Origin of the sequence: Bradyrhizobium sp. 159, from assembly GCF_023073795.1 — a bacterium.
Lineage (GTDB): Bacteria > Pseudomonadota > Alphaproteobacteria > Rhizobiales > Xanthobacteraceae > Bradyrhizobium.
The window spans coordinates 1-56,101 of record NZ_JADPKE010000085.1 but is presented as its reverse complement, the minus strand read 5'-3'; the positions used below and the strand labels follow the sequence as shown (position 1 = coordinate 56,101).

Here is a 56,101-nt window from a genome sequence, read left to right as displayed (position 1 = left end):
GATAGGCGAGCAGCTGCACCGGAACGGCATAGACCATCGGCGTGAACGCCGCCGCCATGTCAGGCATGACGATGGTGACGAGAGAATCGACGGTCGCCTCCGCCGCGCCCTTGGCGTCGGTCATCAGAATGATTTTGCCGCCGCGGGCGGCGACCTCCTGCATGTTTGAGACAGTCTTTTCGAACACCTGGTCATACGGCGCGATGACGACGACGGGCATGGCTTCGTCGATCAGCGCGATGGGTCCGTGCTTCAGCTCGCCGGCAGCGTAGCCTTCGGCGTGGATGTAGGATATTTCCTTCAGCTTCAGCGCGCCTTCGAGCGCCAGCGGAAAACTGGTACCGCGGCCGAGATAGAGCACGTCGCGCGACTTTGCGATCTCGCGCGCCAGACGCTCGATCTCCACCTCGGTGGTGAGCGCATCCGACATCAAGCGCGGGATCTCGACGAGGCCATGGACGAGCTTGGTCTCGTCCTCGTCGGACAATTCACCGCGAGCCTTGCCGGCCGCAATGGCAAGGTTTGCCAGCACCATCAACTGGCAGGTGAAGGCTTTGGTCGAGGCGACGCCGATCTCGGGACCGGCGAGCGTTTGCAGCACGGTCTCGCTCTCGCGCGCGATCGTCGAGGTCGCCACGTTGACGACGGCGACCGTGTGCACGCCCGCGGCCTTGGCGTAGCGCAGCGCCGCCAGCGTGTCGGCAGTCTCGCCGGATTGCGAGATGAAGATGGCGAGATCACCCTTGCGCAGGGGCGCTTCGCGGTAGCGGAATTCGGAGGCGACGTCCACCTCGACCGGCACGCGCGCAAAACGCTCGAACCAGTACTTTGCAACGTAGCCGGCATAGCTCGCGGTGCCGCAGGCCGTGATGTTGATGCGCTGGATCGTCTTGAAGTCGAACGGCAGCTTGACCGGCAGCGCGACGTGCTCGGTTGCCATGTCGACATAGCGCGCGAGGGTATGGCCAACCACTTCGGGCTGCTCGTGGATCTCCTTCGCCATGAAGTGGCGGTAATTGGCCTTGTCGACCAGCGAGGTCGAGGCCGCGTGCCTGATCTTGTCGCGCTGGACGGGGTGACCGTCCTTGTCGAAGATATCAGCGCTCTTGCGTGTGAGCACGACCCAGTCGCCGTCTTCGAGATAGCTGATCGTCTCGGTGAAGGGGCCGAGCGCGATGGCATCGGAGCCGAGATACATCTCGCCGTCGCCATAGCCGATCGCAAGCGGCGGGCCGTTGCGGGCGCCGATCATGAGGTCGTCGTCGCCAGCGAAGATGAAGCCGAGGGCGAAGGCGCCGCGTAAGCGCGCCAGCGTCAGCTTGACCGCTTCGACCGGCTTGTTGCCGCGCGCGAGCAGATCGTCGACGAGGTGCACCACGATCTCGGTGTCGGTCTCGGTGTGGAATACCGTACCCTTCGTCTCGAGCTCCTCGCGCAGCTCGCGGAAATTCTCGATGATGCCGTTGTGGACCACGGCGACGCGTTCGGTCGCGTGCGGATGCGCGTTGTTGACGGTCGGCTTGCCATGGGTGGCCCAGCGGGTATGACCGATGCCGGTGGTACCCTGCAACGGCTCCGCCTCGAGCCGCTTCTCCAGGTTCTTCAGCTTGCCCTCGGCGCGGCGGCGCTCCAGGTGCTTGCCTTCGAGTGTGGCGACGCCCGCGGAATCATAGCCGCGATATTCGAGACGTTTGAGCGAATCCACCAATTGCTCCGCAACCGGTTCGCGCCCGAGAATGCCGACAATCCCGCACATGCGGATCACTATCCCCCAAATCGCCGAAAAATCGCCTAAACGACGCGGTTGGTTTTAGCGAAACTCCTACGGAACCAGGTACTCAATAATTATTGCTGATTGAGACAGCACCGATCACACCGAGCCCCGCCTGCGTCGATTTGGCCGGCCTTTAACCTCGCACGTTAACTCACTGTCAACATGTTTGACCAACGATTCCCGCCCGGGAGAGACGGCCATGAGAAGCTCATCCGACCGCAAAGGCCTGTCGTCGATCTATCTGCGCGCCAGCGAGACCTCGGGCACGCACCTTGCGCATTGGCCGCCGCCCCTGCGCGGCAAGGAGAACAAGCCGCTTTTCATCAAGCATCCCGAAGGCGAGCCGGCCAAGCGCGCCAAGCCGCGCGGCTGGCGCCTGACCCGCGCCATCTTCTCCGAATTTGCCGACGACGAATAGCCTCGCTCACTTCTCCGGCTTCTTTTCGGGAGTCTTGCCGCCGGTCTTCATCTCGCGATAACGCACCGCGCCCCCTTCCCGGATGGTCTGCTGGTTGCGCTCCAGCGCCATCGCATCGTCGGGCACATCGCGGGTGATCACCGAGCCGGAGCCGATATAGGCGCCGTTGCCGATTTTCACGGGCGCGACCAGCGAGGAGTTGGTGCCGACGAAGGCGCCCTGCCCGATCACCGTCTTGTGCTTCCCAAAGCCGTCATAGTTGCAGGTGATGGTGCCGGCGCCGATGTTGGACTTGGCGCCGACGATCGCATCACCGATGTAGGCGAGATGATTGGCTTTCGCTCCCGCCTCGAGAGTCGCGGCCTTGGTCTCCACGAAGTTGCCGATTTTGGCGCCTTCGCCGAGCGAGCTGCCCGGCCTCATGCGCGCGAACGGACCGACAGACGCGTTCTTGCCAATCGAACTCTGCACGATGTGCGAGAAGGAATGGATCACCGCGCCGTCGGCAATCGAGATGCTCGGGCCGATTACCACGAACGGCTCGATGGTGACGTCCTTGCCGAATACGGTGTCGGCGGACAGGTACACCGTCTCCGGCGCGATCAGCGTGACGCCGGCCTCCATCGCCGCTTTGCGTAAGCGCGCCTGCATCACGCCTTCCGCTTCGGCGAGCTGCGCCTTGGTGTTGATGCCGCGCACCTCGTCTTCACTGGTCTCGATCACCACGGACTCCCATCCCTTGTCGCGGACGATGCCGATTGCGTCCGTCAGATAATATTCGCTCTTGGAATTGGCATTGCCGACCTGCCCGAGGATTTCGAGCGCGCGGCGACCGTCGATCGCCATCACGCCGGCGTTGCAGAGATCAATCTTGCGCTCCGCTTCGCTGGCGTCGGGCTGTTCGCGGATCGCGACCAGGCGGTCGCCCTCGACGATGAAGCGGCCATAGCCGGTGGGATCGGCGGCGCGAAAACCGAGCGCGGCGATGGCCGCGCCCCTGGCGAGCGGTTCGCGCAGCCGTGCGAAGGTTTCGGCCGAGATCAGCGGCGTGTCGCCGAACGCGATCAAGAGATCGTCCACCCCCCGCGCGATCGCCTCGCGGGCCGCCAGCACCGCATGCGCGGTGCCGAGCCGGTCGGCTTGCACGAAGGTGAGTGCGTCGGGGCGGCTGCGCCTCGCCTCCTCCGCGACGGCCTGGTGATCGGGACCGATCACGACGGCGAGCGATGTGCCGGTTCCCTTTGGTGCGGCGGCGAGCACATGGGCGAGCAGCGTCTGATGCGCGACGGGATGCAGCACCTTCGGCAGGCTCGATTGCATGCGCGTGCCTTCGCCGGCGGCGAGCACGATCGTAAGGCTGGAACGGGCGGTCATCGGAATCCTGTCAGATACGGCCGGATCAATGGTGCGGCGGACGGCAGGCCGCCCAGATGCTCTCGCCTTGCTACCCCCGCAAACGCCCGGAATTCAAGTGCGGCACGCTTTTCCTGTTAATGTTCCCTGATTGATTCGGGGAAGCCAGACAGGGCTGGGCACTTAACGTTCATGGCAAAGGATTCCGACCCACTGGCGGATGCCTTCGACACCAAGGAGACCGGCGGGCTGTTCTCCGGACTTTTGGCCGAGGAAAGCGCGTTCGACCGCCGCATGATGTGGCGGCTGGGCTCGTGGGGCGTCGCGGCCGTCGGGGCCGTCGTCATCGCGGTGGTGGCCAACCAGGCCCATATTGGCTGGCGCCGTGACCAAATCGCCTCCGCTGACCTCGCACGCCAGGCCGACCGGCTCCAAATGCTGACCAAGGACAGCCAGAACGAGGCACGCCGCCTCGCCGCCGCCATCGAGACGCTGAACAGCGACCGCGACCGGCTCTATTCACGCGTCACGGTGCTCGAGCAGGGTCTCGATTCCGTCACCGGTGCCATCGCCAAGCAGAAAGCCACGCCGCCGCAAGGCGCCAAGCCGCAGGATGTCGCGCCAGCGACCGCAGCTCCCAGCGTCGCGCCGGTAGTCTCGACGCCAGCTCCGGCGAGCGAGAAGCCGCGCACCGAAGCCGCCAAGGATACCCAGAAGGATACCCAGAAGGATACGCCGAAGGAGACTGCGAAGGAGCCGTCGAGCCCGCCGCCGCAGACGGCGGCCGCCGCTTCGCTCGTGCAGCAGTCACCGGCCATGACTTCGGCGCTGCCGACCATTCCGCTGGTGCCGTCCAAGTCGATCATGGCGCCGCCGGATACAGCCGCGTCGAAACTGATTCAACCTGAGGCAGCCGAGAAGGCCGCCGAGAAGAAGCCCGAGCCGGCTCCTACTCCAACCGAGGTCGTCGCGACAGCAACGAAGCCCCCGGAAGCAGCCGAGACCGAAGCGCCCGCGATCGCAGTCCAGCAGACGCGCTTTGCCATCGACCTCGGCGGTGCCAACTCGATCGATGGCCTGCGCACGCTCTGGCGCGGCGTGACCAAATCCCATCCGGAAGTTGGAGCGTTGCGGCCGATCATCATGATCAAGGAGGGCGCCGCGGGCCTCGGCATGCAGCTCCGTTTGGGTGCCGGGCCCCTGATCAACGCCGCCGCCGCCGCAAAACTGTGCGCCGGCCTGACCGAGAACGACCGCCACTGCGAGACCACCGTGTTCGACGGCCAGCGCCTATCGATGCGCGGCGGTCAAGAGAGGGCTCAAGAAAAGGGGCCGGAGAAGACTCAAGACAGGGTTCAAGACAAGAACGCCGAGAAGAGCCAAGAGGCGGTGCCGCAGGCCGAGAGCGCCTCGGCGCCCGCGCCAATTGCAAAGCCGGACAAGCGCCGGCGCAACTATTCCTCGAAACGCTCGAAGCGCGAGGAGCCGCCGCCTGCACCCCCACCTGCGGCGCAGCCCGCGCCGCCGAAGCCGGAGGCGGCGTCAACGTCTGCAGGATCGACGCTGTCCTCGTTCTTCAGGCGATAGGCGCCAAAACATTCGCGGGCGCTTTGTCGGGGGCGGCGCGCGGACTCGCCGCAAGATCAGCGATGAAATCCGGCGTTGCGCGCGCATGCGACCATCGGACGCTTGGACCTGAGACGCTCTTTCGCAGCAAGTTCGCGCTCGTCCAACGCCGCTTCAGGAGTCGCCCATCCGAAACTCGCGTGCTTTGATGAACTGGATGACGTGCTGAGGCTTCTCGTCGCGGCGGGAACAGGTCTGCTGATCGGCATTGACCGCGATATGAACGACAAGCCGATGGGAATGCGGACCCTGGCGCTGGGCCCTCGGCTCCGCGTTAAGGGGCTGCTCGCATTGGCCGAGAAATACGAGCGCCGTCCCTCAGAACAGAGCCGAAAGGCGCAAAATTGACCTTGATGGATCTCCGCGCAGGCAATCACTATTCGATGCGCGCCTTTTCCTTCAGATCGCGAATACGCATCTCCGCTTCATCCTTGGACTGTACGACCTCGGACCAATCGTCGACCCGCGCTTCCTTGCTCAGCCTCTTGAGCTCTTTCAGCTGCTCCTGGGTTGGCTTGTCCATGCTCACTCCTCGAAGACATCATGCGTTAGGCGTCACAACATCAGAACCAGCCCGCCCCTCTTGTGTTCCTGGGGGATGCGGTCAGCAGAAACTTCGCCTGCCCTGTTGCCTGCCGGTGCCATCCCGACCATATTGCCGCCATGACAAAAAAGCCCTTCCGCCTCACGCCCTACCAGGTGCAGTTCCTGATCGTCGTCGGCTTCGCCTCCGTCGGCTATGCGCTTTATCTGCGCTACCTCGCGATCGAACTGTCGCAAGTCGCGCTCGCCTGCGATGCCGGCCTTCAGACGCTGCTCTGCAAGGCGCGCTCGGTCTCGACGGTGCTGTTCAAGAATTCGGTGTTCGGGATCGTCGCGCTGGTGGTTGCGACGCTGAACCTGATGCGGCCGTCGATCGTGCTGCTCACCGTCGGCGTCATCGCCGCCGGCCTCGGCATCGTGCTCTACAATGTCGTGCTGTCGGGCCTTGCGATTGGCCTGTTCATTCTTGGATTTGCTCGGCCCGCGCCCGCCACAGCGTGAGCGCGAACAAGAGGTAGATCGCGCAGGTCCACAGCGACTGCCAATTGTCGCGGCCCTCGTTGAACAGCACATAGACGGCCGACAGCGCCAGCAGGCCCGCGAACACCGCCTCCGCGATCGGACGCTGGCCGATCTGCGGCCGGTTCAGCATCAGCAGCGCAAATGGCACCACGGCCATCGTCAGCGCGGCGTAGGGAAAATCCTTGTAGCGCGGGTCGAACACGAAGCCGAGCGCGGTCTGCGCCGCGATCACCGCGGCCACGGCCAGCGTCAGGCCGAGCACGGCGGTGAGCTTGGACCATTTCCGGCCCTCGCGCGGGCCGAGCAGATCGAGGAAGGTGGGAAGGCTGCGGCCGATCACCATCGCCTGCGCGCAGAAGATCGGCGACAGGATGCCGGCGAGGAGCAGCGCGCCCCAGAGCAGCCAGCCGCCGATGCCGTAGCTCTCGTAATACATCTTATCGGCGCCGATGCCGAGCAGGATGCCCGCCGTCGTCGCCGAGATGCCGACGCCGAGCCAGGCCGAGAAGCGCGGCGTCCACGGCCGCCGGCGCAGCGTGAGACCGGCAACCGCGAACACCAGCACGCTGAGGCCCATGCCCGCGCCCATGTACCATTTCCAGTACGGGAAATTGCTGATCGGCTCGCCCGGCGGATACTTCAGGCCGCGGCGCACCGAATCATACAGGCCCCAATAGCCACCGACGGTGCCTTCCAGCTTGCGCTTCCACGGCTGGTCGTAGGACTCGATCAGGTTGACACGGAACTTCTGTGCCTTCGCAAGGCTCAGGATCTCGGAAACCACCCGCGCCTGGTTGGTGCGCGACGGCAGCGCGCCGTCGCGCATACGTCCCTCGCTCGGCCAGCCGGTTTCGCCGATCAGGATCTCCTTGCCCGGAAACGCCACCGCCATGCGTTCGCGGATCGACTCGACATGGGCGCTGGCGAATTTCGCCTTCACCGGGAAATCCTCCCAATAGGGCAGGATGTGGATCGTGACGAAGTCGACGGCGTCATAGACCTCGCGATTCTTCAGCCAGTACTCCCAGACGTCCGCATAGGTGACGGGCACGCTAACCTGCGCCTTGACCGAGCGGATGATGGAGACGAGGTCCGCCGTCGTCATCTCGCCGCGAAGCAGCACCTCGTTGCCAACGATGACCGTGGTGATGATGGAAGGAAATTCCTTGGTGAGGCGAACCGCGAGCGCGGCCTGCTCGAAATTCTTGGTGCGGTTGCTGGAGAGCCAGATGCCCTGGAGCACTTTCAGGCCGCCGACCTTGGCGGCGATCGCCGGCACCTGGTCGAGCCCGTTCTCCATCGAATAGGTGCGGACGCAGTCAGTGATCTCCTTGAGCTGGCGCAGGTCCTGCTCGATCTGGTCCGCCTCGATATGGGTCCACGTCTCCAGCGGCGACTGCTCGCCGCGGAACGGCGCGTAGGAGACGCATTGGACCTTCTCGGCGGGATCGATCGGCGCGCGCGCGAGCGTGATTGGCGTCGCCAACCACCACCACACGGCAGCAATCGCACCCAGTGAAACGAGCAGAAGCGCCAGTGGCGTACGAAGAGAAATCGGTTCCGTCCTCCGCGAAGGGTCCGTCGATTACCTGCTTGCACGCCGTCTGCCAAGGGGGTGCGCCCGGGTGTGGATCCGCTGCTCCCAGGAATCTGGCTGCGGCCGTTCGACCGGGGCCTAGGATTGTGACTTTGCTGGACAAAATTCCAAATACAGGTCATGGACTCGGAAAGACTTTTCCGCCGCATTGGAGACCCATTTGGACGCCATCACCGACGCGTCTGCGGGATCCTGACGCGGACGACCAGCAGATACATTGGGGAATTCATGCGGCAACGGGTGTTCGAGTTACGAAATGCGGTCCTGCGGCAGTTCGCCGCCACCTTGGCCGTCTCCTCCCTTCTCGTTCTCGCCGGCCTCGGTGGCGCCTCCGCCCAGAGCGGCACGCCCGCCCCCGACCAGAAGGCCGCGGCCCAGCCCGCGGACGCGGCCAAGGACGCTGCCCAGAACCAGCGCCGCACCGACGAATTCGCGGAAGCGGCCCAGGTCATCAACGGCCCCGCCGGCAATCCCGAATGCGTCTGGCTTGGCCGGCGCGTGGTGCGGCTGATGTGGCGGGATGATCTCGATACTGCATTCCGCCATCTCGACCTCTACGACCGTTTCGGCTGCCCCGGCGGCCACATCCAGGCTGCGTTCCGCTGCCTGACCCGCTTCGGCGGGCAAATCGATCCCAAGGTCGCCGAGACCCTGGATAGCCGCGTGCACGCTTGCTGGATCAACCCGGCGTCCCAGCCGCAGCAGGCGGCGGCGAGCGCCTCGCAAACCCCAGCGCCGACGCCGGGCAATGCGCAGGCCGCCCAGCCAGCCGCAAGCCCCTCGCCTGCGGCAAGCCCGACGCCCGCGCCCCAGAAATAGCCAAGCGTCGTTTCAGCTGTCGTTCAGGAACGATCGGCCAAGACACGGTTGGCACTGCCGCGCGTCGTTCGAAAAAGGCCATGCCCTCATAAGGACATGAGGCCATGACAGTTGTGAAACCGCGCAGCAGAGGTATGCTCCCTTTGCCGCGGACTCGGTCGGATCTCGGGGTCGGATCCGCTTCCCTGCCACCTCAGCCCCTTTTGGTTAGCCGCGATGCGCGTTGTCGCCGCCGTTCTGTTGCTTGTGTCTGCGCTCCATGCGGGACTGTGGGGAGTCCTCCGCGACAAGGAACCCGCGCCCGATTTCAAGGGCTTGGTGCCGAGTCTGTCCTATACGCCGTTCGAACCGGGACACGTCGTCGACATCAACGTCGACCCCGACAAGATTCGCGCGGACATGAAGAAGCTCTCGACCCTCACGCGAGCGATCCGGTCCTACACCGCGACGGAGGGCAGCGAGCTGGTGCCGCCGATCGCCGCCGAGTTCGGCCTCAAGGTCACCGTAGGCGCCTGGATCGACAAGGACGAGGATCGCAACGAGCGGGAGATCAAGGCCGCCATCGAGCTCGCCCGCAAGAACAGCAACGTGATCGGCATCGTGGTCGGCAACGAGGTGATCTTCCGCGGCGAGCAGAAGGTCGAGGACCTCATCGAGAAGATCAAGAAGGTCAAGAGCGCGGTCCGCGTTCCCGTCACCACCGGCGAGATCTGGAACATCTGGCGCGATTTTCCGGACCTCGCCTCCAGCGTCGACTTCATCGCCGCTCACGTGCTGCCCTATTGGGAAAACTTCCGCTCTGACCAGGCTGTGGATCAGGCGGTCGATCGTTACGAACTTCTGCGCAAGTTGTTTCCCGGCAAGCGCATCGTGATTGCCGAGTTCGGCTGGCCGAGCGCGGGCTACAACTTGCGCAATGCCGACCCCGGTCCATTCAAGCAGGCCCTGACCTTACGCAATTTCGTCAGCCGCGCCGAAGCGATGGGCATGGACTACAACATCGTCGAAGCCATCGATCGGCCCTGGAAGTTCTACGAAGGCGGCGTCGGTCCCTATTGGGGCATCCTCAACGCCAGCGGCGAGCCGAAATTCGCCTGGACCGGTCCGGTCGAGAACCCCGATTATTGGAAGCTGATGGGCATCGCGCTGCTGGTCGGCACCCTCTTGTCGCTGCCGATCCTGCGCATCGAGAAAGCGACCGCCAAGCAGGCCTTCCTGCTGTCGGCGGCAGCCAACGGCGTCGGCGCCTGGGCCGCCACGGTGTTCGCGTTCTGGAACAGCCATTACTTCGTCTTCGGCTCGGCCTTCGCGCTGACGCTGGGCATGATCCTGCTCGTTCCGCTCGTCCTCATCGCGATGGCGCGTATTGACGAGATCGCGGCCGTCGCGTTCGGCCGGCGTCCGCAGCGGCTGCTCACCAAGAGCAAGCCGGTCGAGAACGTGCCCGAGAATTACTACCCGAAAGTCTCGATCCACATCCCCGCTTATTTCGAGCCGGTCGAGATGCTCAAGCAGACGCTGGATGCGCTGTCGCGGCTGAACTATCCGAACTACGAATGCGTCGTCATCATCAACAACACGCCGGATCCCGCCTTCTGGCAGCCGATCCAGGATCATTGCCGCGCGCTCGGTGAACGCTTCAAGTTCATCAATGCCGAGAAGGTGCAGGGCTTCAAGGCCGGCGCGCTGCGCATCGCGATGGACCGCACCGCGGCGGATGCCGAGATCATCGGCATCCTCGATGCCGACTATGTCGTCGATCCCGACTGGCTGAAGGACCTCGTGCCGGCTTTCGCCGATCCGCGCGTCGGCCTCGTGCAGGCGCCGCAGGAGCATCGTGACGGCAACCTGTCGATCATGCACTACATCATGAACGGCGAATATGCCGGCTTCTTCGACATCGGCATGGTCCAGCGCAACGAAGCCAACGCCATCATCGTGCACGGCACGATGTGCCTGATCCGCCGCGCCGCGATGGACATGGCGGGGGGCTGGTCGTCAGATACGATCTGCGAGGATTCCGATCTCGGCCTGGCGATCCAGGAGCTCGGCTGGACCACCCACTACACCAACCATCGCTACGGCCAGGGCCTGCTTCCCGACACCTACGAAGCCTTCAAGAAGCAGCGTCACCGCTGGGCCTATGGCGGCCTCCAGATCGTCAAGAAGCACTGGCGCTTCTTCCTGCCCGGCAGGAGCCGGCTTACGCCCGACCAGAAGCGCGAATATGGCCTCGGCTGGCTGAACTGGCTTGGCGCAGAAAGCCTCGGCGTGGTCGTGGCGCTGCTCAATCTTGTCTGGGTGCCGATCGTCGCCTTTGCCGACATCGCCATCCCCGACAAGATCCTGACGCTGCCGATCATCGGCGCCTTCATTGTCTCGCTGGCGCACTTCCTGTCGATGTACCGCGCCCGCGTCGCGATCAAGCCTGGCCAGATGCTGGGCGCCATGATCGCGGCGATGAGCGTGCAATGGACGGTGTCGCGTGCGGTCGCGCAGGGCCTCATCACCGAGCACATCGCGTTCGCCCGCACCTCGAAAGGCGGCCTGTCGCGGATGTCGATCGAGTTCCAGGCGTTCTGGGAGGCCGTGATCGGCACTCTGCTGGTGATCGGCGCCGGCGTCCTGATCGCCTCGAACAGTTTTAGGCAGATCACCGAGATCTACATCTTCGCCGGCGTCCTTGTGCTCCAGAGCCTGCCGTTCCTCGCCGCGGTCGCGATTGCCATCCTCGAACTCAGCCGCATCAACTCGTTCCAATTCTGGCGCGACAGCGCGATCCGCACCGCCGAGCTGATCGGCCTGCGCCCAGTGGCGCTGCCCCACCCGGGCGGCACGCCGCAACCGGTGCCGAGCGAGGTCCGGCGGGAGGCGAACTGACGGATGGCAGGCCATCCTCGCTTTCGGCGTGGATGATGGCCCGCCAATCAGGTTGAAATTCCTGACCTAACCAACGGAAGCAGCGCACGAATTGCCGCTCCTGCCGCGATCTTCGGCAGCCATCCGCACTATTGACCTCCGCAGCCACTCCCCCTACACAGCGCGGGCCGACAGCATGATCCGGAAACAGCCGGTTTTCCCCGCAACGCAAGTAGAGCGCGGCGGCAAGACATGCTTCTCGAAATGACCGAACACGATGGCGATCTCTTTCAAGCCATCAGCGGCCATGGGAGCGCGTAGCTCAGCCGGTAGAGCACGTGACTTTTAATCACGGGGTCCTGGGTTCGAGCCCCAGCGCGCTCACCAAGCAAAAACAATCACTTACGACCATATTCGGCCTCTCAGGTTGAGAGACTTTTTGCTGTCTGCACACAATGTGCACACTCGGCAGGTGCAACAATGACAGCGGAAATTTTCGTTGTTGTCGGGCTCGCCATTTTTTGGGGCTCGATCGTTGCTCGCCTCGCGCTGAGGATAGCGCCCGACAGCAAGAAGCCGATGCCGTTGTCCACACCCACCACAGAAAGTGGTTAGCTCACCTTTCGAAACGCTACCGTTCGACGATTTGACTCTCGCGAGCAGTGCGTTTGGATGCGCAATGCCTCACCCAAAACGCCACACGCCTACTCACTCAGACGGCAGGCCACTGAAGATCACCTTCGGTGCAATGCGCGCGATGGGTGTTCGCGGCGTGTTGGCCTATTGCCATTGCGGGCGTCACGTTGCTTTGGATGCGGATCGTTGGGCTGATGAGGTGCGACTGTCTGATATCGAAGCGCGGTTCGTCTGTCAGGGGGTGCGGAAGCCGCGGCGCCGACGTCCAGCCCGACTTTGAGGGAGGCAATCCCCGGCTCGCGATCCGGGGGCGTCGCGTCGATTCCTGAGGAACAAGGCCGCCATATGGAGCTTGAGAGTCTTGCCGGCTCCCTGCCGAGCTGGCGGAGCGGCCCCGGCCTACCCCAAAAGCCCCCTGAAGCCGGGGCCGATTCTCCAGTAGTAAGCCTATGCGTCGCCCTTGATCGTGCGCCGCGTGTCAGGCGAAACAGGCGGCCAACTGAGGCGGCCTTACTTATTTTCGCCGACTACACGAAGGCGCGGACTCGCTAGCTTTCCGGGAGAAACGCAAACTGGCGAGATCTCGCGGTCCTGGCGCTGAGCGCGCTTGCAATTAGGGCAGACAAAGAGGTGAGCGAGTATCGACGGCGGATTGTCTCGCACCAACTCGGATCGAAACCACCTCATGCCGATCTGGCAATTAGGGCAGATCGGAGCCTCAAACTGCCCCCGCGCGTGCTTTAGCCGGTCCATGCTTGCCCCCTCTGTTTGGGAAAGACTAGCAAGGCACGTTGGTCAGCAAAGTATCAAACGATACAGAACTCAAAATGAGGCCCCTGCGAAATCAAACCGGGCCAGTAATGTCGGAAACAGGCCAGTGCCAGAAACGAGAACAAAGCGGCCCCCGAACCGGCGGGCCACTGAGGCGGCTTAATGCGGAGCCTTGTATTCTCGGTTAAGCAGCTCCAGTCGTCGTTCGAGCTCTTCTTTCTTCGCCACTAGCCGCTTCGCGAGAATATCATTGACGACCGTGTGCAGTTGCCACAGTTCTTCGAGAGACATGCTTTCAAACGGCTTCCGCTCCATGAATCACCCGACCCACGCGTTCCCATAGCTTGGGCTTAGAAGCGGGAGCCTGGCAATTCTGTGTAGGTTGAGAGGAAAGGTTATCTACAGGTGCGGCCTCGGGCCACCTTCTTGAAAGCCGACCGGCTCGCCCTCAACCGAAAGCGCCGCAACTCAGCGTGCGCCAGTCGATTCCGCAGGTTAGCCAATTCGGCCATCTGACCTTCGAGAAATGCAAATCGCTTCTGCAGTGAAATGGCGCGATGGAAAACAACTTGATCAAAGGTACTCATCATCCCTCAACCCATTAAAATAATTTAAAATACGCGAGATATCGTGCCAGAATAATCACTGCGTTTAATGGTGACTAGTGTGCACAAACTAAAAAGATGTCCGCCAGCGTGAACCCGGCGGGCCGCCAACTGAGGCGGCCTAATCGTCCCAGTCCCCGCACTGGCATTTGAAAACGCGGACGTAGCTGGAGGTTTCGAGGCGCCAAAGCCGCTCCACAAGCCGGGTCGGCTGCTTGCACTTGGGGCACCTGACGTCGGCAGGCTGAGCGGCGGTCATAGGCGCATCCCGTCTACCGAGATTGACTCCCAATGCGCGGTGGGCGCGCTGAAGTCGCCATTTCCCTAAACATTCCCAGCAGTCGGGGGTCAAGGAGTGACTGCAGTGACCAAATGAGACCATTCTTGACCTTGCCACTTATTCCCGCCTATTCCCGCGACGAAACCATTTTTCAGCGCCGCGAAGCCATCCAGAAACAAACCCGGCCTAGCCTCTCCCAATGGACCAATGGGGATTCGGCTATGTCAGCTTTCATCAATGCCTTGTCTCGTAAAGCGCGCACGCTGGTGATCGTAAATTCCTTCGCCGGCGCGACTCTTCTGTTCGCCATGGCAGCTCCGCATCCCGTCTCAAGTGGTGCACTTGGTAGCGAGTGGCACTGCAGCACGGCAGCGTTTGTTTTAACGACGTGCCGTCAGACCCCGAGTCACGCGGAAGCTCCGGCGGGCCTCTTGGCACAAGCATTGCTCATATTCGGATGACTGGGATTGCTGGACCCAGTTTGAAACAGGGCGCCGCCGGGACAATGTATTTCGAGCCCGGCGGCGTATCTTTTTGAGACTACCGCCCGCCTAAGCGCAGGGAAGATCCCGCAGAGAGACCACATTCGCGGGTAGTGGCGCGGCTGGTTCCTGCATCAGGAAGGTCTCTACCAGCTCTTGCACCGCCTGAAGCACCAGCCGAGCGTTATCAACGTTTTCCGGCACCTAGCTTGCCAGGCCGACTGCTTGCCGGCGGTGCCACGCCTCCATGCTGGTTTCATGCCATCACCGTCCCGGTCCAATCCCGCATACCAATCTGCTCTAGCAAACCCTCCCAGTCAGCAATCCCGGACTCGGTAGGGTCTTCCTCCAGGTCGGTGCTACCGCCGCCCGCCCATTGCTCTTGGCTGTGGTGGTGGTCGAGGCTTCCAAGGGACGTCCTCGTCATCCCCCTCGCTGACCTCCAATTCGTCGGTATCGCAGGGCCCATCATCAACCCCTTGCTCAAGCTCGGTCACGACATAGGGATCGGAGGCGTCCAGGAAGGCGATCAACCGTTCGATCTCGGCGGATGCCTCTTTCCTGAGTCTGGCGATGTCGCTGAGGGCCCTTGCGCGCTCCCGCTGTTGGATAGCGAGACCGGACAAAATCGCACGGGTGGACTCCGGATCAAATTCTCTGACGTTTCGAAGATGGTTGCTTTGATCGAGGGCTTTCCAAGGCCCACATCTCGCGGGTCAGCCGCGGAGGACGAGCATCCCTGTGGGCGGCTGACCTGCCAATGCGTCCCGTCAACGGATCAAAGATGCTGATGCACCGCTTGATCCAGATATTCGGGCATAGGAACGTTTCGACCGGCAACGAGTCCTAGAGGCGCAATCCATCCCGTATTCCTTGTGGATCGAATGATGGAAAAAGCACTCGCCTATGCTATCTCGGCGGCCCTCGTTGGCTTCGGTCTCTTGATCTTTTTCGCCGGCCTATCCTCCAGCTCGCCCGCCTTATGGACAATCGTCGCGTTGGTCCCGATCACGATCGGGATCGTGAGCGCCTTTGGCCCGGTATGACTAGCTGTGGAAACCAGGCTTTAGGTCAGCGCGTCTGTATTTTCCGAATCGGTGTCTCGTGTTCGCTCTCTGTAGTTTCAAACTGTGGTGGACGCGCGTGAGCCATTTCGTCTCGATGCTTCTGCTTGCGACAGCCCTGATTTTGACCTTGTGCTTCGGGGTGGCAGCCTGGCGCCTCTCAGCGGACAAAGAGGCCGACATCACCGCCACCATTCCGCATCAGGAATACGGCTGGAGGTCGAGGTCAAGCAACTGATGGCTGTTGCGCTAGCCACCGCTCGCGCTCCAATCGCAAAGAAGTGCAATATCCAATTTCAGAAGAAGTCAGAGGGTGAGCCACCCAAGACCCAAAGCACCCTGCGTTCGCCGCTCAGGTTGCTGAATAAAATGCTTCAGCTTTCCGGAGCCGGCGGCGTGGCCGGCGTACTCAGCGGAGCTCCTCCAACCGAAACAGGCCCGACAGGCTTCGCTTCCCGAACCATCCGTTTGCGCATCGCCAGTCGATTGCGGGCGTGCCCTCTTGGAATGGAGGAGGTTATGTCCGATATCATTGCACTTTGCAGCGAGTCGACCTTCGCGATCAGCGTGGAAAGCTGCGAAGATATCTTCCTCACATCGACCCGTTCGTCCGTGATGCTCTGTCGCAGAGAAAGCAGCACCATCGAATCCTGCTGCAGCAAAGCTGCATTTTGCTGCACGGAATCATTGTTCTCCTTCAGCAAGGCAGTCTGTAGCTGTTGGGCCGATTGAATGTCCTTCAGAGCAGCGACAACCGAATCGGCTTTTGGCGCCGAAGCTTCCTGGCGCGGAAGCAGTTCAGCCAAGCTGCCGACATTCAGCGACGGAAACTCAGAGGGCAACGTATAGATGGCGGCCGCGCCGTTGATGGCCAAGGCACACACCGACAGTGCCAGGACCGACTTGCGGCTGGACCGCTTGACCGGCCCTGGAGCTTCTGGGACTGCGGGTGCGGCGACTGCCGCTGCCAGTGCTGCAGGGTCGAGCTCTTCGACGAAGCCTTGCGTTTCGAAAGTCATGGTCACGTGCATTGACCCCAATGAGCGAGCAAAAGGAAGCCGCTCCCGGAACGTCCTCGCGACGCCTCCTTTACGCAGCACCCATACACAAGTGCCTAAAATTGTGGGCTTTTCGGATTAATTCCACGTTAGCGGCTTGGGCGGCTGACAGGCTCAGCCACTCCGGCTGAATACGGGGTGTGTGCGAGGAATGACCAAAGTGCTTCGCGGCGGATTTTCCGAAGATGGCAGAATGCCACTGTTTTGCCCGACGCGTCAAATGACCTTTGCGTCCAATGCAGAAGACGTTGTGCCGGCGGCACTTAGCTACTGTGCATGGGGTTGTTTTCGCAGTTTTGGCAGCGCCTCAACCTTCATCCAGCAACTCTGCTCGGGTACCGCTGAAGATGACGTCAAGCTGCGGTCGAAGGACGACGCCGACAGACCGCGTGCCTGCCCTGCTTCCGGTGCCCGTGCTGACGAAGGCGCAAGCGCCCTTACCCCTCGTCCAGCACCTCGAACAACTCCTCAACCCGCTCGAATGGCGCATCGCGCATCGGGCTGTAATAGACGACGCGATCGCCGTCGCGCTGCAGCGACTTTCCCCGCGACTTCCGCAAGCGCCCGGGCAGGAATGTCGCGGCGACCGCCCCGGGGCCGACGTCGAGGCGGATGATGCCTCTGCGCTTGCATTCGATCCTGAGCCGAGCTGCGCCGAAGAAGTCGCGCGCGACATTCGGCAAGGGGCCGAAGCGGCGCGACGTTTCCTCCTCGAGGTCGTCGAGGTCGTCTTCGTCATTGCATCGTGCTGCACGCGCGTAGAGCTCGAGCCGCACCGGCTCGGACTGCACGTAGCTGTCGGGAAGCATGTCCCCGACCGGCAAATTGAGGTCGGGCACCCACACCGGGGCCCGCCCCTCGTCGACCTTCTCCGAGGCCATTTTCAGCAGGTGACTGTAGAGCACGGGCCCGAACACCTGCACGTGGCCGGATTGCTGCTCCGAGAACAGGTCTCCCGCGCCTCGCAGATCGAGGTCGCGCTCGCTGATGGCAAAGCCGGCGCCGGGCCGACTGAACTCCTCGAGCACTGCCAGGCGCTTCTCGGATTGCCCGGACTCCGTCTCCGTCAGCAAATGGGCGAAGGCGCGGATGCCGCTGCGGCCGACCCGCCCGCGCAGCTGGTGCAGCTGCGCAAGGCCGAACTTCTCCGGCCAGCACACCACGATGGTGTTCGCACGGGGAATGTCGAGGCCGCTCTCGACGATGTTGGTCGCGAGCAGGACGTCGGCCCTGCCCTCGACGAAGCTCATCATGCGGTCGTCGATCTCGTCGGCCGCCAGCCTGCCGTGCAGACACACGATGCGGAGGTCCGGCGCCACCGCCTGCACCCGCGCCAGCATGGGATCGAGATCCTGAATGCGCGGACAGATCAGAAAGCTCTGGCCGTGGCGCCGCTGCTCGCGCAGCAATGCGTTGGCGATGGCAGCATCCGACAGCGGTGCGATTCTGGTTGCGACCGGCAGCCGATGAACCGGTGGCGAAGCGATCACGCTGAGATCGCGAAAACCGGCAAGACCGGCGGCCAGCGTCCGCGGGATCGGCGTCGCGCTCATCATGAGCACATGTACATTCTTGGCGAGGCCGGAGAGCTTTGCTTTTTCGGCGGCACCAAAATGCTGCTCCTCGTCGATGATGACGAGGCCGAGATCATCGAACTTCACGTCCTTGCCGGTGAGCGCCTGCGTGCCGATCACGACCTTGATCCGGCCGCTGCGCAGTCCCTCCCTGGTCTCGCGCAGCTCAGCGCCTGACGTCGCGCGCGACAGGTTGCCGACCTCGATGCCGAACGGGGCAAAGCGCTTCTGGAACGTCGCGACATGCTGCCGGGCCAGCACCGTCGTCGGCACCGCGATCGCCACTTGCTTGCCCGACAGCACCACGGCGGCCGCCGCGCGCAGCGCCACCTCGGTCTTGCCAAAGCCGACATCGCCGCAGATCACACGGTCCATCGGGTGACCGGACGCGAGATCGTCCAGCACGTCGGCGATCGCCTTGGCCTGGTCGCTCGTGGTGAAATACGGGAAGCGCGCCACGAATTTCTCGTAGGCCGATCCCGGCGGAACCAGCTTTTCGGCGCGCCGCCGGCGGCGCTGGCTGATGTGCTTGGCCAGCACCTTGCCTGCAAGCTGGATTTCGCGCTCGGCCTCGGTGCGGCGCGCCCACCACGTGCTGCCATCGGCCTTGTCGAGCGCCAGCTTGCCGAGTTCGGTTGCGTAAGGCCACATCAAAGCGAGATCGGGCGGCGGTACGAGCACCGCATTGTCGCCCGCGAACTTGAGGCGGATCATCTCTCGCATTGCGCCACCGCCCGTGTTCACCGTCTGCAAGCCATCGAGCACGGCAAGGCCACGCTGGAGATGGACGACCACCGTGCCCTGCTCCGGCACGTCCGGATGATCGAAGGCTGCACTCCAGGCGCGTGCCATCGGCTGGGGATGATGCGCCCGGCTGCCGAGCACGTCGGATGCCGTGACGACGGCAAGAGGCTTTTTCCCCGGCAGGACGAAGCCGGCATCGAGATCGGCCAGCAGCGCCGTCTCGCCGTTGCGCCCACTCGTCGCCTCGTCCCAGTCCTCGCAGCGCTGCGCCCTGACGCCGCTCATCCGCTCCATCACGCGTAGATCGTCCTCCTGCGCGGCGACGAGGATCAGGCGCGAACCGGCCCGCCGCGTTTCCTCGACGAAGGCCCGAAGTGCTTTCCTTGCGGATGTCAGCTTCGAAAACTCCGGCGTGGTCTGGAACGGCGCCGCCCGCGGCAACACCTTCATGCCCTTGGCGAGCCGTTTCCAGTCACCTCGGCCCAGATATTCGCGCTCCCGCTCCGCACGTGGCGCGGCTTCCTCGATCGTGCTCAGCCAGGCGCCGGCGTGCAATGGGACCCCTGCATCGGCGATCCATTTGGCACGCCCGCAATAGTCGAACAGGCTCGCGCGCTTGCCGCGCTTGCCGGCAAAGCCAAGGCGCTCCGACATGGGATCGACCAGAAGTTCGCTGGTCTCGAATATGATGTCGTGCTCTTTCGGATCGAACGCCACGATCCGCCTGATCGCGCGATCCGAATGCTCGATCCGGAATGGTCCCAGCGCGCCTGCGGGAAATATCTCGAAGGTCTGGCCGTGAAACAGCGCCCCGCCCGGATAGTCGGGCTCGTCCTCGAGATCGTATCCCAGGGATTGGAGGCGCGCCTCGAGGTCCTGCTCGGAAAACGCGCCGCCCACCTTCAAGCTCACGCTCAAGCGCGACAGGTTAGCCGGCGGCGGCAGGCGCTCCATCACGGCTTCCGCCGTTGAAACCAGAAAGAGCGGCTTCTTGGATCTTGCGAGGCGCCTCAGGACCGAGGCTCTGCGCCCCGCGAGTTCGTGGGACGGCTCCAACTGATCGAACGGCAAGGTGTTCAATCGCGGAAACACCAGCACCTCGCAGGAAGGGTCGAGCGCGTGGATGACGCTGCCCAGCCGCTCCGCCCGGTTCTCGCTCTCGGCAAGAAAAACCAGACCGCTGCGTCCGGACTGCTTCCATTGTGCCAGCAGATGCAGAGCCATCATACCGAGGGGCGAGGAAGACGAGATCGTTGCGCGCTGCGCCCGCTTGCTCTTCTTAGGCGACTTTTTAGTCGCCCGCGCGTTTCTGGAAAGCCTCACTTGAATCCGTCTCTGATCGTCAACCGCCGGCAACTGCACGCGAGCCGCTCGCATCTCGATTCGGCTGCTTGCCGCTATGCATATGGGATTTGCCCCGCGAACGCACGCTCATGGGCAACGTCGGGGGCATCATCGTGATCCCGGCAATTTGGCCGTTGTTCGCCCAGCAGATCGGAACTGGCTCCGTTCCGACGCGTAAATGCGGACCCTGCTCTCGATGCGAAAGTCAATGCGATGGAGAACGCTCCACGGATCCAGCAGGCACGAAAAAACCCCAGCGCTTGGAGCCACGCTGGGGCGTTTCGTTCAAAATGAATCGGTTAAGCAATGACGTCCTCATAGCAGCGATTCCGCCGGGCGTTTGTGAACTGGTTCACACCCCTTGCGGCATCCAAATCAAACGACCTCGGGGAAACCGAGGTCGCCAACCTTTGTGGGGAAAGGTTTTCTCTCAGGCCCGGGGCTTTTGGGGTTGGGGATGGGCCGAGAGCCTGGATTCTACGCTCGGCAGGCGGAGTCGTTCCAAAGCGGCGGGCTAGATATCGATCGGCGCGGACCGTGCATTCAACGCCCAACTGCTCCGGATCGGAGTACCGCATCTTCGGATTTGAGCGCCCACACAGCGCGAGCTAGGATGCCCGCTTTTACGGAGGCGCATTTTGAAACCATTCATTTTCTTCATTGCGGCCATCGCACTGCTTGCGACGGCTCCTGCACGCTCACAGGCGCTGGTCGACCCAAGCAAGGTCGCCCCCGAATATCGGGAGGCGGCCGAGAAGCGCCGGGCCGAGCAGCTGCGGCAGCGCGAATGCGCGATGAAGGCGGATCTCGAGAAGGTGCTGCCGAGGGATCGCACCGCCTATCTCAACCGTTGTCTGGACACTATGGCGGCCAAGCAATAGCGCTGATCGAGCCAATTGATCGGTCGGGGCCGCTGCGGCGGCGCGATGACGGCTGCGCGCATTCTGCGAGCACCGGCCCACTTACCCGCATCGGCTGCGACAAAGCCCGTCGACCGACTCCCGAAGGCGCTTCAGGCTTTCTTCAGACCTTTGAGATCACCTGAACATCCATTTTCAATAGTTGATCGCGCATGAATTTCGTCCAGATTCAGTGCACACGCTGCAAGGATGTGTTTCGCGATCGCGCCGGCCGGTTGCAGGACGGCTATTCCAGGCAATGTCCGAGCTGCGAGGTGGTGCTGTTCTTCGCAGAGGACTCCCAACACCCCTTCATCAAGCGCGCGATGCGCAATGCGCGCAAGGCTCGCAAGGAGCAACGCGAGGCCGATGTGATCAGGCTCGCTGCGCCGGAGTCGCGAGCAGCCCGGTCGAGGTCATCCGCCGCGCGGACACGACCTGCGGGGCGAGAGGATTAGCTCACCGCCGCGACTTTCTCGGAAACAGGCGGTCGCGGATGTAGCGTGAGGTCGGCGTCAGGCGGATGCCGCGGGGCTTCTGCCAGGCGGCGCGGTCGATCTCCTTCTTGTCACCAATCGCCAGCCTGCCCTTGGCGTCCTTGGCGATGAAGATTGCGTCGCTCATCTTGCGGCCGGAGCGCTTGTTCCTGGCCTTCACTTCCTTCCAGAGACTGATCCGGCCGAGCTTCAGCTTGGGCAGCTCCTCCTTGATCTCCCGCCGCAGGCAGTCCTTCTCGGATTCGCGCGCGCGCTTGCGCCCGCCCGGGAACATCCAGAGGCCGTCCGACCGGCGTCTGACCAACAATACCTTGCCGCGCCTGGCGGCAACCAGCTTGGAAGACTTCGCCATCACTGCCGTAGATCGAGACCAGAATCGTCCAGATCGTAACTTGTCTAGTCGGATAGACAAGTTCGGGACGCATCTTGATCAGAGGCCGCGGAGCCGTTGGCTCCTGGTGCGACACGGCGGGCCGGTCGCACCGGCGAGCGCAAGGTCAGCCCTTGCCCGCCTCCGTCCTGTCCTCGGTCCTGATCCAGGCCATCATCATCTCCCACGCCACCGACAGGATGATCGGACCGATGAACAGGCCGACGATACCATGGGCGAGCGTGCCGCCGATTACGCCGACGAAGATCACGATGGTCGGCGTGGTCAGGCCGCGCCCCATGACGAGCGGCTTCAGCATGGTATCGATGAAGCCGACCAGGACGAGAAACACGGTGAGCAGCAGCGCCGTGGTGACGTCCTTGGCGGTCCAGATCCAGATGATCACCGGCAGCAGCACGAGGAAGGCGCCGATCTGCACGATCGAGAGCAGCAGCACAATGAAGGCGAGAAGGCCGGCGCTGGGCACGGCTGCGAGCTTGAAGCCGAAGCCGGCGAGCAGCGCCTGCACCACTGCGACGCCGATCACGCCTTGCGCTACGGCGCGGATGGTCGCGCCCGCGAGCTCCAGGAAATGCTCGCTCTGTTCGGGTACGATGCGAAACAGGAAGCTGCGGCCGGCTGCAACCAGCTGCGGGCCGTGCGGAAACAGGAAGCCGGCAACGAACACCGACAGTAGGAATTGGACCGTGCCGAGGCCCGCATCACCCGCGAGCGACAACAGCGGTCCCGCCAGCGGCTGGAGATAAGGCGCCACCTCGCGCAGCACTGCGCGGATGTTGGTGTAGGCCTGGTCCCAGAGGTCATAGAGCCACGGACCGACCAGCGGCCACGATTTGAGCTGCTCCGGCGCCGATTGGAGCGCCAGATCGCCGGTGCCGAGCTGGTGCGCCAGCTCCCGCACACCGTCCACGGCGCTGAGGCCGAGCCAGGTCGCAGGGCCGATGACGATGCCGAGCGTGATCAGGGTCAGGATCGCTGCCGCGGTTTTCGGCCTGCCGCCGAGGATCTTGGCGACCAAGCTGAAGGCCGGATAGAACGCGACCGCGAGCACGCCGCTCCAGGCCAGGATCGGCACGAACGGGCGGATGATCAGGAAGGTCCAGATGATCAGCAGGGCGAGCAGGCCGAGCCGGATCACGAGCTGGATGATATCCTCACCCGTCAGGAGCTGACGGAGACTTTTCACGGCTAATGCCTTCCTTGCGACATGAACGCAACTTGCGGCGCTTGCGCGGCCTAGCCGTTATTGCCAGCAACAAGCCGGGCGTCAAGGCGACCGGTTCCCGCAACATCCGCTGACTAGGAACGCATCGGACCTACCGGCATTTTGAGGACGATGACGGCCGGTCCCAGAGAGCCTGATGCACATGCGGGGATTCACCGCGGCGTCCACTATTCGCTGAAGCGGAATGCCGCGCCGGGCTACTGGCGCTATGCCTATGCGATCGGCGACAGGGTGCGCTCCGGGCGCGTGCAAGGCAAGCTGCCGCTGCTCGCCATCAGACGCGTGCAGATGCGCATTGATCGGGACTTGCGGCCTGGCTTGGCTAACGTCCGTTAACCGGATTTCCCTGGGCCAGTTTACGCCGCTGCAAAAGCCCGTGGCTACCGTGGGTTGAGGTCCTCAAAGACATTCTGTGCAATGGCCAATAGCATCTGGACGATCGAAGAATTCACCTGCCGGGGTTGCAGCATGACCTACGCCGCGACAAGGGAGGAACATGATGACGCGCATGCCGGCAGCTTCAAATGCAGCATCTGTAGCAGCGTGGTGCATAGCTGGTCGGGCAAGCATCACTTCTTCGGCTGGGAAGCGGTGAAGTCGAAACCGCCGCTGTTCGGACGGCGCTGGGCCGGAGCTGGATGATCGGCTGAGCCGCCGCGTTCCCTGACCGATCGAACGATCGTGCCTGGACACAGCGGCAGCGAAATTCGTAGCCGGGTATCGACCGAATTGCGCCAAGGGTGTTTGGACTCCGTTCACTGATCGCCGTTAGATCAGGACAGATCCTCCGCGCCGAACATCCGCCATGGCCGACCTCAACGCCGTCCTCACCAGGCTCAACGACCGTCTGCTCCGCCTCGAGGGCGAGCTGTTCGTGCTGCGTTCGCTGGCACGCGCGACGCTGACGGCGGGCGATGATCATGCGGTGCGCATGCGCAAGCTGGTCGAGGCCGCAAAAGTCGCACTCGATGACGAGGCCAAGCGTCCGCTCGACAAGCCGACGCGCAAATATGTCGATGCGGCGACCGCACTGGTGGAAGAGCTTCTGGTCGAGCCGACTCCGGCGCGGCCGCTATTCACGGTGATCGACGGCGGCCGGCGCGACTGAACGGGTCAGGTCGGCTGGCTGGTGCCGGCCGTGTTGGAATCGCCCGCCTTCAGCCGGCTGAGGCCCGCTTCGATGGTTGCGATCTCCTCGTCGATCTGACCGATGGGCAGGCTGAAATCATAGCCCGACCTGCTCTTCAGATCGACCGCGAGCCGCTGCCTGTGCATCATCAGCTCGTCGAGGCCGCGTCGGTTCTTCAGTCGGACATAGATGTCGACGATCTGCTCAATCGCGCTCGGCATGAGATTGGTCCCGGCGAAAAGGCCGGCGCGGCGCACCTACGCCGGCGGAACATTCTCGGTCGCGGTACGCAATACAAATCCGCGACGGATTCGTCGATACGCCAAGCTGGTTGATAACGTATTACCATCAGATGATTTCGCGATGCGCGGTATGAAAAAGCCGCTGGCGATCACGCCAGCGGCCAAGCCGGTTTGAAAACGGATGCGGGTTGAAATGTCGCCAGCCCCGATTTGTGCATGCTCTTACGACAGATGGAAGATCTCTTCTGTCTACAACGAAACACAAGAGCCGGCTTGCCCACATTTCCCATCCGACCGTGGCACCACGGCAACGCTGGTGGCTGCACAATCGCTGAGTTCATCGCGCCCTCACCCGGTGCATTGTTGATAACCCGCGCAAACGCGGCCTGGGTGGTGACAGGACGTCCGGACGTGTTATCGGGGGATAACGCAGCTGCGAGACGGATCGGATACCCATGCGCATTACCCTCGTCGGCTCCCGCCATTTCGGCGTGACCACCCTGAACATGCTCCGGGAGCACGGCGTCTCGATCGCGCGGGTTGTGGTGGCCGATGCCGAGGATCGCCTCGCCGCCACCGCCAAGGCGGCCGGCATCGAGGTGGTGGTCCAGGCCAATCCGAAGCTGGTGGTGGCCTCCGAGATTGCCTCCGATACCGATCTGATCATCACGGCGCACAGTCACGCCCGGATCGGCAGGGACGCGCTCGCCGCCGCCAAGCTGGGCGGGATCGGCTATCACCCTTCGCTATTGCCGCGCCACCGCGGTAAGGCCGCCGTGGAATGGACCATCAAGGAAGGCGATCCGATCGCCGGCGGCACGATCTACCACCTCGCCGACCGCATGGACGCGGGCGCCATCGCCGCCCAGGACTGGTGCTTCGTCAAGAAGGGCGAGACGGCGCGGGAGCTCTGGGAACGCGCGCTGGCGCCTCTCGGCCTCAAGCTACTGGCCGACGTGATCGATTATGCCAAGGTCCACAAGACGCTGCCGGCCAAAGTTCAGGACGAGCAGTTCGCGACCTTGGCACCAAGTCTCTCCTGACGTTTACCCTTAACGCGAGTCCGCGTTGATTTTGCAGCGGAAATCGGAGCACCAAGACTCAAATAAACCATTGTTTCCACAGGAACAATTTTCGATTTGGCATCGCAACAAATTTCCGTCACATTTGGTGCGAATAAACGTCAGCATATCAGACAAATTCGAGGACGGATTTCATGCGTTTAGGTCGCATTGCGGTGTTGTGTGCCGCTTCAGTTGTCGCCGGCACCCTCGCCGCTCCCGCCTTCGCCCAGAGCCCCTATGACGGCAATTGGCAGGTCACGATCGTGACCAAGAGCGGCTCCTGCGAACCGACCGCAAGCTCCATGCTGACGGTTGCCGATGGCAAGATCACTGCGCCCGGCGCTAACGTTTCCGGCACCATCGGTCGTGAGGGACTTGTGAAAGTTTCGATCAATGGTGCATATGCCAACGGTCAACTCAACGGCAACGCCGGATCGGGGAAGTGGAATGGAGCATCTGCAGGCATACCATGCAGCGGGCGGTGGGAAGCATCGCGCCAATAAACCAACTGAGGCTCGCGCCAGAGGCCGGCGGCTGCTGATCGCGGCCGCCATTTTGTTTGTGGCGAGCATCGCCCGCACTGAAAGCCAAGCCCAGTCCGGCCCGTTTGCCCCGATGGCAGGCACCTGGAGCGGCAGCGGTACCGTCATCCTCGATGATGGCTCGACCGAGCGGATCCGCTGCCGGGCCAAGTACACCCCGATCGGCCCGACCATGGAAATGTCGCTGACCTGCGCCAGCGACGCCTACAAGTTCAATCTCGGGGCCAGCGTCAAGTCAGAGGGCAGCGCCATCACCGGCAGCTGGTCCGAGGCCAGCCGCAATATCAGCGGCTCGCTCCAGGGCCGCGGCGGCGGCGGAAACTTCGATGTGGTCGCCTCTGCCGCCGGCTTCAACGCCAATATCGCGCTGAAGACGAGTGGCAACAAGCAGACCGTCACGATGCGCGCCGATAGCCAGTTCCGCGGCGCCAACATCTCGATGTCGCGCTGAGATAGCACGTTCAAGACAGTCGACCCGGCGACCTCGCCGGGTCGACTTTTTATGCCTGCGGCACGAACGCCGTGACCTCGATCTCGACCTTGGCCCGCTCGTCAACGAGACCGCCGATGTAAAGCAGCGTCGAGGGCGGGAAGTTGCGTCCAAGCGTTTCCTTCCAGCCCGCGCCAATGCCGGCCCCGGCGGCCTCATACTCGCTGCGGCTGGTCAGGTACCACGTCAGGCGGACGATGTGCTCGGGGCCCGCGCCGGCCTCGCCCAGGAGCTTGATGATCCGCTTCAGAGCTGTCGCAACTTGCGCCGCCATGTCGGGCGCGTAGTTGCCGCTCTCATCGCCGCCGGTCTGCCCGGCCAGCACCACCCAACGCCCCGGCCCGTCGACGAGGACGCCATGGGAAAAGCCGCGCGGTTTTTTCCACTCGGCTGGCTGCAAGATACGCATGAGCGAAGACCTCCCGATTTTCTCGTCGTTCGCTGACGCCTTAGCACGCCGACCTGCATCGCTGCATCCGCAGATTTGGCCGTTGCAAACGGCGGCGATGTCGCTGATACCGGCCGTCCTTTCAAGATTCCATTCTCCAGCATCTGCCCTCAATGAGCACGACACCGTCAAAAACGATGGCCGCACTGTGGATGGCCGGCTGGCTGTCGCTGATGCTGGTGATGGCGGTTGCCGGGCGCGAAGCCACGCGCGAGCTGAACGTTTTTCAAATCATGGAAGTGAGGTCGCTGCTCGGCTTCGTGCTGCTCTCGCCGATCATCTACCGCGCGGGCGGTTTCAAGGTGCTCAAGACGTCGCGCCTGCCGCAACATATCGGTCGCAACCTGGTGCACTATGTCGCTCAGCTCGGCTGGTTCTTTGCACTGACGCTGATCCCGATCGGCCAGGTGGTCGCGATCGAGTTCACCATGCCGATCTGGACGGCGATCCTGGCGGCGAGCTTCCTGTCCGAACGCATGACGCCTTGGAGGATTGCGGCCATCGTGCTCGGCCTTGTCGGTGTGATCGTCATCGTCCGTCCCGCCGCCGGCGAGATCAATCCGGGGCAGCTGATCGCGCTCGGCGCTGCCGTCGGATTTGGCGTGTCAATGGCGCTGGTTAAATCCCTGACGCGCACGGACAGCGCGCTGTCGATCCTGTTCTGGATGCTGGTGGTGCAGTCGGTCGCAGGCTTCGCTCCGACGCTGTTTGTCTGGACTTGGCCATCGGCCCATGTCTGGGCCTGGGTCGGCGTGATCGCCGTCTGCGGCACGTTTTCACACTATTGCCTCGCGAGCGCGATGCGCTATGCGGACGCGACGATCGTGGTCCCCATGGACTTCCTTCGCGTTCCACTAACCGCGACGGCTGGCTGGCTGCTGTATTCCGAGCGGCTCGACGCCTGGACGGTCCTCGGCGCGGCGCTGATCCTGTGCGGCAATCTCCTGAATTTGAAGCCGGCTCCGCCCGTTCCCGCCCGCGCGCAGTGAACCTTGCGCTGCCTTGCGCGACAAAACGAAGTGGCCGTGTGATTTGGATCACGTTCGGGAAGCATTCCCATCGTGCACATTCGGCCACACAGCAGCGGTTTGGACGCGACTTACTGCCGTTTTGGTGGCGCGGAGTCGGGCACTTCGTGTAGGTTCGTTGCCAATTTGTTGCTGCCTACAATTCGATTCTGTTGGGGATCTCAGATGCGCTATTTCACCCTCCTCGCTTCGCTGATGTGCATGGCCCTGTCGATCAGTGCCGCGAAGGCCGACCGCCGCGTCGCCTTCGTCGTCGGCAACGGCAACTACAAGAACGTCGCGCAATTACCGAACCCGCCGATCGACGCCAAAGCGATGGCGGCGACGCTGCGCAATGTCGGCTTCGAGGTGATCGAAGGATCCAATCTCAGCCGCGACCAGATGACGGAGAAGCTGCTCGACTTCGGCCGCAAGGCGCAAGGCTCCGACATCGCGCTGTTCTATTATGCCGGCCACGGCATCGCGGTCAGCGGCACCAATTATCTCCTGCCTGTCGACGCCGACATCAAGTCGGAGATGGACGTCAAGCTGGGGGCGGCCATCAACATCGACCTCACGCTCGAGCAGACCATGGGCGATGCCAAGGTCAAGCTCGTCTTCCTCGATGCCTGCCGCGACAATCCGTTCGCCGCCAAGATCAAGTCGAACTCGGCGACCCGCAGCGTCAACGTCCAGAGCGGTCTCGCCGAGATGAAGTCCGGCGAAGGCACGCTGATCGCGTTCGCCACCGGTCCTGGCCAGACCGCCCTCGACGGCCAGGAGGGCAACAACAGCCCGTTCACCCGCGCGCTGATCGACAACATCACCAAGCCCGGGGTCGAGATCCAGCAGGCGATGACGTCGGTGCGCGCCCAGGTCAATGAAGAGACCCGCAAAGGCCAGCTGCCCTGGGGCCACACCAACCTGACCGGCTCCGTCTATCTCAACCAGGCCCCCACGACCCAGGTCGCCAACGCGGCTCCGACCGCGGCTGGCAGCGTGCCAATAGCGACCGGCGGCGGCTCGGACGGCGTCGAGCTCGAATATTGGCGCTCGGTAAAGGAGTCCAACAAGCCGGAAGAGCTCAACGCTTATCTTGCCGCCTATCCGAACGGTCAGTTCAAGGCGCTGGCGCTGGCACGCCTTGCTGCGATCAAGAGCGGCCCCTCGACCGCGACCCGCACGCTCACTGCTGGCGTCGATCCCGCGACTTTTACCGACGAGGCCACTCAGCTCACCGAGGACCAGATCGGCCTCGACAAGAACCAGCGCCGCGACGTGCAGCGTCGCCTCACCGGCCTCGGCTTCGACACCAAGCAGACCGGCGTATTCAGCGATGAGACCCGCGCCGTGCTCAAGCGCTGGCAGGCCGCGCGCGGCTATCCTTCCTCCGGCTACCTCAATAAGCACCAGCACAAGGCCCTGCTCTCGGAGATCGTGGCTGCACCGCCGACCGCCAGTGATAACAGCCAGAAGGCGGCTCGGCGTGCCAGCGCTCCGGCACCCAGCAGTGCGCCGGCACCCGCTCCCCAGCGCAGCAATCCAGGCGACGCTGCCGGCGCGGCCTTCGTGGGTGGCGTCGTCGGCGGCATGATGGGCGGCATGTTCCGCCGCTGAGGCGCGAAGCCAATCAAAGCAAAAGCCCGGCTCAGGCCGGGCTTTTTCGTTGCGAGTTCCTCATCCCGAGGAGCGCGCCATAGGAGCGCCTCTCGAAGCATGAAAGGCCCGGAGGCCTTCATCCTTCGAGACGCTTGCCGCGCAAGCTTCTCAGGATGCGGTCCGCTGCCTGGGCTGCGGTGCCTACTTCCCCGCGGCCTTCCGCAGCGCCTCGTTGATGCGGTCCTGCCAGCCCGGCCCGCCCTCCTGGAAGAACTCCAGCACGTCCTGGTCGATACGCAGCGTGACCTGCTCCTTGATGCCGGGAACGGCGGTTTGCTTGGGCGGCGCCACGGCGGCCTTGGCTGTCACCTTCTTGAACGCCGCCTCAGCTTCCGTCCTGGCGTCGCCAAGCGTACGCGGCCGTCTTGGTTGATCCGCCATATCCTAGATTCCCTCAAACAGAGCCGTTGAAAGATACCGCTCGGAGAAGGACGGCACCACCGCCAGGATGGTTTTTCCCGCAGCTTCGGGGCGCTTGCCGATCTGGAGCGCCGCCGCGATCGCGGCGCCCGAGGAGATGCCGCCTGGAATGCCCTCATGCCGCGCCAGCGCGCGGGAGGTCTCGATTGCCATGGTCGAGTTGATCTTGACGATTTCGTCGATCACGGAGCGATCGAGGATGTCGGGGACGAAGCCGGCACCGATGCCCTGGATCTTGTGCGCGGTGTGCTGGCCGCCTGAGAGCACCGGGCTCTCCTCCGGCTCGACCGCCACCACCCGCAAGGATGGTTTGCGCGGCTTCAGCACTTGGCCGACGCCCGTGATGGTGCCTCCGGTGCCGACCCCGGCGACGAAGATATCGATGCGGCCCGCCGTGTCATTCCAGATCTCTTCCGCCGTGGTGCGGCGGTGCACCTCGGGATTGGCGAGGTTCTTGAACTGCTGCGGCATCACCGAGTTCGGCGTCGTCTTCAACAGTTCTTCCGCGGCGGCAATGGCGCCCTTCATGCCCTGGGCTGCCGGAGTCAGCACCAGTTCGGCACCGAGAAAGGCCAGCATCTTGCGCCGCTCGATCGACATCGACTCCGGCATTACCAGCTTGAGCCGGTAGCCGCGCGAGGCCGCGACGAAGGCAAGCGCGATTCCGGTATTTCCGGACGTCGGCTCGATCAACACGGTGTCGGGCGTGATGATGCCCGCCTTCTCCATGGCGATGATCATAGCCGCACCGATGCGGTCCTTCACGCTCGCGGCCGGGCTGAAATATTCAAGTTTTGCCAAAATGGTCGCATTCACGCCGTGCATGCCGGGCAGTCGCTGCAACCGCACGATCGGCGTGTCGCCAAAAGCCTCGACGATCGAGTCATAGATCCGGCCGCGACCGGGCTGGTGCGCTGCACCCGTGTTGGACGATGCGTCCATGATGAACTCCCTGTGGCGACGATCTGCGCTTCTGTCGCGGCTCTTGCGCAGTTACGGACAGCTTGCGGCGACACGCAAGCGACAATGCAGCACATGTTAAATACGCTGCATCGCAAAATCACGTGAGCTGCCAATATCAGAAAACCAACGCATTTGTGTTGCGACCTCGTCAAGCGCATCTGCTTATGTTAGACTTAAGTCTCAAGCAGGGAGAGGTCACCACGATGTCAGCGATTGCTGAAGTGTTGTCGACCGTCGCGCTCAACCGCGATCCGCGTTGCAGCGAGTTGCCCACCTGTCCGGTCTGCGCCGACTCCATGGTCGCCGCCGAAGCATCCGCCTACGTCTCGGACCGCGTGATCAGCTATCTCTGGACCTGCGATAATTGCGGCTACGGCTTCGTCACCAAGCACGCCATCAAGCAGCGGTTCGTATGCAACTGATCGTGGAGTTGCTCTAGCGCGGGGCGATGTCGCCCCTCGCCCAGTCCTCACGCGTAAGCTGATAGAACTCCTCGAACTTGCCCTGTGCGATCGCAACCCTGATGCCCTGCATCAGGGTTTGATAGTAAGCGATATTGATCTCGGACAGCAGCATCGCCCCGAGCGTCTCGCCTGCCTTGACGAGATGATGCAGATAGGCGCGAGCGCAGCTGCGCGTCGAGGGCCATGAGCTCTCCTCATCGAGCGGACGCGGATCTTCGGCGTGGCGCGCGTTGCGCAAATTGACCTGGCCGAAGCGCGTGAAGGCGACGCCGTGACGGCCATTGCGCGTCGGCATCACGCAATCGAACATGTCGACACCGCGCTTGACCGCCTCGAGGATGTCGTCGGGCGTGCCGACGCCCATGAGGTAACGTGGGCGCTCTTGCGGCAGCAGCGAGGCGGTCTCGTCAATCATCGCCAGCATCACCGCCTGCGGCTCGCCGACGGCAAGGCCGCCGATCGCATAGCCGTGGAAGCCGAGCTCGACCAGGCCTTGCGCGCTTGCATGGCGAAGCTGCGGCACGTCGCCGCCCTGCACGATGCCGAACAGCATGTAACCAGCGGGCGCGCTCTCGAAGGCCCGCTTGCTGCGCTCGGCCCAACGGAGCGACAGGCGCATCGCCCGCTCGATGTCATCACGCTCGGCCGGTAGCCGCACACATTCGTCCATCTGCATGGCGATGTCGGAGCCGAGCAAGCGCTGCACCTCGATCGAGCGCTCCGGCGACAGCTCGACCTTGGCACCGTCGATATGCGAGCGGAAGGTGACGGCGTGCTCGCTGACCTTGCGCAGATCCGCCAGCGACATCACCTGGAAGCCGCCGGAATCCGTCAGCATCGGCCCGTTCCAGCCGGTGAAGGTCTGCAAGCCGCCAAGCGCCGCGATCCGTTCGGCGCCGGGCCGCAGCATCAGATGATAGGTGTTGCCGAGCACGATGTCGGCGCCGGCGTCGCGCACCTCGCGCCAGTGCATGCCCTTCATGGCACCCGCGGTGCCGACCGGCATGAAGGCCGGCGTCCGCACCACGCCGTGGGGCGTCGTCAGGCGCCCGCCGCGCGCGGCGCCATCGGTACCGAGCAACTCAAAGTGATTGGGAAGATCATTGTCGGGATTCATGGCGGTGCTTATTGCGTGTCGGAGGACGTCAATCAACCCGCCCGAACCATGCCATGGCCGGCCAATGGCTCAACTGGGAGGACTTGAGCGATATCGAGGTCCGCGGCTCTTGTTAAACAAAACGATACAGTATAGTTTTACTGTGGAGGCTGGACGAGAATGCCGCGGCAGATTTGCCGGCGGCCGTATGAGTGTGATCGCCCGCCACCGACGATGCCCTACCCTTCAAGTTCGACTGACATGTCCGCCCCATCGCAGGGCTGGACAAGGCCGATAGGCGCCCGCCTGGGCGGAGTCCTGGTCTTGACGTGCAGCCTGGCGCTCGGTGCCTGCACGTCCCTGCCCCGCACGCCCTACACGGCCGCTGAAGCCAGCACATCGCGCGTGCTCGACATCGATGGGCTCCGGCGCTACGCCGACGAGCCCGTTACGAAATTCAGCTTCGAGAAAGACAACAGCACCGCGACCAAGACCTACCTGGCGCTATCCGGCGGCGGTGCCGACGGCGCCTATGGCGTCGGCGTGCTGAACGGCTGGACCGCGTCCAGAACCCGTCCCACCTTCTCGGTCGTCTCGGGCGTCAGCACCGGCGGCCTCATCGCGCCGTTTGCATTCCTCGGCTCGCAATATGACGACACGCTGAAGGAGGTCTACACCAGCGGCATCGCCGAGAGCCTCCTGAAGGATCCCAGCATCATGCGGGTGCTATTCGGATCCGGCCTGTTCGGCAACACGCGGCTGCGCGAGCTCGTCGCCCGCTATGTCGGACCCGAGATCATGGCGCAAGTCGCGCGCGAGAATGCCAAGGGCCGGAAGCTATTGGTGGTGACGACCGATCTCGACACCCAGCGGACCGCGATCTGGGACATGGGCAAGATCGCCGCGGTCGGGACAGCCGAGGCGCTAAAGCTGTTTCGCGACGTGATGGCGGCCTCCGCCAGCATTCCGCTGGTTTTTCCGCCGATCATGATTTACGCCGAAGGCCAGGGCCGGCGTTTCCAGGAGATGCATGTCGACGGCGGGGTGACGGCGCCGGTGCTGACGTTGCCGGAAGCCCTGCTGTTCCAAGGCAGCCGCCTGCCGGGCAACACGAAGATGGACATCTACATTCTCGTCAACAAGAAGATCGAACGCAATTTCGAGCTCGTCTCCAACAGCACCATCGACGTCGCCTCGCGCAGCCTGTCGTCGATCACCCAGTCGCAGACGCGCTCGATCATTTTCTCCACCTATGATTTCGCCAAGCGCAACCGCCTCGGCTTCCATCTCTCCTACATCGCGCGCGACTATCCGGCGGCGCCCTCGGAAGGCTTCGATACCGCCTACATGCGGGCGCTGTATCAGTACGGACATGACAAGGCGGCTTCCGGCCAGGCGTGGACTTCGACGCTTCCGTGATCCCTCATGACGGAACGAGGCCACAGGGAAACCGTTGATGACACGGCCAAATCGGCCAGATTCGCGATGACGCCCCCGCTGCTGCGCGATATAGAGCGAATGACTGATATCGCGATCGCGCAGGAATCATTGGGCATGGGATTGACTGCGACCAAGACCAGACCGGCTGCGCCACGGCGCGAGGTGCCGAAATCGCGCGGCGGCCGGCCGACGAAGACCGCCGCGATCGAGCGCGATCAGCGGCTGATCGAGGTCGCCACCCGCCTATTCCTCGATCGCGGCTTCGACGCGACCTCGCTCGACGCAGTCGCGGAAGCGGCCCGGGTCAGCAAGCCCACAGTCTATTCCCGTTACGGCGACAAACGAGGGCTGTTTGCGGCCGTGCTGAGGCGCGAGATCGCACGATGGCTTGCACCGTTGTCGGCAGCCGCGGAGACGCAACTCTCTAGCGCCGCGAACATCTCGGTCGAGCAGCGGCTGGTCGAGATCGGGCGCGAGATGCTCACATTCACCTGCGGTCCCGACGCCGTCGCCTTCAGCCGCATGATGACGTCACAGGCCATCAACTTCCCTGACGTCGCCAAGCTCGGCAAGGAGGAAGGCTGGCTCAAGGCCGTCGCCACCACGGCGCGCTTCTTCGATCACCTGGTGGCGCAAGGCGCACTTGATGTCGAAGACACCACCATTGCAGCCGAGGTGTTTCTCGACGTGGTCGTCGGGCACACCCACCGCATGGCGACGTTCGGAACGGCGCTGGAGCTAAAACCTGCGGAGAAGCGCATGCGTGCGGCGATCAAGCTGTTCCTGGCCGGCGCGCTGGGACCCGCCGACCGCGTCCAGAGCGCCGCAAAGAGCACGCCGCGGCGCCCGTCCCGCTGACAATTCCGTGAGCTCGCGATCAAATCCCAAAGAACCCGTGGCTCGGCCATTGACCAAATGAAACGATACGGTATGGTTTTGTTATAAGGCGAGACGGACCGCTTTTTCACCAGCCCCAAGGAGGTCCGTACCGCTTCGATCGTCGCGCCGGGTACAGCCCGATGCGGCGCTCCGCGGCCGACCGGTGCCCAAGGTCGGCCGCGAATTCTTTACGATTCCGGCACACTCGCTGGCCGAGGGTTTCGAGCATGACGACAGCCAAACGATGGACCTCGCAACTGCTTGCGATCGCCTTGCCCGCGCTGCTCCTCGCGGCACCGGCACAGGCGATCATGACCGCAGGCACGCCGACCGCGCTTCACAGCGACACAGATGGTGATGCCGAAGCGGACCGCCAGGCGGTCAGCCGCGAGATCGAGCGCTTCCGCAGCTCGTCGATCTCGATCAGCCAGGCCATGGCGATTGCAGAAGGCCGACACGCCGGCGCCACCACGGCAGATGTGAGTTTCGATGGAGCCTCCGGCGCCCCGGTCTACCGGGTGAAAACCCTGCACAATGACCGGATCTGGCGCCACACCATCAACGCGTTGACCGGAGAGCTCGTCGGCGGGGAAGCCGCCCTCCCCCTCGCCGAGCTCGACCATGAGGACCGTGACAACCTCGCAGCGCTCGGCGCGATCAGGCACCGCCTCGCCGACGCCGTGCGCGTCGCCGAACGCGCAGCCTCGGGCAAGGCAATCAGCGGCGGGCTGGTGCGCGAACGCGGCCGTCTCAATTTTGCGATTGTCGTGATCAGCGGCGACGACCTCAAGGAGGTCATCCTGGAGCCGCCGGGCGCGCGGGCCAAATAGCGGCGGGCCCGGCCCCGGCATCGACCGGGGCGGAAAGCCATTGACGGCTGCAAGACTCTCCCGCATAAGTCGCCGCCATGTTCGCGACCACCAAACGCACGACCAAAACCACCACGGCCTCAGGGGCCCGGGGAGGCGTGCGCGCGTAGGTCGTCGACTTAAACGCATCAGCTCTACCGAAGCCCCGCCCTCGATGGTCCGGGGCTTTTTTGTTGTCTAAATTCTCAATGCAATGGAGGACAAAGTGAGTAACGATCCCGTCGTCGCAATTGTCGGCGTCACCGGTGCGGTGGGCGCCGAATTCATCGCCACCATGGACAAGCGCGGCTTTCGCGTCGGCAAGCTCAAGGCGCTGGCGAGCGCCCGCTCGGCGGGCAAGACAGTGTCGTTCCGCGGACAACAGGTTGTCATCGAGGAATTGACCGAGCGCGCGTTTGACGGCGTCGACATCGCCCTTTTCTCCGCCGGCGGCAGCATCTCCAAGAAGTTCGCGCCGATCGCGGTCAAGGCCGGCGCGGTCGTGGTCGACAACTCCTCCGCCTTCCGCATGGACCCGAACGTGCCGCTGGTGATCCCCGAGATCAACGCAAGCCGCATTCGTGATCACAAGGGCATCATTGCCAACCCGAACTGCGCCGCCATCACGGCGCTGGTGCCGCTCTGGCCGATCCACCAGAAGAATCGCATCAAGCGGGTGATCATCTCGACCTATCAGGCGGCTTCCGGCGCCGGCGCCGCGGCGATGGAGGAGCTCGTCGAATCCACCCGCGCCAATCTCAACGGGCAGGTCTATACGCCCAAGGTGATGCCGCACCCCTACGCCTTCAACCTCTTCAACCACAACACCGCGGTCGATCCTGAGACCGGCTACAATGATGAAGAGACCAAGGTCATCAAGGAGACCCGCAAGATCTTCGAGGATGAGACCATTGCCGTCGGCGTCACCTGCGTGCGCGTGCCGGTGCTGCGCGCCCATTGCGAAGCCATCACCTTCGAATGCGAGAAGCCGATCACCGAGGACCAGGTCCGCGCCATCATGGCGCAGGCGCCCGGCGTCAAGGTGATCGACGACCGTGCCAAGAACTACTTCCCGATGCCGATCGACGCCTCGGGCCAGGACGACGTCCTGGTCGGCCGCATCCGCAAGGACCTCAGCGACCCCACAGGACATTCGATCTCGATGTTCGTCGCGGCCGATCAGCTGCTCAAGGGCGCGGCATTGAATGCTGTACAGATAGCGGAGCTCTTGCCGCAGCGGGCGATGGCGTAGCGGTCTCGTAGGGCGGGCAAACCGAAGCGTGCCCACCAATCGACCTCAACTATGCAGATCGATGGTGGGCACGGCGCTCTGCGCCTTTGCCCACCCTAGGGCAGTGTTGTAGCCCGCAAGAGCGCAGCGAAATGCGGGAAGCCGCAAGGCAGGAATTCCGGATTTCGCTTCGCTCATCCGTCTTAGGGCTCTGCCCGGAACAGCAAACACGCATCGCCATACGAATAGAACCGGTAGCCGCTCCCGATGGCGTGCGCATAGGCTCGCTTCATCGTCTCCAGACCCGCAAACGCTGACACCAGCATGAACAGCGTCGACTTCGGCAGGTGGAAATTGGTCAACAAAATATCGACCGCGCGAAAGCGATAGCCGGGGGTGATGAAGATCGAGGTCTCCGCCGCGAATGGCAGAATGGTGCCATCCTCGCTTGCCGCGCTCTCGAGCAGGCGCAACGACGTGGTGCCGACGGCGATGATGCGGCCGCCGTTCTTGCGCGCGGTGTTGAGCCGCTCCGCCGTCTCGGCCGAGATCGTCCCCCACTCGGCATGCATCTTGTGGCTCTCGGTATCGTCCACCTTGACCGGCAGGAACGTCCCTGCCCCGACATGCAGCGTCACGCGGTTGATGCCGACGCCGTGCTCGCGCAGCACCTGCTCCAGCGCGGGCGTAAAATGCAGCCCGGCGGTCGGCGCGGCGACGGCGCCTTCGTTCGCCGCGAACATCGTCTGGTAGTCGGCAAGATCCTGGTCATCAGGCGTACGCTTGGAGGCGATATAGGGCGGCAGCGGCGGGCTGCCGAGATCGGCAATGGCCTGGTCGAGCGTGGGCCCGTGGAACGAGAACGACAGCGTCACCTCGCCTTCGCTGCCCTTGGCCTCGACCTCGGCGTCGAGATGGCCGAGCAGGCAGACCTTGCCTTCATTGCCGAAGCGGATGCGGTCGCCGGCTGTGAGCTTCTTCGCCGGCTTGACCAGCGCCTGCCAGCGCGAGCCGTCGAGACGCTTGATCAGTGTCGCCTCGATCTTCGGCTCGGTCTCGCGGCCGATGCGGCGGCCCTTGAGCTGCGCCGCGATCACCTTGGTGTCGTTGACGACGAGCTGATCGCCCGGCTTCAGCGATTGCGGCAGGTCGGAAATGGTCTGGTCGCGCAACGCGCCATTCTCGACGACCAGCATCTTCGCGGAGTCGCGCGGGCTCGCCGGACGCAACGCGATACGCTCGGGCGGCAGGTCGAAATCGAAGAGATCGGTGCGCATGTCGAGTTCAGCGCCGCACAGTCAGACCCTCATGGTGAGGAGGCGCGTAGCGCCGTCTCGAACCATGAAGGCCAAACTGCAGCAGCGGCCTTCATCCTTCGAGACGCGCGTTCCGCGCTCCTCAGGATGAGGATCGAGCACTTATTCCTTGTCCGCGGCCATCCGCGCCTTGACGATCTTGTCGGGGTTCTGCACCGGCTCGCCGCGCTTGATCTTGTCGACGTTCTCCATGCCCTCGGTGACTTTGCCCCACACCGTGTACTGGTTATCGAGGAAGCGGGCGTCGTCGAAGCAGATGAAGAATTGGCTGTCGCCGGAGTCGGGATTGGCGGCGCGGGCCATCGAGGCGGTGCCGCGCACATGCGGCTCCTTGTTGAACTCGGCCTTCAGCTTCTTGCCGGAGCCGCCGGTGCCGGTGCCCTGCGGGCAGCCGGTCTGCGCCATGAAGCCGTCGATCACGCGATGGAACACGATGCCGTCGTAAAAGCCCTCGCGGACCAGCTCCTTGATGCGCGCGACGTGGCCGGGCGCCAGATCAGGCCGCATCTCGATGGTGACGGGGCCCTGCGTGGTCTCGAGGATCAGGGTGTTTTCGGTGACGCTCATGCTCGTCTCTCTTGCGTTGGGGGTGAAGTCTTCCGGCTGCGGAACTGGATTGCGAATGGACGCCCTGCGGCGGCGCCGGCCATTGCATCGGTAAATGGCATCGGCGTGCAGCGTTGCAACGCTTCCATCACCGCGATCCGGTATTGCAGCCGGTCATCGTCGGAGGCTTCCGCGGATTCATAGGTAATCCTCGGATGGCCCAGAATGTTTCCGGCCCGGTTAAAGCTCACGACGACGGTGATGTCGAGTGGGCGCGCCTTGGCCGGCGGTGGCGGCTTCCAGCAGGTGCGCAGATGCCGGAAAACGTCCTGGATGGTGTTGACCTGCGCATCCGCGGCGGCCGCACTGGGAATGCCGAGCTGCAGCATCGCGGCAACCAGCAGGAGCTTGCCACCGCGGCGCGCCATCGGCCTCTCCTATTTGATGTCGGATGCGACCTGCACCTTCACCATCTTGTCGGGATCGGTGACGGTGCCGCTCGGCGAGCCGGGCGGTGCCTTCTTCAGCTTGTCGACGACCTCCATGCCCTGCACGACCTCGCCGATCACCGTGTACTGGTTATCAAGACTGCCACCGTCGGCGAACATGATGAAGAATTGCGAGTTGGCGCTGTCGACGCTGTCGCCGCGCCGCGCCATCCCGACGATGCCGCGCGCAAAATGCACCTTGGAGAATTCCTGCTTCAGGTTCGGATATTTCGACCCGCCGGTCCCGTTGCCATTCTGGCCGTCGCCGGTCTGCGCCATGAACCCGTCCATCACCCGATGAAACGGGACGTTGTTGTAGAAGCCTTCACGTGCGAGCTGCTTGATGCGCTCGGCATGCTGGGGCGCGATGTCGGTCCTGAGCTTGATGACGATGCGGCCCTTGGTGCTGTCAATGACGATGGCGTTGGCCTTGTCGAGGTTCGCCGGCAATTGCTGCGCCACCGCCGGCGCCGCGAACACGAGCGCGGCAAGAACTGCGAGAATTCGGATCATGACAACTCCGGATCAGATGAGGAAGAAGCGCGCGGTTATCAGGCGAATTTTGCCTTGAGCAGGCTTGCTACGAGCGGCGGGACGAAGGCCGAAACGTCTCCGCCCATACCGGCGATCTGGCGCACCAAAGTGGCGGTGATCGGGCGAACCATGGGAGAGGCCGGCAGGAACACCGTATGCACCTCCGGCGCCATGGCCTCGTTCATGCCGGCAAGCTGCATCTCGTAATCGAGGTCGCTGCCGTCGCGCAGGCCCCGGATCATGATGGTCGCGCCGTGCTTGCGCGCCGAGGTGACCGACAGATCGTCAAAGGTCACGGCTTCGAGCACGCAACCGGCCTGGGCCGCCACCGGCCCGCAGACGTCGTGCAGCATCTTCAGCCGCTCCTCGGTCGAGAACAGCGGCTTCTTGCCGGGGTGGACTCCAATTGCGACAACCAGCCTGTCGCACAGCGACACGCTGTGCCGGACCACGTCCAGATGGCCGTTGGTGATGGGGTCGAAGGAACCGGGATAGAAGGCGATGCGCGGCATGGCCTCCTCCTACCGCGCCCGGCCCGGGGCGGCAAGTCGGGCGGGTTCCCTGCCGTTCTTTCCGCAAAACCATGTCGGAATCCCTCGAATTGTTTCGTCCTGGGGGCGGCCACGAAACAAAGGGCGCATCAACGAAACCATTTCCCGCTCCGGCGAAGACGTCTGGAAACTGGCCATGGTTACCAATCCGGCCAACGAATGACGGGCCGCACACAAGGCGCAGCGGCCGCATCACAGGGGACTGTCAATGATCAAGGCTCTTTCGGCGATCGCCATCTCAGCATGTGCTGCCGCCGCCCTCACCCTGCTGCCCGGCTTCGCCCCGACCGTCGAAGCCAGCGTGCCGCAGCCGCTGGCCAAGAGCGACCGGCTCGACATCCGCAGCATCGGCAAGGACTGCTCGCAGCAGGCCTGGCCGAACTTCGAAGCCTCGTGCCTGCGCCGCGCCGGCACCAAGGCCAATGTCCGTGAGGCACGCCTCGTGACCGCCGATCGGACCCCTTAGTCGGACCTGTCAGTTTCACGTCAGCCAAAGCGCGATGAGATCAGGATGAATCGTCATCGCGCGTTAGGTTGTTGTTTGAGCATGATCTTTTCGAAAAACCGCTGGGCACTTTTCGGGATCATGCGCTAGCCCGCTATAGACCGACCCAATACAAACCCCATGGATATTTGCAACGTCTCGTCGCAGACTGCCTGATGCTCGCGCCCGCCGGAATGATCCGTCGGGCGCGATTCCCATCGGGGGTCGCCATTGTCCAGTACGCCCGCAGTCGCTTCCGGCCATCATCCCGATCCGCTGCCGCTTGCTATGACCATGGGCGCCCTTGGGGTGGTCTATGGCGATATCGGCACCAGTCCCCTCTACGCCCTGAAGGAAGCCGCCAAGGCGGCTGCCCATGGCGGCACGTTAAGCCACGATGCTGTCCTGGGGGTTGCCTCACTGATCCTCTGGGCACTGCTGCTCATCATTTCGCTCAAATATGCGTTGTTGATCCTGCGCGCGGACAATCGCGGCGAAGGCGGGATCGTCGCGCTGCTAGCGCTGCTGCACGCCCGCAATGCCCAGCCTGGCACCTGGCGGGCGCATCTGCTGGTCGTCGGCCTCGTCGGCGCCGCCCTGCTCTATGGCGACGGCGCGATCACCCCCGCGATCTCCGTGCTCAGCGCCATCGAAGGCCTCAAGGTCGACGCCCCCTCGCTTGCGCCCGTCGTCGTGCCCGTCACCATCGCGATCCTGATCGGCCTGTTCATGATGCAGAAGCAGGGCACCGGCTTCATCGGCCGCATCTTCGGCCCGGTGATGCTGGCCTGGTTCGTCGTGCTTGCCGCGCTTGGCATCTACGGCATTGTCAAGGCGCCCGCGGTGCTGGCGGCGCTGAGCCCGCTCTATGCCTTCGACTTCCTGATCCACCAGGATTTCCATATCTCCTTCGGAATCCTCGGCGCCGCTTTCCTCGCGGTGACCGGGGGCGAAGCCATGTACGCCGACATGGGGCATTTCGGCCGCTTCCCGATCCGGCTCGCCTGGTTCGCAATCTGCCTGCCCGCGCTGGTGCTGAACTATTTCGGTCAGGCCGCGCTCCTGATCACCGATCCCGCCATGATCGAGAATCCGTTTTTCCAGCTCTGCCCCGACGCCCTGCACTATCCGCTGGTGGCCTTCTCCGCGGTTGCGACCGTGATCGCCTCGCAGGCGATCATCTCCGGCGTGTTCTCGCTGACCCAGCAGTCGATCCAGCTCGGCTTCCTGCCGCGCATGCTTATCCGCCACACCACGAGCGCTGCAATCGGCCAGATCTACGTGCCGCTGGTGAACTGGTTGCTGGCCGCCGCAACGTTGGGAGCGGTCCTGAGCTTCGGGACGTCGGACGCGCTCGCCGGCGCCTACGGCATCGCGGTGTCGCTGCTGATGGCAATCACCACGCTGCTCGCGGCCCTGGTGGCGATCCAATGGGGATATTCGCCCTGGCTCGTGGTGGCCGTGAACGGCACCTTCTTCGTGATCGACGTGATCTTCTTCTCCGCCAATTCGATCAAGCTGTTCGAGGGCGGCTGGTTTCCCCTGCTGCTCGCCGGCCTCGTCGCCTTCCTGATGCTGACCTGGCGCGCCGGCGTGAAGCTGGTCGAGGCGGCGCGGGCGAAGCTGCGCCAGCCGGAGGAAGACCTGATCGAGACCGCGGTCAACAAATGCCGCGCCAGGCTGCCGGGGACTGCCGTGTTCCTGGCCTCCGCGCCGCGCGGCGTGCCGCTGGCGCTGACCCAGTTCGTCAAGCACAACCGCGTGCTGCACGAACGCGTGCTGCTCGTCACCGTGCTGATCGAGGAGTCCCCGCACATTCCCGACCAAGAACGGGCCGAGGTGATCGAGATCATTCCCGGCATCACCCGCGTGATCCTGCATTACGGCTTCATGCAGAACCCGACGATCTATGAAGGATTGGGGTTCGTCGGGCGCCTGGGCAAGCTGCCCGGCATCGATCTCTCCGACGTCACCTACTATGTCGGCCGCGAGACCATCATCCCGCGCGAGGACGTGCCGGGCATGTGGGTCTGGCGCGAAAGCGTGTTCGCTTTCCTCCAGCGCAATGCCGAACGCTCGGCCGCGTTCTTCGGCGTGCCGACCAAGCAGGTGGTGGAGTTCGGGACCGAGCTGGAGATTTAGCGCGCAAATGCGCAGTCCGGATGGGGTGCAAGCGTAATCCGCGATTCCGAACGTTCGGCAACATGCGGTCCCGGATTGTGCCTTTGGCCGGCGCTTGGCACCGACTTCCTGCTCCATCTGCGCTACACGTTACTCCCCATTCGCGCCGTTGCTCTCCGCCTCTTCCGTGATGTGCTCGACCGAGACGACGTGCTCGTCCTCGGCGGTGTCGAACACGATCACGCCCTGGGTCGAGCGGCCGGCGATGCGGATGCCCTCGACCGGGCAGCGGATCAGCTGGCCCTTGTCGGTGACCAGCATGATCTGGTCGGCATCTTCCACCGGGAATGAGGCCACGAGGTTGCCGTTGCGGTTGTTGACGCTCATGGCGACGATGCCTTTGCCGCCGCGTCCCGTGGTGCGGTACTCGTAGGACGAGGTGCGCTTGCCATAGCCATTGACCGAGACGGTGAGCACGACCTGCTCCTGCGCCGACATCTCGGCGTAACGCTCCTGGGCAAGCTGGAAGCTGCCGGAGGTCTCCTCGGCCTCTCCGTCCGCGGCGGTCTCCTCAGTCGCGGCTTCGCCGGCGACCGCACGGCGCATTTTCAGGTACGCCGAGCGCTCGTCCGATGTGGTCTCGACATGGCGCAGGATCGCCAGCGAAATCACCTTGTCGCCCTCACCAAGCGCAATACCGCGCACGCCCATCGAGGTGCGCCCGGTGAACACGCGCACATCGGTGACGGGAAAACGGATGCACTGGCCGCCAGCGGCGGTCAGCAGCACGTCGTCGCGCTCAGTGCAGATCTGCACGTCGACGATCGCCTCGTTGTCGTCGAGCTTCATGGCGATGATGCCGGAGCGGCGGACATCGACGAAGTCGGACAGCTTGTTGCGCCGCACGTTGCCGCCTGTGGTGGCGAACATCACGTCGAGATTGCCCCAGGTCGATTCATCCTCGGGCAGCGGCATGATGGTGGTGATGCGCTCGCCCTGCTCCAATGGCAGGATGTTGATCAGCGCCTTGCCGCGCGCGTTCGGCGCAGCCATCGGCAGGCGCCAGACCTTTTCCTTGTAGACCTGGCCGCGTGAGGAGAAGAACAGCACCGGCGTGTGCGTAGAGGCGACGAACAGGCGGCTGACGAAATCCTCGTCGCGGGTCTGCATGCCGGCACGGCCCTTGCCGCCGCGGCGCTGCGCCCGGTAGGCCGACAGCGGCACGCGCTTGACGTAGCCGGCGTGGGAGACGGTGACGACCATGTCCTCGCGCTGGATCAGGTCCTCGTCCTCGACCTCGCCTTCCTGCTCCATGATCACGGTGCGGCGCGGCGTGGCGAACTCGGCCTTCACCTCGGCAAGCTCGGTCCTGATGATGTCGAGGATACGGGCGCGCGAGCGCAGGATCTCGAGATAGTCGCCGATCTCGCCGGCAAGTTTTGACAGCTCGTCGCCGATCTCGTCGCGGCCAAGCGCAGTGAGCCGCGCCAGACGCAATTCCAGAATGGCCTTGGCCTGATCCAGCGACAGGCGGATGGTGCCGTCCTCGTTGATGCGGTGGCGCGGATCGTCGATCAGCGTAATGATGTCCTCGACGTCGCGCGCCGGCCAGTCCCGCGTCATCAGGGTGTCGCGCGCAGCCGCTGGCGTCGGCGAGGTGCGGATCACCTTGATGATCTCGTCGATGTTGGCGACCGCGATGGCGAGGCCGACCTGCTCATGCGCGCGCTCGCGCGCCTTGCGCAGCTTGTACTTGGTCCGGCGCGTGACGACCTGCTCCCGGAAGCCGACGAAGATCGTCAGCATGTCCTTCAGGTTCATCGTCTGCGGACGGCCGGAATCGAGCGCGACGGCGTTGACGCCGAAGCTGGTCTGGAGCGGCGTGAACTTGTAGAGCTGATTCAGCACCACGTCGGGCATGGCATCACGCTTGAGCTCGACGACGACGCGGTAGCCATCGCGGTCGGACTCGTCGCGCAGGTCGGAGATGCCCTCGATCTTCTTTTCCTTGTAGAGCTCGGCGATGCGCTCGACCATCGTCGCCTTATTCACCTGATACGGGATCTCGGTGATGACGATCGCCTCGCGCTCCTTCCGGATCGTCTCGAAGGCGACCTTGCCACGCATCACGATGGAGCCACGGCCGAGATGGTAGGCGCTGCGGATGCCCTGGCGGCCGAGAATGATGCCGCCGGTCGGAAAGTCCGGGCCCGGGATGATGTTGTTGAGCTCGTCGATGGTGAGCGAAGGATTGTCGATCAACGCTAGGCAGGCGTCGATGACCTCGCCGAGATTGTGCGGCGGAATGTTGGTGGCCATGCCGACGGCGATGCCGCCGGCGCCGTTGACCAGCAGGTTAGGGAACCGTGCCGGCAGAACCACCGGTTCTTTGCTCGAGCCGTCGTAATTGTCCTGAAAGTCGACGGTCTCGTTGTCGATGTCGTCGAGCAGCTTCAGCGCGATCTTGGTTAGGCGCGACTCGGTGTAGCGCATCGCCGCTGGCGGATCGCCGTCGACCGAGCCGAAATTGCCCTGCCCGTCCACCAGCAATTCGCGCATCGAAAAAGGCTGCGCCATGCGCACCAGCGCGTCGTAGATCGCCTGGTCACCATGCGGATGGTATTGGCCCATGACGTCGCCGACGATACCGGCCGACTTCTTGTGCTTCTTGTCCGGCGTATAGCCTTCCTCGTTCATCGAGAACAGGATGCGGCGATGCACCGGCTTCAGGCCGTCGCGCGCGTCGGGCAGCGCGCGCGACACGATCACGCTCATGGCGTAATCGAGGTAGGACTTCTTCATCTCGTCGAGGATGGAGACGGGGCGAATGTCCGAGGGTTGCGCCGGCTGGTTGCCGGGCTTGTTATCGTCGTCAGCCAAGGGGAAATCCGGTGAGGTTTTATCTGGGAATCATATAGCGCATCGGGGCCGCGATAACTACCCTCGCGAAGGTCAGGGCAAGCGATTTTTCCGCCTATTTTTCCAACAACTTAAGCCCTTCAGAGCCCTGCTCCCGAGAGGCGCGAAATCGGCCTTCCGAAATGGCCTCCATCGCCTGAAGATCGCGCTGCGAGTGCCCTTTCAGAATATTTGCCATGGCGCAATCCAAGCTCACGTCAAACATGAAGCGGGCCCGGAAAATCCGAGCCCACCCCGCCGATGAACAGGAATTGCTGACACGACACACCAGGCGGAGCCCGATCGGGCAATGCGCCTCGGCCGCGTGATCCGTGTTCTCAGAACGGGATATCGTCGTCCATGTCGCTGTTGCGGGCACCGCCAGCGGCAACGGGACGGCGAGGCGCGCTGCTTACGGGACCGGACGAGCCGAAGTCGCCGCTGGGTTCGTCGCCGAAGCTGCCACTGCCTCCGCCGCGACCGTCGAGCATCGTCAGGGTCGAGTTGAAGCCCTGGAGCACGACTTCGGTCGAGTACTTCTCGACGCCGCTCTGGTCAGTCCATTTGCGGGTCTGGAGCGCGCCCTCGATGTAAACCTTGGCGCCCTTCTTCAGGTACTGCTCGGCGACCTTGCACAGCCCTTCATTGAAGATCACGACGCGATGCCATTCGGTCTTTTCCTTGCGCTCGCCGGTGTTCTTGTCGCGCCAGGTCTCAGAGGTGGCGATGCTCAAATTGGCAATCGGTCGCCCGTCCTGGGTGCGGCGGATTTCGGGATCCTTGCCGAGATTTCCAACCAGAATGACCTTGTTGACGCTTCCCGCCATCGCCGCTCTCCACTCCAATGCCACTGAATTTCAAAGGCCGAGTCCGCTCTGTGCGTTCCTCCGCCGCCCGTTGAGGCGACCCTATACGCTTGCGGGCGCCGCTCAGCCCATCACCCCTCGGGTTATCCCCACATATAGCACCGCCATTGGCTTCGTTCCAGATTTGTTCTTTGAGACAATCCGAGGCGGACATCGATGGTGGTGATGAAGGCAGCCGCTCGATGGAACTTTTTTGGGTTCCCGCGAAAGGCGGAACCGCTTAACATTCATCAAGTTGCGCTTGGCTCAATCGGTCCGCGAGTGTGGCATTTCGGAGACGGACTTTGCCGGTTTCGTAGGCTAGGGTTGCCTCGGAATTAGTTCATATGGGCGTCGCGCCTTAATTAGCCGCTTCGGGGAGTTCGAGAAGCGGTCGAAACTGGGGAGACTGCAATGAATAGGATTCTGTTTAGTGCAATCGGTGCAATGGCGCTGGGCCTCTCGGCTCCCGCAAGCGCGGCAGATCTCGCTGCGCGCCCATACACCAAGGCTCCGGCTCCTGCCGTTGCCGCGATCTACGACTGGAGCGGCTTCTACATCGGTATCAACGGCGGCGGTGGTTCGAGCCACAAGTGCTGGGATTTTGTGACGCCTGTTACCGGCACTCTGGTTGGCGAAGGCTGCCACAACGCGACGGGCGGCACGGTCGGTGGCCAGATTGGCTATCGCTGGCAGTCGACCAATTGGGTGTTCGGCTTCGAGGGCCAGGGCAACTGGGCTGACTTTTCTGGCGACAACGTGAGCACCCTCTTCCCTGGCACCGCTTTGGTCACCGGTGATCGTAACCGCTCTCGCATCGACAGTTTTGGCCTGATCACTGGCCAGGTCGGCTATGCCTGGAACAATGTGCTGTTCTATGTGAAGGGCGGCGCCGCTGTGGTCGGGGACAAGTACGACGTCTATGCCGCCGCAGGCACTCCGGGCGCTGGCACGCTGCTGGCATCGGCACGTGAAACCCGCTGGGGTGGTACGGTGGGTGCCGGTCTGGAATTCGGATTCGCACCAAACTGGTCGGTCGGCGTCGAATACGACCACATTTTCCTCGGCCACCGCACGATCGGCTTTACCACGCCGGCGGGCGTTGTGTTCGGGAGCGACCGAATTGGCCAAGATGTCGACATCGGTCTCGTCCGGCTGAATTACCGCTTTGGCGGCCCGCTGGTCGCGAGGTACTGATCGCTCTGATTTCGTTCAACGATTAAAGGCCGGCCTCGTGCCGGCCTTTTTCGTTTTATCCAAAGCAGACGGTCGGATAAGTCAGTGATCAAGACGTTTTGTGGCTGTTGTGGCTTTTCGGAGACACAACTTGCGGCTTTAGTGGTGTAAGCACGGCATTAGTTGGGCCGTTGAGTCCGCTGCCTTCGGCATGGAAGGCGACAACAGAAACTGGGACTGGGATTAGTTGAAAATGAAAAAGGTTTTGTTGGCTTCGGCCTGCTTGTTCGCTCTCGCTGCTCCGGCTTCAGCCGCTGACCTCGCAGCGCGCCCCTATATCAAGGCCCCGATCGCTCCGGCCGCTGTCTACAACTGGACCGGCTTCTACCTCGGCGTCGTCGGCGGCGGCGCTTGGGAAAACGCGTCCGACCCGCGGATGCAGGGTGGCTTCGTCGGTGGCACCGCCGGCTACAACTGGCAGACCGGCAACGTCGTGTTCGGCATCGAGGCGGATGGCGCCTGGGCTGACGTGAGCGCTTCGGCGACCGCTCTTGGCATCACTGTCGCCTCCAAGACCGATGCGCTCGGCACCGTGCGCGGCCGAATCGGCTGGGCCGTCAACAACGTCCTGTTCTACGGCACCGGCGGCTACGCCTGGATCGACAACAAGATCACCGTCAGCGCCCTCGGCGTGAGCGTCTCCGACAGCAAGTGGCATTCCGGCTGGACCGTCGGTGCGGGCGTCGAAGCTTTCTTCGCTCCGCAGTGGTCGGTCAAGGGCGAGTACCTCTATCGCAGCCTCGGCAGCGAGAACTACTTCTCTAACCTTGGCGCTCCGCTGGCCTCCGGCACGATCAACTTCCACACCGTGCAGGTCGGCGTGAACTATCACTTCGGGGGCCCGGTGGTCGCCAAGTACTGAGCTGAGTACTGATCACTATCGACGTCACATCGTCACGAAAGGCCGGCCTCGCGCCGGCCTTTTTGTTTACGGGTCGTTCCGCGCAGTTCCGCTCGCGCCTGCTGCTGCCAGATGCCGCCAGCCCGCCAACAATCCGTTGACGATTCGCACGTGCCACTGGAAATCCGCTCGCGTTCTTCCTACGTTCGCTGACATACCCATCGGCGCCGATCCCGGTTCCGGGCGAAGCGCGCCTTTTACATTGGCGCGATCGCGCGTCTTTGGGATTCCTTGAGGACCAGCGGGATGGACGAAGTGATCAAGGCCAAGCGCCAACAACAGAACGCGGGCTCAAGCCTGCGCGCGATTACGATCCGTGGCGCGCGCGAGCACAACCTCAAGAACATCGACGTCGAGATTCCCCGCGACAAGCTGGTGGTGTTCACGGGGCTGTCGGGCTCCGGCAAATCCTCACTCGCCTTCGACACCATCTACGCCGAAGGCCAGCGCCGCTACGTCGAATCGCTGTCGGCCTATGCGCGCCAATTCCTCGAGATGATGCAGAAGCCCGACGTCGATCAGATCGACGGGCTATCGCCGGCGATCTCGATCGAGCAGAAGACGACCTCGAAGAATCCGCGCTCCACGGTCGGCACCGTCACTGAGATCTACGACTACATGCGCCTGCTCTGGGCGCGGGTCGGCGTGCCCTATTCGCCGGCCACCGGCCTGCCGATCGAGAGCCAGACCGTCTCGCAGATGGTCGACCGCGTGCTGGCGTTGCCGGAAGGCACGCGCCTCTATCTGCTCGCTCCGGTCGTGCGCGGCCGCAAGGGCGAGTACCGCAAAGAGCTCGCCGAATGGCTCAAGAAGGGTTTTCAGCGCGTCAAGATCGACGGCACCTTCTACGAGCTGGCGGAGGCGCCGACGCTCGACAAGAAATTCCCGCACGACATCGACGTCGTGGTCGACCGGATCGTGGTGCGCGCCGACATCGGCCAGCGTCTCGCCGAGAGCTTTGAGACCGCGCTGAAGCTCGCCGAAGGCCTTGCCGTCGTCGAATTCGCCGACGCGCCGGCGGCCGCACCCGCGGAAGAGAAAAAAAAGACCGCGAAGATCCACGACAAGAGCGGGCCCGAGCGCATCCTGTTCTCGGAAAAATTCGCCTGCCCGGTCTCCGGCTTCACCATCCCCGAGGTCGAGCCGAGACTCTTTTCCTTCAACAATCCCTACGGCGCCTGCCCCGCCTGCGGCGGGCTCGGCGTCGAGCAGCATGTCGACGAGGATCTCGTCATCCCCGAGAAGGATCTGACGCTGCGCAAGGGTGCGATCGCGCCCTGGGCCAAGTCATCATCGCCCTATTACGTGCAGACGCTGAACGCGCTCGGCAAGCACTACAAGTTCACGCTCGACACCAAGTGGAAGGACCTGCCCAAGAAGACGCAAAACGCGCTTCTCTACGGCTCCGGCGAGGATGAGATCAAGTTCTCCTATGAAGACGGCGTGCGCTCCTACGACACCAAAAAACCGTTCGAGGGCGTCATCACCAACATCAACCGCCGCTATCGCGAGACCGAGAGCGAGTGGGCGCGCGAGGAGCTGGCGAAATATTTCCATGACGTCCCCTGCGAGGCGTGCCACGGGTTTCGGCTCAAGCCCGAGGCGCTCTGCGTCAAGATCGGCGGCAAGCATATCGGCGAGATCTCGGAGCTGTCGGTCAGGAAGGCCGGCGAATGGTTCGAGACCGTGCCTGATGCGCTCAACGCGCAGCAGAACGAGATCGCCGGGCGCATCCTGAAGGAAATTCGCGAGCGCCTCACCTTCCTGCTCGACGTCGGCCTCAACTATCTCACTTTGTCCCGCTCCTCCGGCACGCTGTCCGGCGGCGAGAGCCAGCGCATCCGCCTGGCTTCGCAGATCGGCTCGGGCCTGACCGGCGTGCTCTACGTGCTCGACGAGCCCTCGATCGGGCTGCACCAGCGCGACAACGCCCGTCTGCTCGATACGCTCAAGCGCCTGCGCGACCTCGGCAACACCGTGGTCGTGGTCGAGCATGACGAGGACGCGATCCGGCTGGCCGATTACGTGCTCGACATCGGCCCCGGCGCCGGCATGCACGGCGGCCACATCGTCGCCGAGGGCACGCCCGCGGAGATCATGCGCAATCCGAAATCGCTGACTGGCAAGTACCTGACCGGCGAGCTCGAAGTCGAGGTGCCGGAGCGGCGCCCACCGAACCATCGCCGCACCATCAAGGTAGTCAATGCGCGCGGCAATAACCTCAAGAACGTCACTGCCGAGATTCCGCTCGGCCTGTTCACGTGCGTGACCGGCGTCTCCGGCGGCGGCAAGTCGACGCTGCTGATCGACACGCTCTATCGTGCCATCGCCCGCAAGCTGAACAATGCCAGCGAAGGCGCAGCGCCGCACGACCGCATCGAGGGCCTCGAGCACATCGATAAGATCATCGACATCGACCAGTCGCCGATCGGCCGCACCCCGCGTTCGAATCCCGCGACCTATACCGGCGCCTTCACGCCGATCCGCGAATGGTTCGCCGGCCTGCCCGAGGCCAAAGCGCGCGGCTACGAGCCCGGCCGCTTCTCCTTCAACGTCAAGGGCGGCCGCTGCGAGGCCTGCCAGGGCGACGGCGTCATCAAGATCGAGATGCACTTTTTGCCCGACGTCTACGTCACCTGCGACGTCTGCAAGGGCAAGCGTTACAATCGCGAGACGCTGGAGGTGCTGTTCAAGGGCAAGAGCATCGCCGACGTGCTCGACATGACCGTGGAGGAGGCCGCCGAGTTCTTCAAGGCGGTGCCGCGCGTACGCGAGACCTTCAACACGCTGCACCGCGTCGGACTCGACTACATCCACGTCGGCCAGCAGGCCACCACGCTGTCCGGCGGCGAAGCCCAGCGCGTCAAGCTGGCAAAAGAGCTGTCGAAGCGCGCCACCGGGCGCACGCTGTACATCCTGGACGAGCCCACCACCGGCCTGCACTTCCACGACGTCAAGAAGCTGCTGGAGGTGCTGCACGAGCTGGTCGCACAGGGTAACACCGTCGTCGTCATCGAGCACAATCTCGAGGTCATCAAGACCGCCGACTGGGTCATCGATCTCGGCCCCGAAGGCGGGGACGGCGGCGGCGAGATCGTGGCCTGGGGCCCGCCGGAAGACATCGCCAAGGCACCGCGGAGCTATACCGGCAAGTTCCTGGAGCCGGTGCTGAAGAAGGCAAGCAAGCCGAAGCGCGGGAGGACGAGCGAGGCGGCGGAGTGACGCCGCCTCGCAGCCGTGATCAAATTTCCCGGAAATGACTCGGACCAGTCGGACGCGCGTTCGTTAGGACGCATCTCAAGTGGCGCCTCGGGCAACAATCTGTGGTTCAGTTGAAGGTTGATGCTATATTTTTCTGACTTCGCCTGCAGGAGGTTAGATTGAGCGACGCAACCGCCTCATCCAGCTTTAGCTTTGAATTCATAATTTCTAGAGAAGAAGATAGATTCTTCAGAAGACTTGCGAAAGCCAACCTGAAGGCCCTCATCGATTGGCGTAGCCAAATGACCTTGGCGTTGACCATTTATGCCTTCATGATCGTGGCAAGCTATATCGCCTTACGTCAGGAATGGCTGACGCCGCCCGCCGTGTTTGCCGCGATACTGTGCTTAGTAGTGGGACAGCTCTACATGTATTTTGTCTCGAGCTGGATTTCTCGCCAAATATTCGAGAAACTCTTTGAGTTGGATCGTCTCAGTCAGAAGACATGGCACGTTATTTTTGACGACTTCTCGATCGTCGCCAGAGGTCCGAACACCGAGAGCCGGATGTCTTGGGATGAGATTGCGACGATTCAAGACAGCCCAGTCATGGTCGCATTCTGGTACCATGCGAGACAGGGGTTTTTCATCCCGGCACGAGTCATTGGTGACTCCTCCGCGCGCGCGGTCTTCGTAGAATGGGCCGGGGAGCGCTTGCGCCGCCCTGCCATTGCGGCGGACGCCACCAAGCCCACCAAATTGTTCCCAACACCCGCCCGAAGCTAGCGTCCTACAGCGAGACCTTGCCAATCCAAAGATCCAAGGCCCTCGCTTTGTGACGGGCGCGCTGTGTGAAATGAACGTAAATCTCTTCCGCAGGGTTATGTTCAGACTAAAGGGCTCTGCGAACCAAAGCACCTCAGCGAGATCAATGCCCTACTCCCTCGTCATCTTCGATCTCGACGGCACGCTCGCCGACAGCTTTCCCTGGTTCCTGCGCACCATCAACGACGTCGCCGATCGCTTCGGCTTTCGCCGCGTGAAGGATGAGGACATCGAGGAGCTGCGGCATGCGTCGAGCCGCGAGATCCTCAGCCACCTCGAGGTACCCTTGTGGAAGCTGCCGGCGATCGCGCGGCATGCGCGGCGGCTGAAGGCGGAGGCAGCTAGCGAGATTTCGCTGTTTGCGGGTGTCGAGGCGATGCTGCAGGCGCTTGCCGGAAGCGGCGTGCAACTCGCGCTGGTGACCTCTGACAGCGAAGCCAGTGCGCGCGAGAAGCTCGGCGAGGCCGCGGCGCTGTTCGCGCATTTCGATTGCTCTGCATCACTGTTCGGCAAGGCTGCAAAATTCCGCCGGGTGATCCGGCGCGCGAGTGTCGAGCCTAGTAAGGTCATTTCAATCGGCGATGAGGTCCGCGACATCGAGGCGGCACGCAACGTCGGCATTGCCTGCGGTGCGGTGTGCTGGGGCTATGCGGCCCCGGCGGCGCTGCGGGCCCTGGAGCCGGACCACGTGTTTGAGCAGATGGACGAGATTGTGGGTGTGTTGTGCGGGACCCGCGGGACTCGTAGGGTGGTTAGCGAAGCGTAACCCACTGCTGTGGTCTTCCGATCCTCCGTTGCTCGCGGCTTGGTTACGCCTTCCACTATGACTCGTTGAGACATCCCGCGCGTGGTCCGGGTAACCTACCCTACGCAATCCCCTACTCCGTCCTGCGCAAAAACGCCCCGAACGCGCGCGGGCCGTCGCCGGTCTTGATCTCGCCGATCACCTTCAGATCAGTGGCATCGATGATGTTGAGCGAGTTGCTCTCCCAGCAGGCGACGATGATGCGCTTGCCGTCGGCGGTCGCGGCAATGCCTTCGGGATAATCGCCGACATTGATGCGCTTCATTGGCTTCAGAGCCGCCAGATCGAACACGCTGACGGTGCCGCCATACTGGTCGGTGACGAAGCCGCGCCCTTGCGTCAGCGCCACCGCGTAGGGCCGCATCCCGACCGGCACGCGGCCGATCTCGCGGCCTTCGGTGATGTCGATCACGGAGACGTCGTCGGATCCGACATTGGCGGTGTAGGCGCGCTTGCCCGCGGCGTCGATGGTGACGCCGAACGGACGCGTGCCGACCTTGATCATTGCTTTGCGCTGCCGCGTCGTCGTATCCACCACAGAGACGCTGTCGTCGTCGCGGTCTGCCGAGAGCAGCAGCTTGCCGTCCGGCGTTACCGCAAGGCCCGATGGTGAGGCGCCGACCGCGATGCTGGCCATGACGCTGCGCGAGGCCGTATCGATCACCCGCACCGCGGCGGCAAACCAGTCGGCGACATAGACGGTCTTGCCATCGGGCGCGACGGCAATGCCGAGCGGCCCGCCGCCGACCTCGATCCGACCCGCAACCTGCCGTGCGGCGGCGTCCACCACCGTCACCGCCTTGGCGTCGGGGCTCGTCACATAGGCAAAGCGTCCGTCCGCGCTGACGGCGACGCCCGCCGGCTTGCCGCCGATCGGAATGGTTGCAACGCTGCGCGCAGTGGCGAGGTCCACGACCATCAGATCGTCGCTGAGCTGGTTGGTGACGAACGCCTCGTCGGCGGACGCACGCGGGAGACCGGCACCGCAAAGGCTGGCGGCCAAGGCCGCCAGGACCAGCGCTCGCACCATCAGCTACCGCTCTCGATCTTCTTCTTGAGCGACTCGAGCCCGGCCCTGTACAGCCCGCTCACCGCCTTCACCGCGGCTTCGTCGCTCAGCTCCGGTGGCGGATCGTTGTTGGGATAGCCACGGTAGAATGCGCCGGCCCATTCCAGCTTCGCCTTGCCATCCGGCGCAGGCGACACCGTCAAGGTCGAGGAATAATTGGTCACCGGCAGCACCTTCACGTCGACCTTGGTGATCCGGTACGAATAGCTCAGCATGTCGGGCTCGTATTTGTAGAGCTCCTCCTCGACCGTCGGGCCGCCGGTTAGGGTCAGCGTCCGGGTCGCGCCGATCTCGTTGCCCTTCTGGCCCTCAGTCTTGGTGACGGGCGGGAGCCAGCTCATGTCCTGAAAATTGCCGATCGCCGCCCAGACCTTGGCCGGCGGCGCGCTGATCTCGATGGATTCCCGCACCTTCTGCCGTGTCGGCCCATGGGCCCAGACCGGCTCAAGAGCCACCGTCAGAGCCATCCCCGCCACCACCAGCGCCGCCACCCCGGCGATCGCCGTTCCCATCGTCATCCTCATGTCGTTTCCTCATTCATCAATCTGCGCGACTTGGAGCGCGCTGAGGTCATCGTAGCGCATTTTTAGACCGCGGGGAGACGTGTTCGTGGCGCGGTTGTGGCGGGCGTGGTGTCGAATATCCACACCATCCCTTGCGTTGCCTGACGGGCAAACACACGAGGCCAAGGTCAATGCGTTCATTCAAAATAATTTCGCTTTACTAGAATTCGGAATTATCGCATGTGTTTCGGCCACCCCAACCCGGGCCGAGGGGCGGATCGCGATCGTCACGAACGCGGGATGGGACGTGGTGGACGCGGGCAGCGCGCGCGCGATGGTTTGCAGGGTGGGTCACTCCGTGAGCGAACGCCGCGCGCCTACGACGGGTGCAGCCTGCGTACGGCAAACTCGTGTGGTCCTGGCGCCCGGGGTCTGTGCGCCAAGTCTTGCGGTGATGTGAGCGGCCCGACCGGGTCCGCGGCATCAGCCATCCGCAAGGCGACGGGGGCAATAGTGCATCGCTCCCCGGGGAGCAACTGTGTTGAAGTAGACCGGTGATCGAGCGGGCTCAAGGCTGGCGCTGCGCGCCCCCGCCTCCGGCGGCTGACGGCCTTGACCCCGCCCGCTCAACGGTCTTTAGGCTGGGCATTCGCTCGGCGGAAGCCGAGCGAGGCCGCTCACTTCGTACCGGCCGGCGTCCCATTTTTCTCCGCGCGCGATCATGACGTTGAGGATCACAATCAGCTTGCGCATGCAGGCGGTGAGCGCAACCTTCG

At 63.5% G+C, this 56,101-nt stretch carries 53 protein-coding genes and 1 tRNA gene (1 of these 54 cut by a window edge); 31 read left to right on the top strand and 23 right to left on the bottom strand.

Translation table 11 applies throughout. From position 1 onward, the window contains the following. On the bottom strand, positions 1-1,756 hold the 5' portion of the coding sequence (gene glmS, locus IVA96_RS23445) for a glutamine--fructose-6-phosphate transaminase (isomerizing) (protein WP_247419454.1). The gene continues 71 nt to the left of window position 1, outside the view; 1,756 of the gene's 1,827 nt are visible here — the first part of the coding sequence; it begins with the start codon at positions 1,754-1,756; its stop codon lies off the left edge, out of view. A gap of 217 nt (positions 1,757-1,973) precedes the next feature. Here glmS and IVA96_RS23440 point away from each other — a divergent pair, with 217 nt between their 5' ends. After that, entirely contained in the window at positions 1,974-2,192 is a 219-nt protein-coding gene (locus tag IVA96_RS23440) for a hypothetical protein (protein WP_247419452.1), read from the top strand. Between the two features lie 6 nt (positions 2,193-2,198). Here IVA96_RS23440 and glmU read toward each other — a convergent pair whose 3' ends face one another. Then, complete coding sequence (gene glmU / locus IVA96_RS23435; protein ID WP_247419449.1) at positions 2,199-3,566, bottom strand: bifunctional UDP-N-acetylglucosamine diphosphorylase/glucosamine-1-phosphate N-acetyltransferase GlmU; 1,368 nt, start codon at positions 3,564-3,566, stop codon at positions 2,199-2,201. 171 nt (positions 3,567-3,737) lie between these two features. On the opposite strand from glmU, the gene IVA96_RS23430 reads away from it, so the two are divergent. Both IVA96_RS23430 and IVA96_RS23425 read left to right on the top strand, forming a co-directional pair. After that, entirely contained in the window at positions 3,738-5,132 is a 1,395-nt protein-coding gene (locus IVA96_RS23430) for a hypothetical protein (protein WP_247419446.1), read from the top strand. 75 nt (positions 5,133-5,207) lie between these two features. Continuing rightward, entirely contained in the window at positions 5,208-5,519 is a 312-nt protein-coding gene (locus IVA96_RS23425) for an MgtC/SapB family protein (RefSeq protein WP_247419443.1), read from the top strand. A gap of 28 nt (positions 5,520-5,547) precedes the next feature. On the opposite strand, the gene IVA96_RS23420 is transcribed toward IVA96_RS23425, so the two are convergent. Next, a complete protein-coding gene (locus IVA96_RS23420) occupies positions 5,548-5,694 on the bottom strand; it encodes a hypothetical protein (protein ID WP_247275668.1) in 147 nt (48 codons plus the stop codon). Between the two features lie 140 nt (positions 5,695-5,834). Between IVA96_RS23420 and IVA96_RS23415 the strand changes: the two genes are divergently transcribed. After that, the gene (locus IVA96_RS23415) at positions 5,835-6,215 is read left to right on the top strand and encodes a hypothetical protein (protein WP_247275669.1); all 381 of its coding nucleotides are present in this window, start codon (positions 5,835-5,837) and stop codon (positions 6,213-6,215) included. On the opposite strand, the gene IVA96_RS23410 is transcribed toward IVA96_RS23415, so the two are convergent. Then, positions 6,175-7,734, bottom strand: a complete 1,560-nt coding sequence (locus IVA96_RS23410; protein ID WP_247275670.1) for a beta-(1-6) glucans synthase — start codon at positions 7,732-7,734, stop codon at positions 6,175-6,177. The two genes, IVA96_RS23415 and IVA96_RS23410, sit on opposite strands and share 41 nt — an antisense overlap. A gap of 327 nt (positions 7,735-8,061) precedes the next feature. On the opposite strand from IVA96_RS23410, the gene IVA96_RS23405 reads away from it, so the two are divergent. From IVA96_RS23405 to IVA96_RS23385, 4 genes are all read left to right on the top strand, one after another. Next, entirely contained in the window at positions 8,062-8,652 is a 591-nt protein-coding gene (locus IVA96_RS23405) for a beta-1-3, beta-1-6-glucan biosynthesis protein (RefSeq protein ID WP_247275671.1), read from the top strand. A gap of 216 nt (positions 8,653-8,868) precedes the next feature. After that, a complete protein-coding gene (locus tag IVA96_RS23400; protein ID WP_247275672.1) occupies positions 8,869-11,532 on the top strand; it encodes a glycosyltransferase in 2,664 nt (887 codons plus the stop codon). A gap of 290 nt (positions 11,533-11,822) precedes the next feature. Further along, positions 11,823-11,898, top strand: a tRNA-Lys gene (locus IVA96_RS23395). A 2,009-nt stretch (positions 11,899-13,907) separates the two neighbouring features. Next, the gene (locus IVA96_RS23385; protein WP_247279869.1) at positions 13,908-14,264 is read left to right on the top strand and encodes a hypothetical protein; all 357 of its coding nucleotides are present in this window, start codon (positions 13,908-13,910) and stop codon (positions 14,262-14,264) included. Between the two features lie 1,459 nt (positions 14,265-15,723). On the opposite strand, the gene IVA96_RS23380 is transcribed toward IVA96_RS23385, so the two are convergent. After that, the gene (locus tag IVA96_RS23380; RefSeq protein ID WP_247279870.1) at positions 15,724-16,380 is read right to left on the bottom strand and encodes a hypothetical protein; all 657 of its coding nucleotides are present in this window, start codon (positions 16,378-16,380) and stop codon (positions 15,724-15,726) included. 464 nt (positions 16,381-16,844) lie between these two features. After that, positions 16,845-19,952, bottom strand: coding sequence for a DEAD/DEAH box helicase (locus IVA96_RS23375; protein ID WP_247279871.1), 3,108 nt, complete (start codon positions 19,950-19,952; stop codon positions 16,845-16,847). Positions 19,953-20,707: 755 nt separating this feature from the next. On the opposite strand from IVA96_RS23375, the gene IVA96_RS23370 reads away from it, so the two are divergent. After that, positions 20,708-20,950, top strand: a complete 243-nt coding sequence (locus tag IVA96_RS23370) for a hypothetical protein (RefSeq protein ID WP_247279872.1) — start codon at positions 20,708-20,710, stop codon at positions 20,948-20,950. Positions 20,951-21,427: 477 nt separating this feature from the next. On the opposite strand, the gene IVA96_RS23360 is transcribed toward IVA96_RS23370, so the two are convergent. Together IVA96_RS23360 and IVA96_RS23355 are read right to left on the bottom strand one after the other, a co-directional pair. Further along, positions 21,428-21,817: an NUDIX hydrolase gene (locus IVA96_RS23360; RefSeq protein WP_247279874.1), complete on the bottom strand. Its 390-nt coding sequence runs from the start codon at positions 21,815-21,817 to the stop codon at positions 21,428-21,430. A 145-nt stretch (positions 21,818-21,962) separates the two neighbouring features. Then, positions 21,963-23,042 carry an AI-2E family transporter gene (locus tag IVA96_RS23355; protein WP_247279875.1) on the bottom strand — a complete coding sequence of 360 codons (1,080 nt, stop codon included), beginning with the start codon at positions 23,040-23,042 and terminating at the stop codon, positions 21,963-21,965. 150 nt (positions 23,043-23,192) lie between these two features. On the opposite strand from IVA96_RS23355, the gene IVA96_RS23350 reads away from it, so the two are divergent. The 3 genes from IVA96_RS23350 to IVA96_RS23340 all read left to right on the top strand — a co-directional run bounded on the left by IVA96_RS23350 (position 23,193) and on the right by IVA96_RS23340 (position 24,189). Further along, positions 23,193-23,417: a hypothetical protein gene (locus tag IVA96_RS23350; RefSeq protein ID WP_247279876.1), complete on the top strand. Its 225-nt coding sequence runs from the start codon at positions 23,193-23,195 to the stop codon at positions 23,415-23,417. An 81-nt stretch (positions 23,418-23,498) separates the two neighbouring features. Then, positions 23,499-23,723 carry a hypothetical protein gene (locus IVA96_RS23345; protein ID WP_247279877.1) on the top strand — a complete coding sequence of 75 codons (225 nt, stop codon included), beginning with the start codon at positions 23,499-23,501 and terminating at the stop codon, positions 23,721-23,723. 163 nt (positions 23,724-23,886) lie between these two features. Then, positions 23,887-24,189 (top strand): hypothetical protein, encoded by a 303-nt coding sequence (locus tag IVA96_RS23340; RefSeq protein WP_247279878.1) that lies wholly within the window; start codon positions 23,887-23,889, stop codon positions 24,187-24,189. A 5-nt stretch (positions 24,190-24,194) separates the two neighbouring features. Here IVA96_RS23340 and IVA96_RS23335 read toward each other — a convergent pair whose 3' ends face one another. After that, positions 24,195-24,431 carry a hypothetical protein gene (locus tag IVA96_RS23335; RefSeq protein WP_247279879.1) on the bottom strand — a complete coding sequence of 79 codons (237 nt, stop codon included), beginning with the start codon at positions 24,429-24,431 and terminating at the stop codon, positions 24,195-24,197. Between IVA96_RS23335 and IVA96_RS23330 the strand changes: the two genes are divergently transcribed. The 4 genes from IVA96_RS23330 (at position 24,430) to IVA96_RS23315 (ending at position 26,509) form a co-directional block, all read left to right on the top strand. Then, positions 24,430-24,627 (top strand): hypothetical protein, encoded by a 198-nt coding sequence (locus tag IVA96_RS23330; protein WP_247419438.1) that lies wholly within the window; start codon positions 24,430-24,432, stop codon positions 24,625-24,627. The genes IVA96_RS23335 and IVA96_RS23330 overlap by 2 nt on opposite strands. A gap of 280 nt (positions 24,628-24,907) precedes the next feature. Next, on the top strand, positions 24,908-25,495 hold the full coding sequence (locus IVA96_RS23325) for a formyltransferase family protein (protein ID WP_247279880.1): 588 nt from the start codon (positions 24,908-24,910) through the stop codon (positions 25,493-25,495). Positions 25,496-25,668: 173 nt separating this feature from the next. After that, the gene (locus IVA96_RS23320) at positions 25,669-26,019 is read left to right on the top strand and encodes a hypothetical protein (protein ID WP_247279881.1); all 351 of its coding nucleotides are present in this window, start codon (positions 25,669-25,671) and stop codon (positions 26,017-26,019) included. Then, positions 25,964-26,509, top strand: coding sequence for a hypothetical protein (locus IVA96_RS23315; RefSeq protein WP_247279882.1), 546 nt, complete (start codon positions 25,964-25,966; stop codon positions 26,507-26,509). Before IVA96_RS23320 ends, IVA96_RS23315 begins: the two co-directional genes overlap by 56 nt. A gap of 49 nt (positions 26,510-26,558) precedes the next feature. Here IVA96_RS23315 and IVA96_RS23310 read toward each other — a convergent pair whose 3' ends face one another. Continuing rightward, entirely contained in the window at positions 26,559-26,957 is a 399-nt protein-coding gene (locus IVA96_RS23310; protein WP_247279883.1) for a RidA family protein, read from the bottom strand. 152 nt (positions 26,958-27,109) lie between these two features. On the opposite strand from IVA96_RS23310, the gene IVA96_RS23305 reads away from it, so the two are divergent. Beyond that, on the top strand, positions 27,110-27,985 hold the full coding sequence (locus tag IVA96_RS23305; protein ID WP_247279884.1) for a DMT family transporter: 876 nt from the start codon (positions 27,110-27,112) through the stop codon (positions 27,983-27,985). Positions 27,986-28,189: 204 nt separating this feature from the next. Further along, entirely contained in the window at positions 28,190-29,620 is a 1,431-nt protein-coding gene (locus IVA96_RS23300) for a caspase family protein (RefSeq protein WP_247279885.1), read from the top strand. A 183-nt stretch (positions 29,621-29,803) separates the two neighbouring features. Here IVA96_RS23300 and IVA96_RS23295 read toward each other — a convergent pair whose 3' ends face one another. Continuing rightward, positions 29,804-30,043 (bottom strand): BrnA antitoxin family protein, encoded by a 240-nt coding sequence (locus IVA96_RS23295; RefSeq protein WP_247279886.1) that lies wholly within the window; start codon positions 30,041-30,043, stop codon positions 29,804-29,806. Between the two features lie 3 nt (positions 30,044-30,046). Further along, positions 30,047-31,024 (bottom strand): cysteine synthase A, encoded by a 978-nt coding sequence (gene cysK, locus IVA96_RS23290; protein WP_247279887.1) that lies wholly within the window; start codon positions 31,022-31,024, stop codon positions 30,047-30,049. Positions 31,025-31,248: 224 nt separating this feature from the next. On the opposite strand from cysK, the gene IVA96_RS23285 reads away from it, so the two are divergent. Continuing rightward, positions 31,249-31,467: a hypothetical protein gene (locus IVA96_RS23285; RefSeq protein ID WP_247279888.1), complete on the top strand. Its 219-nt coding sequence runs from the start codon at positions 31,249-31,251 to the stop codon at positions 31,465-31,467. Between the two features lie 13 nt (positions 31,468-31,480). Here IVA96_RS23285 and tgt read toward each other — a convergent pair whose 3' ends face one another. Continuing rightward, complete coding sequence (tgt, locus tag IVA96_RS23280) at positions 31,481-32,626, bottom strand: tRNA guanosine(34) transglycosylase Tgt (protein WP_247419433.1); 1,146 nt, start codon at positions 32,624-32,626, stop codon at positions 31,481-31,483. A gap of 240 nt (positions 32,627-32,866) precedes the next feature. On the opposite strand from tgt, the gene IVA96_RS23275 reads away from it, so the two are divergent. The 4 genes from IVA96_RS23275 to IVA96_RS23260 all read left to right on the top strand — a co-directional run bounded on the left by IVA96_RS23275 (position 32,867) and on the right by IVA96_RS23260 (position 37,024). Beyond that, a complete protein-coding gene (locus tag IVA96_RS23275; RefSeq protein WP_247419430.1) occupies positions 32,867-34,024 on the top strand; it encodes a patatin-like phospholipase family protein in 1,158 nt (385 codons plus the stop codon). A gap of 135 nt (positions 34,025-34,159) precedes the next feature. After that, entirely contained in the window at positions 34,160-34,903 is a 744-nt protein-coding gene (locus IVA96_RS23270) for a TetR/AcrR family transcriptional regulator (RefSeq protein WP_247419704.1), read from the top strand. A 248-nt stretch (positions 34,904-35,151) separates the two neighbouring features. Then, the gene (locus IVA96_RS23265) at positions 35,152-35,754 is read left to right on the top strand and encodes a PepSY domain-containing protein (protein WP_247450247.1); all 603 of its coding nucleotides are present in this window, start codon (positions 35,152-35,154) and stop codon (positions 35,752-35,754) included. Positions 35,755-35,986: 232 nt separating this feature from the next. Continuing rightward, complete coding sequence (locus tag IVA96_RS23260; RefSeq protein ID WP_247419425.1) at positions 35,987-37,024, top strand: aspartate-semialdehyde dehydrogenase; 1,038 nt, start codon at positions 35,987-35,989, stop codon at positions 37,022-37,024. A 182-nt stretch (positions 37,025-37,206) separates the two neighbouring features. On the opposite strand, the gene queA is transcribed toward IVA96_RS23260, so the two are convergent. The 5 genes from queA to coaD form a co-directional block, all read right to left on the bottom strand. Then, complete coding sequence (queA, locus tag IVA96_RS23255; protein ID WP_247279892.1) at positions 37,207-38,280, bottom strand: tRNA preQ1(34) S-adenosylmethionine ribosyltransferase-isomerase QueA; 1,074 nt, start codon at positions 38,278-38,280, stop codon at positions 37,207-37,209. A 141-nt stretch (positions 38,281-38,421) separates the two neighbouring features. Then, positions 38,422-38,886 (bottom strand): peptidylprolyl isomerase, encoded by a 465-nt coding sequence (locus IVA96_RS23250; protein ID WP_008563933.1) that lies wholly within the window; start codon positions 38,884-38,886, stop codon positions 38,422-38,424. Continuing rightward, entirely contained in the window at positions 38,883-39,293 is a 411-nt protein-coding gene (locus tag IVA96_RS23245; RefSeq protein WP_247279893.1) for a hypothetical protein, read from the bottom strand. The genes IVA96_RS23250 and IVA96_RS23245 overlap by 4 nt, the downstream gene beginning before the upstream one ends. A gap of 9 nt (positions 39,294-39,302) precedes the next feature. Continuing rightward, positions 39,303-39,866, bottom strand: a complete 564-nt coding sequence (locus IVA96_RS23240) for a peptidylprolyl isomerase (protein ID WP_247295203.1) — start codon at positions 39,864-39,866, stop codon at positions 39,303-39,305. Positions 39,867-39,904: 38 nt separating this feature from the next. Further along, positions 39,905-40,399, bottom strand: coding sequence for a pantetheine-phosphate adenylyltransferase (gene coaD / locus IVA96_RS23235; RefSeq protein WP_247279895.1), 495 nt, complete (start codon positions 40,397-40,399; stop codon positions 39,905-39,907). Here coaD and IVA96_RS23230 point away from each other — a divergent pair. From IVA96_RS23230 to IVA96_RS23220, 3 genes are all read left to right on the top strand, one after another. Continuing rightward, complete coding sequence (locus tag IVA96_RS23230) at positions 40,398-40,601, top strand: hypothetical protein (RefSeq protein WP_247419423.1); 204 nt, start codon at positions 40,398-40,400, stop codon at positions 40,599-40,601. The genes coaD and IVA96_RS23230 overlap by 2 nt on opposite strands. A 45-nt stretch (positions 40,602-40,646) precedes the next feature. Then, on the top strand, positions 40,647-40,904 hold the full coding sequence (locus IVA96_RS23225) for a hypothetical protein (protein WP_247354356.1): 258 nt from the start codon (positions 40,647-40,649) through the stop codon (positions 40,902-40,904). A 306-nt stretch (positions 40,905-41,210) separates the two neighbouring features. After that, positions 41,211-43,064, top strand: coding sequence for a KUP/HAK/KT family potassium transporter (locus IVA96_RS23220; protein ID WP_247419702.1), 1,854 nt, complete (start codon positions 41,211-41,213; stop codon positions 43,062-43,064). A 129-nt stretch (positions 43,065-43,193) separates the two neighbouring features. On the opposite strand, the gene gyrA is transcribed toward IVA96_RS23220, so the two are convergent. The 3 genes from gyrA to IVA96_RS23210 form a co-directional block, all read right to left on the bottom strand. Continuing rightward, complete coding sequence (gene gyrA, locus IVA96_RS23215) at positions 43,194-45,923, bottom strand: DNA gyrase subunit A (protein ID WP_247279898.1); 2,730 nt, start codon at positions 45,921-45,923, stop codon at positions 43,194-43,196. Between the two features lie 94 nt (positions 45,924-46,017). Further along, complete coding sequence (locus IVA96_RS35640; protein ID WP_256464602.1) at positions 46,018-46,140, bottom strand: hypothetical protein; 123 nt, start codon at positions 46,138-46,140, stop codon at positions 46,018-46,020. 139 nt (positions 46,141-46,279) lie between these two features. Then, on the bottom strand, positions 46,280-46,768 hold the full coding sequence (locus IVA96_RS23210) for a single-stranded DNA-binding protein (RefSeq protein WP_247419420.1): 489 nt from the start codon (positions 46,766-46,768) through the stop codon (positions 46,280-46,282). A gap of 432 nt (positions 46,769-47,200) precedes the next feature. Between IVA96_RS23210 and IVA96_RS23205 the strand changes: the two genes are divergently transcribed. The 5 genes from IVA96_RS23205 to IVA96_RS23185 all read left to right on the top strand — a co-directional run bounded on the left by IVA96_RS23205 (position 47,201) and on the right by IVA96_RS23185 (position 53,714). After that, a complete protein-coding gene (locus IVA96_RS23205; protein WP_247419418.1) occupies positions 47,201-47,983 on the top strand; it encodes an outer membrane beta-barrel protein in 783 nt (260 codons plus the stop codon). 232 nt (positions 47,984-48,215) lie between these two features. Further along, entirely contained in the window at positions 48,216-48,884 is a 669-nt protein-coding gene (locus tag IVA96_RS23200) for an outer membrane protein (protein ID WP_247419416.1), read from the top strand. A 285-nt stretch (positions 48,885-49,169) separates the two neighbouring features. Further along, positions 49,170-52,145, top strand: coding sequence for an excinuclease ABC subunit UvrA (gene uvrA / locus IVA96_RS23195; protein WP_247279902.1), 2,976 nt, complete (start codon positions 49,170-49,172; stop codon positions 52,143-52,145). 158 nt (positions 52,146-52,303) lie between these two features. Continuing rightward, positions 52,304-52,909, top strand: a complete 606-nt coding sequence (locus IVA96_RS23190; protein ID WP_247279903.1) for a hypothetical protein — start codon at positions 52,304-52,306, stop codon at positions 52,907-52,909. A gap of 145 nt (positions 52,910-53,054) precedes the next feature. Continuing rightward, positions 53,055-53,714 (top strand): HAD family hydrolase, encoded by a 660-nt coding sequence (locus IVA96_RS23185; protein ID WP_247419700.1) that lies wholly within the window; start codon positions 53,055-53,057, stop codon positions 53,712-53,714. Positions 53,715-53,826: 112 nt separating this feature from the next. Here IVA96_RS23185 and IVA96_RS23180 read toward each other — a convergent pair whose 3' ends face one another. Together IVA96_RS23180 and IVA96_RS23175 are read right to left on the bottom strand one after the other, a co-directional pair. Further along, positions 53,827-54,780: a cytochrome D1 domain-containing protein gene (locus IVA96_RS23180; protein WP_247419698.1), complete on the bottom strand. Its 954-nt coding sequence runs from the start codon at positions 54,778-54,780 to the stop codon at positions 53,827-53,829. Positions 54,781-54,782: 2 nt separating this feature from the next. Beyond that, complete coding sequence (locus IVA96_RS23175) at positions 54,783-55,346, bottom strand: SRPBCC family protein (RefSeq protein WP_247419414.1); 564 nt, start codon at positions 55,344-55,346, stop codon at positions 54,783-54,785. Positions 55,347-56,101 lie beyond the last annotated feature (755 nt).

Bases quoted from the DNA above. Each gene is read 5' to 3' on its own strand.
- IVA96_RS23440 (WP_247419452.1), top strand. From the start codon at position 1,974: ATGAGAAGCTCATCCGACCGCAAAGGCCTGTCGTCGATCTATCTGCGC.
- glmU (WP_247419449.1), bottom strand. From the start codon at position 3,566: ATGACCGCCCGTTCCAGCCTTACGATCGTGCTCGCCGCCGGCGAAGGC.
- IVA96_RS23430 (WP_247419446.1), top strand. From the start codon at position 3,738: ATGGCAAAGGATTCCGACCCACTGGCGGATGCCTTCGACACCAAGGAG.
- IVA96_RS23420 (WP_247275668.1), bottom strand. From the start codon at position 5,694: ATGGACAAGCCAACCCAGGAGCAGCTGAAAGAGCTCAAGAGGCTGAGC.
- IVA96_RS23415 (WP_247275669.1), top strand. From the start codon at position 5,835: ATGACAAAAAAGCCCTTCCGCCTCACGCCCTACCAGGTGCAGTTCCTG.
- IVA96_RS23405 (WP_247275671.1), top strand. From the start codon at position 8,062: ATGCGGCAACGGGTGTTCGAGTTACGAAATGCGGTCCTGCGGCAGTTC.
- IVA96_RS23400 (WP_247275672.1), top strand. From the start codon at position 8,869: ATGCGCGTTGTCGCCGCCGTTCTGTTGCTTGTGTCTGCGCTCCATGCG.
- IVA96_RS23380 (WP_247279870.1), bottom strand. From the start codon at position 16,380: ATGCACGTGACCATGACTTTCGAAACGCAAGGCTTCGTCGAAGAGCTC.
- IVA96_RS23375 (WP_247279871.1), bottom strand. From the start codon at position 19,952: ATGATGGCTCTGCATCTGCTGGCACAATGGAAGCAGTCCGGACGCAGC.
- IVA96_RS23360 (WP_247279874.1), bottom strand. From the start codon at position 21,817: ATGGCGAAGTCTTCCAAGCTGGTTGCCGCCAGGCGCGGCAAGGTATTG.
- IVA96_RS23350 (WP_247279876.1), top strand. From the start codon at position 23,193: ATGACGGCCGGTCCCAGAGAGCCTGATGCACATGCGGGGATTCACCGC.
- IVA96_RS23345 (WP_247279877.1), top strand. From the start codon at position 23,499: ATGGCCAATAGCATCTGGACGATCGAAGAATTCACCTGCCGGGGTTGC.
- IVA96_RS23340 (WP_247279878.1), top strand. From the start codon at position 23,887: ATGGCCGACCTCAACGCCGTCCTCACCAGGCTCAACGACCGTCTGCTC.
- IVA96_RS23330 (WP_247419438.1), top strand. From the start codon at position 24,430: ATGAGATTGGTCCCGGCGAAAAGGCCGGCGCGGCGCACCTACGCCGGC.
- IVA96_RS23335 (WP_247279879.1), bottom strand. From the start codon at position 24,431: ATGCCGAGCGCGATTGAGCAGATCGTCGACATCTATGTCCGACTGAAG.
- IVA96_RS23325 (WP_247279880.1), top strand. From the start codon at position 24,908: ATGCGCATTACCCTCGTCGGCTCCCGCCATTTCGGCGTGACCACCCTG.
- IVA96_RS23320 (WP_247279881.1), top strand. From the start codon at position 25,669: ATGCGTTTAGGTCGCATTGCGGTGTTGTGTGCCGCTTCAGTTGTCGCC.
- IVA96_RS23315 (WP_247279882.1), top strand. From the start codon at position 25,964: ATGGAGCATCTGCAGGCATACCATGCAGCGGGCGGTGGGAAGCATCGC.
- IVA96_RS23310 (WP_247279883.1), bottom strand. From the start codon at position 26,957: ATGCGTATCTTGCAGCCAGCCGAGTGGAAAAAACCGCGCGGCTTTTCC.
- IVA96_RS23305 (WP_247279884.1), top strand. From the start codon at position 27,110: ATGAGCACGACACCGTCAAAAACGATGGCCGCACTGTGGATGGCCGGC.
- IVA96_RS23300 (WP_247279885.1), top strand. From the start codon at position 28,190: ATGCGCTATTTCACCCTCCTCGCTTCGCTGATGTGCATGGCCCTGTCG.
- IVA96_RS23295 (WP_247279886.1), bottom strand. From the start codon at position 30,043: ATGGCGGATCAACCAAGACGGCCGCGTACGCTTGGCGACGCCAGGACG.
- cysK (WP_247279887.1), bottom strand. From the start codon at position 31,024: ATGGACGCATCGTCCAACACGGGTGCAGCGCACCAGCCCGGTCGCGGC.
- IVA96_RS23285 (WP_247279888.1), top strand. From the start codon at position 31,249: ATGTCAGCGATTGCTGAAGTGTTGTCGACCGTCGCGCTCAACCGCGAT.
- tgt (WP_247419433.1), bottom strand. From the start codon at position 32,626: ATGAATCCCGACAATGATCTTCCCAATCACTTTGAGTTGCTCGGTACC.
- IVA96_RS23275 (WP_247419430.1), top strand. From the start codon at position 32,867: ATGTCCGCCCCATCGCAGGGCTGGACAAGGCCGATAGGCGCCCGCCTG.
- IVA96_RS23270 (WP_247419704.1), top strand. From the start codon at position 34,160: ATGGGATTGACTGCGACCAAGACCAGACCGGCTGCGCCACGGCGCGAG.
- IVA96_RS23265 (WP_247450247.1), top strand. From the start codon at position 35,152: ATGACGACAGCCAAACGATGGACCTCGCAACTGCTTGCGATCGCCTTG.
- IVA96_RS23260 (WP_247419425.1), top strand. From the start codon at position 35,987: ATGGAGGACAAAGTGAGTAACGATCCCGTCGTCGCAATTGTCGGCGTC.
- queA (WP_247279892.1), bottom strand. From the start codon at position 38,280: ATGCGCACCGATCTCTTCGATTTCGACCTGCCGCCCGAGCGTATCGCG.
- IVA96_RS23250 (WP_008563933.1), bottom strand. From the start codon at position 38,886: ATGAGCGTCACCGAAAACACCCTGATCCTCGAGACCACGCAGGGCCCC.
- IVA96_RS23245 (WP_247279893.1), bottom strand. From the start codon at position 39,293: ATGGCGCGCCGCGGTGGCAAGCTCCTGCTGGTTGCCGCGATGCTGCAG.
- IVA96_RS23240 (WP_247295203.1), bottom strand. From the start codon at position 39,866: ATGATCCGAATTCTCGCAGTTCTTGCCGCGCTCGTGTTCGCGGCGCCG.
- IVA96_RS23230 (WP_247419423.1), top strand. From the start codon at position 40,398: ATGGCCTCCTCCTACCGCGCCCGGCCCGGGGCGGCAAGTCGGGCGGGT.
- coaD (WP_247279895.1), bottom strand. From the start codon at position 40,399: ATGCCGCGCATCGCCTTCTATCCCGGTTCCTTCGACCCCATCACCAAC.
- IVA96_RS23225 (WP_247354356.1), top strand. From the start codon at position 40,647: ATGATCAAGGCTCTTTCGGCGATCGCCATCTCAGCATGTGCTGCCGCC.
- IVA96_RS23220 (WP_247419702.1), top strand. From the start codon at position 41,211: ATGACCATGGGCGCCCTTGGGGTGGTCTATGGCGATATCGGCACCAGT.
- IVA96_RS35640 (WP_256464602.1), bottom strand. From the start codon at position 46,140: ATGGCAAATATTCTGAAAGGGCACTCGCAGCGCGATCTTCAGGCGATG.
- IVA96_RS23210 (WP_247419420.1), bottom strand. From the start codon at position 46,768: ATGGCGGGAAGCGTCAACAAGGTCATTCTGGTTGGAAATCTCGGCAAG.
- IVA96_RS23205 (WP_247419418.1), top strand. From the start codon at position 47,201: ATGAATAGGATTCTGTTTAGTGCAATCGGTGCAATGGCGCTGGGCCTC.
- IVA96_RS23200 (WP_247419416.1), top strand. From the start codon at position 48,216: ATGAAAAAGGTTTTGTTGGCTTCGGCCTGCTTGTTCGCTCTCGCTGCT.
- uvrA (WP_247279902.1), top strand. From the start codon at position 49,170: ATGGACGAAGTGATCAAGGCCAAGCGCCAACAACAGAACGCGGGCTCA.
- IVA96_RS23185 (WP_247419700.1), top strand. From the start codon at position 53,055: ATGCCCTACTCCCTCGTCATCTTCGATCTCGACGGCACGCTCGCCGAC.
- IVA96_RS23175 (WP_247419414.1), bottom strand. From the start codon at position 55,346: ATGAGGATGACGATGGGAACGGCGATCGCCGGGGTGGCGGCGCTGGTG.